Source organism: Streptomyces sp. NPDC056128, from assembly GCF_042263835.1.
Lineage (GTDB): Bacteria > Actinomycetota > Actinomycetes > Streptomycetales > Streptomycetaceae > Streptomyces.
Genome location: NZ_JBHJVQ010000021.1, coordinates 1 through 57,055 on the forward strand (window position 1 = coordinate 1; position 57,055 = coordinate 57,055).

Annotated in this window: 45 protein-coding genes and 11 pseudogenes (1 of these 56 cut by a window edge); 33 read left to right on the top strand and 23 right to left on the bottom strand. The window is 68.2% G+C overall.

Features of this window, described 5'->3' with window-relative positions; all coding sequences use genetic code 11:
• Positions 1-59: 59 nt before the first annotated feature.
• Positions 60-1,166 (bottom strand): NACHT domain-containing protein, encoded by a 1,107-nt coding sequence (locus ACFC1X_RS28820; RefSeq protein WP_376358785.1) that lies wholly within the window; start codon positions 1,164-1,166, stop codon positions 60-62.
• Between the two features lie 1,488 nt (positions 1,167-2,654).
• On the opposite strand from ACFC1X_RS28820, the gene ACFC1X_RS28825 reads away from it, so the two are divergent.
• Entirely contained in the window at positions 2,655-6,653 is a 3,999-nt protein-coding gene (locus ACFC1X_RS28825; RefSeq protein WP_376358788.1) for a hypothetical protein, read from the top strand.
• Positions 6,654-6,930: 277 nt separating this feature from the next.
• Here the strand turns inward: ACFC1X_RS28825 and ACFC1X_RS28830 are convergent, their stop codons facing one another.
• From ACFC1X_RS28830 to ACFC1X_RS28840, 3 genes are all read right to left on the bottom strand, one after another.
• Positions 6,931-7,947 (bottom strand): hypothetical protein, encoded by a 1,017-nt coding sequence (locus tag ACFC1X_RS28830; protein WP_376358791.1) that lies wholly within the window; start codon positions 7,945-7,947, stop codon positions 6,931-6,933.
• Positions 7,948-8,124: 177 nt separating this feature from the next.
• Positions 8,125-8,526, bottom strand: a complete 402-nt coding sequence (locus tag ACFC1X_RS28835; protein ID WP_376358794.1) for a hypothetical protein — start codon at positions 8,524-8,526, stop codon at positions 8,125-8,127.
• A complete protein-coding gene (locus ACFC1X_RS28840; RefSeq protein ID WP_376358797.1) occupies positions 8,507-9,427 on the bottom strand; it encodes a hypothetical protein in 921 nt (306 codons plus the stop codon). The genes ACFC1X_RS28835 and ACFC1X_RS28840 overlap by 20 nt, the downstream gene beginning before the upstream one ends.
• 418 nt (positions 9,428-9,845) lie before the next feature.
• Here ACFC1X_RS28840 and ACFC1X_RS28845 point away from each other — a divergent pair, with 418 nt between their 5' ends.
• The 4 genes and pseudogenes from ACFC1X_RS28845 to ACFC1X_RS28860 all read left to right on the top strand — a co-directional run.
• A complete protein-coding gene (locus ACFC1X_RS28845) occupies positions 9,846-10,037 on the top strand; it encodes a hypothetical protein (RefSeq protein WP_376358800.1) in 192 nt (63 codons plus the stop codon).
• Positions 10,038-10,829: 792 nt separating this feature from the next.
• Positions 10,830-11,066, top strand: coding sequence for a hypothetical protein (locus ACFC1X_RS28850; protein ID WP_376358803.1), 237 nt, complete (start codon positions 10,830-10,832; stop codon positions 11,064-11,066).
• A 179-nt stretch (positions 11,067-11,245) separates the two neighbouring features.
• Entirely contained in the window at positions 11,246-11,947 is a 702-nt protein-coding gene (locus tag ACFC1X_RS28855) for a hypothetical protein (protein ID WP_376358806.1), read from the top strand.
• Positions 11,948-12,102: 155 nt separating this feature from the next.
• A pseudogene (locus tag ACFC1X_RS28860) lies at positions 12,103-12,632 on the top strand (GNAT family N-acetyltransferase); the annotation flags it as partial.
• Between the two features lie 377 nt (positions 12,633-13,009).
• On the opposite strand, the gene ACFC1X_RS28865 reads toward ACFC1X_RS28860, so the two are convergent.
• On the bottom strand, positions 13,010-13,993 hold the full coding sequence (locus ACFC1X_RS28865; RefSeq protein ID WP_376358809.1) for a zinc-binding dehydrogenase: 984 nt from the start codon (positions 13,991-13,993) through the stop codon (positions 13,010-13,012).
• Positions 13,994-14,054: 61 nt separating this feature from the next.
• On the opposite strand from ACFC1X_RS28865, the gene ACFC1X_RS28870 reads away from it, so the two are divergent.
• A complete protein-coding gene (locus ACFC1X_RS28870; protein WP_376358812.1) occupies positions 14,055-14,363 on the top strand; it encodes an ArsR/SmtB family transcription factor in 309 nt (102 codons plus the stop codon).
• Between the two features lie 208 nt (positions 14,364-14,571).
• On the opposite strand, the pseudogene ACFC1X_RS28875 reads toward ACFC1X_RS28870, so the two are convergent.
• Positions 14,572-14,711, bottom strand: a pseudogene (locus ACFC1X_RS28875) (GNAT family N-acetyltransferase); the annotation flags it as partial.
• Positions 14,712-14,854: 143 nt separating this feature from the next.
• On the opposite strand from ACFC1X_RS28875, the gene ACFC1X_RS28880 reads away from it, so the two are divergent.
• Both ACFC1X_RS28880 and ACFC1X_RS28885 read left to right on the top strand, forming a co-directional pair.
• Positions 14,855-15,487: a TetR/AcrR family transcriptional regulator gene (locus tag ACFC1X_RS28880; RefSeq protein ID WP_376358815.1), complete on the top strand. Its 633-nt coding sequence runs from the start codon at positions 14,855-14,857 to the stop codon at positions 15,485-15,487.
• Positions 15,484-15,951, top strand: coding sequence for a Dabb family protein (locus ACFC1X_RS28885; RefSeq protein ID WP_376358818.1), 468 nt, complete (start codon positions 15,484-15,486; stop codon positions 15,949-15,951). The genes ACFC1X_RS28880 and ACFC1X_RS28885 overlap by 4 nt, the downstream gene beginning before the upstream one ends.
• Positions 15,952-16,661: 710 nt before the next feature.
• On the opposite strand, the pseudogene ACFC1X_RS28890 reads toward ACFC1X_RS28885, so the two are convergent.
• Both ACFC1X_RS28890 and ACFC1X_RS28895 read right to left on the bottom strand, forming a co-directional pair.
• Positions 16,662-16,865 (bottom strand): annotated as a pseudogene (locus ACFC1X_RS28890) (5,10-methylene tetrahydromethanopterin reductase); the annotation flags it as partial.
• Positions 16,866-17,276: 411 nt separating this feature from the next.
• Positions 17,277-17,732: a VOC family protein gene (locus ACFC1X_RS28895; protein ID WP_376358821.1), complete on the bottom strand. Its 456-nt coding sequence runs from the start codon at positions 17,730-17,732 to the stop codon at positions 17,277-17,279.
• A gap of 199 nt (positions 17,733-17,931) precedes the next feature.
• On the opposite strand from ACFC1X_RS28895, the gene ACFC1X_RS28900 reads away from it, so the two are divergent.
• From ACFC1X_RS28900 to ACFC1X_RS28950, 11 genes and pseudogenes are all read left to right on the top strand, one after another.
• A complete protein-coding gene (locus ACFC1X_RS28900; RefSeq protein WP_376358823.1) occupies positions 17,932-18,684 on the top strand; it encodes a flavodoxin family protein in 753 nt (250 codons plus the stop codon).
• Positions 18,685-18,806: 122 nt separating this feature from the next.
• Complete coding sequence (locus ACFC1X_RS28905; protein ID WP_376358825.1) at positions 18,807-19,709, top strand: DUF5996 family protein; 903 nt, start codon at positions 18,807-18,809, stop codon at positions 19,707-19,709.
• A gap of 732 nt (positions 19,710-20,441) precedes the next feature.
• Positions 20,442-20,640: pseudogene (locus tag ACFC1X_RS28910) on the top strand (SDR family oxidoreductase); the annotation flags it as partial.
• 161 nt (positions 20,641-20,801) lie between these two features.
• The gene (locus ACFC1X_RS28915; protein ID WP_376358828.1) at positions 20,802-21,782 is read left to right on the top strand and encodes a zinc-binding dehydrogenase; all 981 of its coding nucleotides are present in this window, start codon (positions 20,802-20,804) and stop codon (positions 21,780-21,782) included.
• A 242-nt stretch (positions 21,783-22,024) separates the two neighbouring features.
• A complete protein-coding gene (locus tag ACFC1X_RS28920) occupies positions 22,025-22,405 on the top strand; it encodes a hypothetical protein (RefSeq protein WP_376358831.1) in 381 nt (126 codons plus the stop codon).
• A 582-nt stretch (positions 22,406-22,987) separates the two neighbouring features.
• Positions 22,988-24,262: an FAD-binding oxidoreductase gene (locus ACFC1X_RS28925; protein WP_376358834.1), complete on the top strand. Its 1,275-nt coding sequence runs from the start codon at positions 22,988-22,990 to the stop codon at positions 24,260-24,262.
• A 127-nt stretch (positions 24,263-24,389) separates the two neighbouring features.
• Positions 24,390-25,085 carry a flavodoxin gene (locus ACFC1X_RS28930; RefSeq protein ID WP_376358836.1) on the top strand — a complete coding sequence of 232 codons (696 nt, stop codon included), beginning with the start codon at positions 24,390-24,392 and terminating at the stop codon, positions 25,083-25,085.
• A pseudogene (locus tag ACFC1X_RS28935) lies at positions 25,039-26,681 on the top strand (MFS transporter). Before ACFC1X_RS28930 ends, ACFC1X_RS28935 begins: the two are co-directional and overlap by 47 nt.
• Positions 26,682-26,749: 68 nt before the next feature.
• Positions 26,750-27,784 (top strand): zinc-binding dehydrogenase, encoded by a 1,035-nt coding sequence (locus tag ACFC1X_RS28940; RefSeq protein WP_376358839.1) that lies wholly within the window; start codon positions 26,750-26,752, stop codon positions 27,782-27,784.
• Positions 27,785-28,118: 334 nt separating this feature from the next.
• Positions 28,119-29,033 (top strand): FAD:protein FMN transferase, encoded by a 915-nt coding sequence (locus ACFC1X_RS28945; RefSeq protein WP_376358841.1) that lies wholly within the window; start codon positions 28,119-28,121, stop codon positions 29,031-29,033.
• A gap of 34 nt (positions 29,034-29,067) precedes the next feature.
• Entirely contained in the window at positions 29,068-29,574 is a 507-nt protein-coding gene (locus tag ACFC1X_RS28950; protein WP_376358844.1) for a hypothetical protein, read from the top strand.
• 342 nt (positions 29,575-29,916) lie between these two features.
• On the opposite strand, the pseudogene ACFC1X_RS28955 reads toward ACFC1X_RS28950, so the two are convergent.
• The 6 genes and pseudogenes from ACFC1X_RS28955 to ACFC1X_RS28980 all read right to left on the bottom strand — a co-directional run.
• Positions 29,917-30,527 (bottom strand): annotated as a pseudogene (locus ACFC1X_RS28955) (XdhC family protein); the annotation flags it as partial.
• Between the two features lie 47 nt (positions 30,528-30,574).
• On the bottom strand, positions 30,575-32,782 hold the full coding sequence (locus ACFC1X_RS28960) for a xanthine dehydrogenase family protein molybdopterin-binding subunit (RefSeq protein WP_376358847.1): 2,208 nt from the start codon (positions 32,780-32,782) through the stop codon (positions 30,575-30,577).
• Positions 32,779-33,759 (bottom strand): FAD binding domain-containing protein, encoded by a 981-nt coding sequence (locus tag ACFC1X_RS28965; protein WP_376358850.1) that lies wholly within the window; start codon positions 33,757-33,759, stop codon positions 32,779-32,781. The genes ACFC1X_RS28960 and ACFC1X_RS28965 overlap by 4 nt, the downstream gene beginning before the upstream one ends.
• 12 nt (positions 33,760-33,771) lie before the next feature.
• Positions 33,772-34,425, bottom strand: a complete 654-nt coding sequence (locus tag ACFC1X_RS28970) for a 2Fe-2S iron-sulfur cluster-binding protein (protein WP_376358853.1) — start codon at positions 34,423-34,425, stop codon at positions 33,772-33,774.
• 291 nt (positions 34,426-34,716) lie between these two features.
• Positions 34,717-35,568: an aldo/keto reductase gene (locus ACFC1X_RS28975; RefSeq protein WP_376358856.1), complete on the bottom strand. Its 852-nt coding sequence runs from the start codon at positions 35,566-35,568 to the stop codon at positions 34,717-34,719.
• Positions 35,569-35,640: 72 nt separating this feature from the next.
• Positions 35,641-36,618, bottom strand: coding sequence for an aldo/keto reductase (locus ACFC1X_RS28980; protein WP_376358858.1), 978 nt, complete (start codon positions 36,616-36,618; stop codon positions 35,641-35,643).
• A 258-nt stretch (positions 36,619-36,876) separates the two neighbouring features.
• On the opposite strand from ACFC1X_RS28980, the gene ACFC1X_RS28985 reads away from it, so the two are divergent.
• Complete coding sequence (locus ACFC1X_RS28985) at positions 36,877-37,782, top strand: helix-turn-helix transcriptional regulator (RefSeq protein WP_376358861.1); 906 nt, start codon at positions 36,877-36,879, stop codon at positions 37,780-37,782.
• Positions 37,783-37,825: 43 nt separating this feature from the next.
• On the opposite strand, the gene ACFC1X_RS28990 is transcribed toward ACFC1X_RS28985, so the two are convergent.
• Both ACFC1X_RS28990 and ACFC1X_RS28995 read right to left on the bottom strand, forming a co-directional pair.
• Positions 37,826-38,713, bottom strand: coding sequence for a helix-turn-helix transcriptional regulator (locus ACFC1X_RS28990; RefSeq protein WP_376358864.1), 888 nt, complete (start codon positions 38,711-38,713; stop codon positions 37,826-37,828).
• 312 nt (positions 38,714-39,025) lie between these two features.
• A complete protein-coding gene (locus ACFC1X_RS28995) occupies positions 39,026-39,631 on the bottom strand; it encodes an AraC family transcriptional regulator (RefSeq protein ID WP_376359035.1) in 606 nt (201 codons plus the stop codon).
• Positions 39,632-39,975: 344 nt separating this feature from the next.
• On the opposite strand from ACFC1X_RS28995, the gene ACFC1X_RS29000 reads away from it, so the two are divergent.
• Positions 39,976-40,410 (top strand): VOC family protein, encoded by a 435-nt coding sequence (locus ACFC1X_RS29000; protein ID WP_376358867.1) that lies wholly within the window; start codon positions 39,976-39,978, stop codon positions 40,408-40,410.
• A gap of 44 nt (positions 40,411-40,454) precedes the next feature.
• On the opposite strand, the pseudogene ACFC1X_RS29005 reads toward ACFC1X_RS29000, so the two are convergent.
• Positions 40,455-40,649, bottom strand: a pseudogene (locus tag ACFC1X_RS29005) (hypothetical protein); the annotation flags it as partial.
• Between the two features lie 98 nt (positions 40,650-40,747).
• Here ACFC1X_RS29005 and ACFC1X_RS29010 point away from each other — a divergent pair.
• Positions 40,748-41,908, top strand: a complete 1,161-nt coding sequence (locus tag ACFC1X_RS29010; RefSeq protein ID WP_376359038.1) for a pentapeptide repeat-containing protein — start codon at positions 40,748-40,750, stop codon at positions 41,906-41,908.
• Between the two features lie 557 nt (positions 41,909-42,465).
• Here ACFC1X_RS29010 and ACFC1X_RS29015 read toward each other — a convergent pair.
• Positions 42,466-43,074, bottom strand: a pseudogene (locus tag ACFC1X_RS29015) (dienelactone hydrolase family protein); the annotation flags it as partial.
• Positions 43,075-43,376: 302 nt separating this feature from the next.
• Here ACFC1X_RS29015 and ACFC1X_RS29020 point away from each other — a divergent pair.
• Positions 43,377-43,749: pseudogene (locus tag ACFC1X_RS29020) on the top strand (HAD family hydrolase); the annotation flags it as partial.
• Positions 43,750-43,956: 207 nt separating this feature from the next.
• On the opposite strand, the gene ACFC1X_RS29025 reads toward ACFC1X_RS29020, so the two are convergent.
• The gene (locus tag ACFC1X_RS29025; protein WP_376358870.1) at positions 43,957-44,733 is read right to left on the bottom strand and encodes a class I SAM-dependent methyltransferase; all 777 of its coding nucleotides are present in this window, start codon (positions 44,731-44,733) and stop codon (positions 43,957-43,959) included.
• 463 nt (positions 44,734-45,196) lie between these two features.
• Between ACFC1X_RS29025 and ACFC1X_RS29030 the strand changes: the two genes are divergently transcribed.
• Complete coding sequence (locus ACFC1X_RS29030) at positions 45,197-45,826, top strand: maleylpyruvate isomerase family mycothiol-dependent enzyme (RefSeq protein ID WP_376358873.1); 630 nt, start codon at positions 45,197-45,199, stop codon at positions 45,824-45,826.
• A gap of 669 nt (positions 45,827-46,495) precedes the next feature.
• Here the strand turns inward: ACFC1X_RS29030 and ACFC1X_RS29035 are convergent.
• The gene (locus ACFC1X_RS29035) at positions 46,496-46,876 is read right to left on the bottom strand and encodes a MerR family transcriptional regulator (protein WP_376358876.1); all 381 of its coding nucleotides are present in this window, start codon (positions 46,874-46,876) and stop codon (positions 46,496-46,498) included.
• Positions 46,877-46,935: 59 nt separating this feature from the next.
• Here ACFC1X_RS29035 and ACFC1X_RS29040 point away from each other — a divergent pair, with 59 nt between their 5' ends.
• Entirely contained in the window at positions 46,936-47,733 is a 798-nt protein-coding gene (locus ACFC1X_RS29040) for an SDR family NAD(P)-dependent oxidoreductase (RefSeq protein ID WP_376358879.1), read from the top strand.
• A 42-nt stretch (positions 47,734-47,775) separates the two neighbouring features.
• Here the strand turns inward: ACFC1X_RS29040 and ACFC1X_RS29045 are convergent, their stop codons facing one another.
• Positions 47,776-48,345 (bottom strand): dihydrofolate reductase family protein, encoded by a 570-nt coding sequence (locus ACFC1X_RS29045; RefSeq protein ID WP_376358882.1) that lies wholly within the window; start codon positions 48,343-48,345, stop codon positions 47,776-47,778.
• 429 nt (positions 48,346-48,774) lie between these two features.
• Between ACFC1X_RS29045 and ACFC1X_RS29050 the strand changes: the two genes are divergently transcribed.
• The 5 genes from ACFC1X_RS29050 to ACFC1X_RS29070 all read left to right on the top strand — a co-directional run bounded on the left by ACFC1X_RS29050 (position 48,775) and on the right by ACFC1X_RS29070 (position 52,899).
• Positions 48,775-49,692, top strand: a complete 918-nt coding sequence (locus ACFC1X_RS29050; protein WP_376358885.1) for a PhzF family phenazine biosynthesis protein — start codon at positions 48,775-48,777, stop codon at positions 49,690-49,692.
• 114 nt (positions 49,693-49,806) lie between these two features.
• A complete protein-coding gene (locus ACFC1X_RS29055) occupies positions 49,807-50,151 on the top strand; it encodes a hypothetical protein (RefSeq protein ID WP_376358887.1) in 345 nt (114 codons plus the stop codon).
• 273 nt (positions 50,152-50,424) lie between these two features.
• Positions 50,425-50,646 (top strand): hypothetical protein, encoded by a 222-nt coding sequence (locus ACFC1X_RS29060; RefSeq protein ID WP_376358889.1) that lies wholly within the window; start codon positions 50,425-50,427, stop codon positions 50,644-50,646.
• A gap of 231 nt (positions 50,647-50,877) precedes the next feature.
• Positions 50,878-51,798, top strand: coding sequence for an NADP-dependent oxidoreductase (locus ACFC1X_RS29065; protein WP_376358892.1), 921 nt, complete (start codon positions 50,878-50,880; stop codon positions 51,796-51,798).
• 408 nt (positions 51,799-52,206) lie between these two features.
• Positions 52,207-52,899: an alpha/beta hydrolase gene (locus tag ACFC1X_RS29070; RefSeq protein ID WP_376358895.1), complete on the top strand. Its 693-nt coding sequence runs from the start codon at positions 52,207-52,209 to the stop codon at positions 52,897-52,899.
• Between the two features lie 338 nt (positions 52,900-53,237).
• On the opposite strand, the gene ACFC1X_RS29075 is transcribed toward ACFC1X_RS29070, so the two are convergent.
• A complete protein-coding gene (locus ACFC1X_RS29075; protein WP_376358898.1) occupies positions 53,238-53,885 on the bottom strand; it encodes a TetR/AcrR family transcriptional regulator in 648 nt (215 codons plus the stop codon).
• Positions 53,886-54,058: 173 nt separating this feature from the next.
• On the opposite strand from ACFC1X_RS29075, the gene ACFC1X_RS29080 reads away from it, so the two are divergent.
• Together ACFC1X_RS29080 and ACFC1X_RS29085 are read left to right on the top strand one after the other, a co-directional pair.
• The gene (locus ACFC1X_RS29080; protein WP_376358900.1) at positions 54,059-55,492 is read left to right on the top strand and encodes an MFS transporter; all 1,434 of its coding nucleotides are present in this window, start codon (positions 54,059-54,061) and stop codon (positions 55,490-55,492) included.
• 150 nt (positions 55,493-55,642) lie between these two features.
• Positions 55,643-55,861, top strand: a pseudogene (locus ACFC1X_RS29085) (four-helix bundle copper-binding protein); the annotation flags it as partial.
• Positions 55,862-56,006: 145 nt separating this feature from the next.
• Here ACFC1X_RS29085 and ACFC1X_RS29090 read toward each other — a convergent pair.
• Entirely contained in the window at positions 56,007-56,870 is an 864-nt protein-coding gene (locus tag ACFC1X_RS29090) for a hypothetical protein (protein WP_376359041.1), read from the bottom strand.
• 63 nt (positions 56,871-56,933) lie between these two features.
• Between ACFC1X_RS29090 and ACFC1X_RS29095 the strand changes: the two are divergent.
• Positions 56,934-57,055: pseudogene (locus ACFC1X_RS29095) on the top strand (transposase); its annotated part runs 193 nt beyond the window's last position; the annotation flags it as partial.

Genomic DNA, 57,055 nt, shown 5'->3' on the forward strand with positions numbered 1-57,055 from the left:
CGACACTCGGGCCCTCCGCCTGCACGGACTCAACTCACGGCACGGAAACAGGCCACCGACTACGTCGGCGGCCCGTCACGAAACTTCGAGGCTAGAGGCAGCTCTTCGCACTGCTGGGCAGCGAGGAACTCTTGGACGCTTCGGTGCATCCACTGCCTGCCCTCTCCATCGTCCGTGAGGAGAGCGCTGTCGAAAACAGCATCAAGCGCTTTGAGATCCTCCTCACTGTCATTCACCCTGTCCAGCGCCAGCAGCATGTCGCGCTGTAGGGGGCCGAAGCGGCGGACCACCTCTGGTCGCCCTGACAGCAAGCTGACCGCTGCCAGCCGTCGAGCTGCCTTGAGCCGTTTGTCCAGCGGCGGGTCACCCTGGCCGCGCTCCACCCGGCCTGCATTGAACTCGGTGACCAGACCCTGCACCCCCAGCGCGTAGATGTGATGACGTTCCGGCGGCATGCTTTGCCGCCGACGCGCGGCCAGCAAAAAGCGCAGGGTGATGGGAGCGGCTGCCATCAGCAGAACACCCGATGCTCTCAGAGAGGCGACAAATCCATCTGCATCGTCGAGTTCCGTCGCAGCTGCCTGCCGGATGTCGCGCTCCGTCAACGGAGCCAGAATCAGCTTGCCAGTCGCATTCTCATCAGGCCACCACTGGGCAAACGCCTTCGTGAGTGGCTCCTGCCAGACAGACCCTCTACTTGTGATCAGTACCCGGAGACGGCTCCTGTCGAGCCGACCCAGGGCATCTTTCAGCGCCGAGGCCAAGGAGGAGGCGGCGAACAATGGCTCGTCGAATCCGTCGAGGGCCAAGACCAGATCACCCGGTGATCCGTCAGACCGCCACCCGGCGTCCGCCTCCCGCACTCCATCACGCACCTCGCCGGGTGTATGGAAGTTCCGCAGCAAAAGATGCTCAACGTGCTCACCGGCATGCCGACGCCGATCAACCTCCGCCTCTAGTTCCGAGGACTTACCCATCCCCGGATCCCCCATCAGCACCAGGGCGCGGCACGCTGCATAATCCTTCAGCTGCCGAACATGCCGGTTGAGGAACCTCGTGTACTCGCCCTGCGGGTCCGGGAGCACACCACTGAACAGCGTGTTCTCCACCTTCTCCGGCCCCCACCAACGGATCCACTCAACACGGTCACCGGCGACAAAGCCCACCGAGCCCCCTCGACTCTGACTAATCCCGACCTGTGCATTCAAACGCACTGTGCCCAGAACAGGCCACCTATCTGCAGACTTTCGTATGGGCACCGTGGAGGCATCGGCTGTCTGGCAGACCAGTACGACAGAGTCACCTCCTAGCGACGATCCCCTGCCCGTCTCGATGACCCCGTGCGCCGTGGGGTTAGGGATGCACCACCAGGCAAAGCATTTGGCGCCGGCTGGCCTGGTGGCGCGACCGGCGGTACCACCAGAAGCAACCGCGATCCTGCGCGTGCCAGCTGCGCCGAGCTTTTCAGCCGCGAAAAATAACGAGGTTCGTCGTCGACCAGCCGCCCGGCGAGGAACTGTCCGCAGAGGCATCGGACCTGAGCCCGAATCTGAGCCAGCTGCCGGTCCTGCATGACGCACGGATGCACCTCACACCGCTTCAGGTAGACACGCTCGTGCGTACGGCTTGGCGTATGCATGGGTCGGCAGGAGCGGTCGTCGGCCACGTGGCTGAAGTGCTTGGCGGATTCCGGGTGACCGCGCAGGGCGGCGGCCACGATGGTTGCCGCTCTCCTCCACGAGACGAGCGGTCAGCTCGTCGTACGCGCTGGGGGCCGACGTGGATGCCATCGCTCTCGATCATCTGGCGGAGGCGGGGGTGGTCGAGCCCTTCGACATAGGTGACTCTTCGGTCAGGACTTCCCGGGTGCGTGAGCCGCTGGGTGCTCGTCACGAGTCACAAGACGATCTCGGCGAGTGTGACGACCAAGCCGTCCGGGTCAGCCCGCCCCCCCATACGCGCCGGCCGCAGCCGTCGAGGCGGCGTGGGCGCCGTGCAGTCCTCGCTGGCCGAGCAGGTCACCCTCGATGTCTCGTCCGGTCGGCGTGCAGGGTGAGTTTGCTGCCCCTGAACTTGGTTCGCGCTTGCTCGGCGAGGGGTTATGCCGTCGTCTGTCAGTGGGTGTTGGGAGAATGGAGGTGTGACAGATTCTGTGTTTGGCTTTCATGCACCTCGGGTGTGCAGGGTGCGGGGTGAGCAGCTTGCCGCTGAAGATCTGATTGTGCAGGCCGCCGATGCGTTCCGAGTGGACGATGAACGTGGTCGTGGATGCAGAGCATCTTCGTCAGGGGGCCTTGGCGCTTCCCGCTGTCGTCGCAGCGGCAGGGGCCATGGTCGTGCTGGGAGAGCCCGGAGCGGGTAAGACTTCCGTCCTGAAGCAGCTCACCAATGGATTGCCCCATGTCCTCGACACTTGGAGCCGAGACTCCGACGCGTGTCTTTGGGTGACAGGTGGGGATCTCACCGAGCACTCCTATCAGGAGGAGCTAGGGTCTCATCTTCTCTCCTTGCCTTCGGATGGAGACACTGCCGGAGGTGCCGGGGTGCTGACGGTAGTCCTGGATCAGGCCGACGAGAGTCCACTTTTGCCACGTCTGTCCAGGTCGCTGAGAAGGTCCCTGAGCGGCCGGGACACTAACAGGGTTCGGTTTCTGATGGCCTGCCGCACAGCCGACTATCGGGCGGCGCTGACGTCTGCGTTGGCCGAGGCTTTCGGTGCGTGCCGATGCGTCGATCTGGCGCCGTTGAGTCGCGCGGAGGCTGTGGCATTGGCTGACAGCGCCGGCGTCCCGGGAGAGGATCTGGTGGTGGCGGCCGAGTCGGCTGGCGCCGCGGTTCTTGCTGGAGTACCACTTACCTTGGAATTGCTGGTACTGACGTATCAGGCTGATGGCCAGCTGCACGGGCGGCCAGAAGAGTTGTTCGCTCGCGGAGTAGCGCGGCTTGTTGAAGACCCCGACCCTCGCCGACTTAAGAAACCGCTGATCACCACGGCTCATCAGCGCTTGACGGTGGCGGGACGCATCGCTGCGTGGATGCTGTTGTCCGGCCACCGGACGGTATGGCGTGGTGCCTCGTTTGAGGCCGGCACCTACGATCTGCAGGGCGACGTACTGGCGGGGGGAACGGAGCGGACCGACGCTGGACCGTTCGAGATTTCGCCCCAAGTGGTCGAAGAATGCTTGGCAACCGCCCTGTTCACAGCGCCGGATGACGACAGGGTGGCATTCCGCCATTCCTCCGTCGCGGCCTACCTCGCAGCCCGATACCTGACCAATCGAAAGATCACGCAACGGCAGCTGGAGAATCTCTTCCTGATCTGCGCACCAGACGGAGAGACGGCGACCATTCCAGCACCGCTGCGGGAGACAGCAGCTTGGCTGGTGGCCATGAACCCCTCTGGCGGCGACTGGCTGGCTAGCGCCGATCCCGAGAGCCTCGCGGTGCACAGTGCGCTCGTGCGTTCCGACGAGGTCCGTCGGCTCACGGTAAGCAGGCTGCTGGAACGTGCGGCGCAGATCGAACTGGGAGACACGAGATGGCAGCTCTCCCGCTGGGACCTGCGCCATCCCTCACTCGCTCACCAGCTCGCCGACAACTTGGAGCTTTCCCCTGCCGAAGGTGCGTCCAGCTGGGAGTCCACAGCGCGAATCCGCCTCGCGATCCAGCTGGCTCAGGAAGCTGGCACCAATCACCCCAGGTTGGCCGATGCCCTACTGAGGTTGGTGCAGAACGACACATGGCATCAAACGGAGCGTCGTTTGGCGGCGCGTGCCGCGTTCGCCTGCGACCCAGGCCGTGCCGTGCCAGTCTTCGCCGAGGTGCTCGCCACGCTGTCCGACCCGCCTGACGCCAAGCGGGTGGACCCCGACCATGAGCTCCGGGGCACTCTACTGAGCCTGCTGTGGCCGCACCATTTGGACGCAGCGACGATGCTCGGTGCCCTTCGGCCTCCATCTCCGGACCTGTACGGCAACTACGCCCACTTCCTGAGGACCATGCCAGGTGAGTGCAGGGACGAGGATCTGCCAAGTCTTCTGGCTTGGGCATCCGACGCAGTTTGCCGGCCGGACAGTGGATATGTCTTCTCACGCGATCGCTTTGAGATCTCACTGATCAATGGGGTGATCGACCGCGCGATGAAGATGCCGGAAACGACTCAGCACGCGGACACTTTGGCGAAGATCATTTTCAGTCTCCTCCAAAACCACCACAAGGTCCAGCTGCCGGATTGTCTGCAACCCGATGAGCACGGGGACGAGACGCAGGAGACTCGCTCACGACGCAGGCTTCTGACCCAAGCCCTTGTCAGAGAGGCTGTCCGAGCAAACTGCGACCCGCGCACAGCGGCCTACCAGATCGTGTACGACTGGGAACGACGCCCGTCGCTACGGCTCGACGCAGCCTCGGAGCCCGAGCCGGCAACGCGTCATCAGCTTGTCGATCGGGAGGACTTCCCCTGGGTCTTGGAGCAGACCGTCGAGGCGGCGGGGGACGGCGATGGCGCGGCCACCCAGGTGTATGGCGAGCTCGCCTCCTGGACGTTCCCTACGGACGATCCCCATGTGTTCGAACTGGCCTATGATGAAATGCACCCGGCCTGGCCATATCTGCGCTCCTTCTACGCTGCCATCCGTGTCGATAGTCCGCTAGCTCAGTCGTTGCGCCACAATTACAGCGCTCGCAGCGTGCATTGGCCGGAATCCGCAGCGTTCATGGCCCAGCAAACGCGGCTCCTCGCTGAAGCCAGGACGGGCGACAACGACAGCCTGTGGCAGTTCCTGTGGGGTCTGCGCTTTGACCCGCAGACGGGGGATTTTGCACAGAACGCACTGGGCGCCCTCTCAAAGTGGCCAGCCGCCGTAGCTCTCGGTGACGATCTGTCGGATTTGGCTGAGCTTGCTCGGCGCTACCTCACCACCGAGCATGACCGTGCGGATTCCTGGCTCCCGCACGCCCGTCGCAACAAGTGCTCCTGGGCGGGATACGCCCTCCTTACAGAGCTGCACAGAATGAACCCCCTGCTCGAATTTCCTGCAGGGGTCTGGAGCTCGTGGGCAGCCGCGATTCTCACCGAGTACACGGGCATGTCGACGAGCTACATGGAACCCGTGCGGGTGAACTTGCTTCGCTTGGCAGCCCGTCACGCACCTGAGTCGGTTGCCCTGCGCGTTAGCCAGGTTGCCCGAGCAGCGCTCACGGCAGGCCGACAGCCCATCGAGCTCAATGCGATTGATCCGCGCTGGGCTCCTGAACTCCGTACGTGCTTGGAAGACCTCGCCATTGAACTTTCCACCTGTCTCGGACTCGGGTCCGAGGCGGCCGAAAGAACCCTGGCTGGCTCCCCAGGAAACACAGACCACCTGACACGCTTGCCCAATAGTGATGAGGCGCGTGAGGCCACCCTGCGGACCTGGCACAGCGCCCTGGCCGCTCTGCTCACCACCGACAGCCGAGTCGTGCACGAGATCATTGATGCCACTATCGACGGACCGAGAGAAACCCCGCTTGCTGTACGAGCTGCCGTCCTCGCTGCCCATGCCCTATTGACAACGGATGCCGAGGCGCACTGGCCACGAGCCAAGGCTTTCGCGGCAACCGACCCCGAGCTCGGCCGCAAGTTGGCAGAAACATGTGCCAGGACAGAGGCGGAGCGCATCCAAGTCTCCCTCAGCGAGTCTCACGTTTCCGACTTGTATTCGTGGCTCAGTGGGTTGTACGACCCTGAGGAGGACGAGCCTCTTCGCGGGGTCGGCTGGGTCACGGATGAGCAACAAGTCCGCAGATGGAGAGACCGGCTACTAGCTGAGCTAAGCCGACGAGGCACCGCTGAGGCGATTCGTCAACTGCGCCAAATTGCGACTCTTTACCCCTCCCGGCTGGCCATTGCCGCGGCACTCGTCGAGGCGACCAAGCAACATGTCGTTGCGAGTTGGAGCCAGGTGCGTACAGAAGACGTAGTGCGGCTCCTGCAGGATCCAGCGCTGCGCATCATTCGCTCCAGCACAGATCTCTTGGATGTGGTGCACGAGGTCCTTGAGGATGTGGGCCGGGCGCTTCCCTCGCACTGCGAGTTGCTCTGGGACCGTACACCGGGCAAGAGGCCCCGAAGGCTGTCCGTAGAAAACCCACCCATCCCGGACGTTTGGCGTCCCAAGCCCGAAGCGGCTCTCTGCGCTTACCTCGCACACGAGCTGCTAATTCGGCTGGCTGGCCGCCGTGTCGCGGTCAACCGGGAGGTGCTGATCCACCCCACCGATCCATACGGCGCGGGCGACCGCACTGACCTCCTCGTCGAGGCGATGCCCTCACCGGGTGACGACCCCAACATCACTACGAGCGGGTCAGTCAAACTGGTTATTGAGGTCAAGGGCTCCTGGAACGACGAAGTTCCGACGTCTCAAGCGGAACAGCTGGCAGGCCGATATCTGCCGGAAGCGGGAACGGATGTAGGCATCTACATCGTCGGCTGGTATCCGATCGAACTTTGGGATGCGACGGGTGACAACCGTAAGACCCAGGCGAAGAGGCTCCAGCTGGACACACTCCTCGACCATCTGCTGGACCAAGCGGCGACCCTCTCGCAAGCGGGTGGAGTTCACGTTCGCCCCATGGTGATCAACATTCCGCGGCCGGACAAACAGAAGGTGTAAGGGACAGAGCTGACTGAGGCGCTTACGCAACGGCATGCCAAGGTGGTCTGAGTTGCCTGAGGCGCAACAACTGGTCAACTCAGGAGAGCATAGCTCTGGGCCGTAGACACGTTGGGCGCCCCGATAGCCTGGGTTTGCCTCAACGGAGTTTGGTGGAGTCGATGGTGAGCAACTTAGACAACTGTGGATTATGCCTATGCCGGAAAGCGGGTCCCTCCTCACAGTCCGACCTCGCCCATGAGAGGGCCGAAATGCCGCTGTGCTGTCCTGTCGTTGGTCAGAGGCAGCCGGGGAATCGAGGTACAGGCAGCGGGTTCGGGAGCGGGTGGCACGTCCAGCCGGTGTCGTGGTCCCAGTGCAGGACGTGGGTCTCGTCCAGCAGGCAGCCGACCCAGAGGCCGGTGATGCCGGCCGGTACTTTCGGAGACGGTGGGGGCAGCAGGCCCGGGGCGGCGAGGCGGTGCCATGCCGAGGAACGCATCCAGGTGAGCCAGAAGAACACCTCGCGGCGCGGTCGGTCGGAAGCCGCGTTGAGCTTCAGGGCCAGGTCTTCGTGCAGCCCGAACTCGACTTCCAGCAAGTCCACCAGTTCCGTTCCGCCGTCGGCGTCAGCGATGGGCGCCGGGCTCGCCGGGAGCGCGGTCCGCCAGGTCAGGGATCGTGCGAGGGTAATCCGTTCGCTCACGTCCCGGCGGGCCAGTTCGGCGAGTTCAGCATCGGTGTGGCGACCGGGGAAAAGGGCTCGCGTCGTCTCGGCCGACTGCCGTTCGTCCTCGGCCCGGCGCTTCTCCAGTGAAGCTAGGAAGCCCGGATCGAACGACCACAGCACCGGGCCCATCCGGAGTGGTCCCGGGAGCGGAGAGGGCGGTGAGGGCTTTCCCTGGCGGCGGTTCTTCTCGGCCTTCCCGGCCCAGTGGTCCGGGTTGAAAGCCAGCATCTGGTCGGACCCCGTCAGCAGGCCGGCGCTGATGTAGCCGGTAGTTGCGTCGCTGGGCACGGAACAGCCGAAGGCCACCCCAGCACTGCGCAGGACGCCGTACGTGCACGCCTCCTCGTGGAACGGATGCTCGATACAGGCCGTGCCGGGGGTAAAGCGATGCACACCACGCGCTTCCAGCTCGGCCAGGGCCGGGCTGATGACGGTCAGGGCATCCCTGAAACGAGGGTTCCCCTTGCGACCCCCGTAGGTTGCCTTCGCCGTGCTCTCGAACACCACGTGCCAGCCCAGATTCAATTCGGGCACCGCACGCTCCTTGAGGTACGGCTCCCAGGAGCGCCGGTTCTGCTCAGCCACGCTGCTGGTCACCTGTGTGACCTCAACCGCCCGATCGCCGCCGCACATGAAGTCGAAGCGCCCGTTGAGGTCCGGGCGCACCTCATGAAATCACCGCACCGGGGGCACCGGTCATACGGTTCGACGGTCTCACCCGTGCAGTACCGCAGGACGCCTGCCGCCCTCAGCTCCACCGGATCACTTGCTCGGGCCATGAGCCTTGTCCGTCCCGGCAGGCGCGTCCCAAGGGAGTACCAGCTGTTCCAGCGGCAGACGGGACAAGGTCTTGAACAAGTCGTCCCGGCGGTACCCGAGCCCCGCGGCAAGCAGAATCCGCACGTGCTGATCCAGTTCCTCGATCATGGTCGAGGGCAGGCCGACGGCCTCCGGGATGACCCACGCATCCCGCAGGAGCAGCGCCAGATCGGTATCGCCAACCGGCAGATGGACATGCAGCTCCCAAGAAGGGACGGTCCGCAGAGCGCCCCGTACCGCCCGGCTCCGCCGCGCGAGCAAGCGCCGACCGACCACTTGGAGAGCGCGCAGCACCGCCATTTCGGCCATGGCCGCCGCCACGGTCTCACGAGGGCTCTGGTTCATGATTCCCCTGCTGGATCTCGGAGGCGTGCCGCGGCTGGAGGAACGGGATCAGCGGGGCCGGCATCACGGCGGGGGATCCGAGCAGCTCCCACTGGCAGTCCGGCACTTTGCCGTCGAGGTCCCGCAACGACCGCTGGATCATCAACAGGATCAGGGTGTCCGACGCCCGGTCCGTGGGGGACCAATGGCGGTCTCCCACCTGGGCCATCAGCACCAGCCCTGACACGAAGACCCTGCCCATCAGCCAGGCGAGGGCTGCGTCGCCCAGCTCGCCGGCCTCGAGCTCCGCCTCGACCTGTGCGCACAGGTCCAGCGCCCACTCGCGGGTCGCCCCGCTCACCTCCCAGGCGTCCCGCAGGTCCTCCAGGGTGGCCGTCTCCGCCAGACCCAGCAGGGTGCCGCGGACGTCACCCTCGGGAACGGTGCTCATCCCGCCGTCCGGGAGGAACACCTCCTGGGCGGCATCAGGGACGTCATCGACCGTGTACTCGGCGAGCGACGCCCCCGGGTTTCCCCACCCCGTCGGCTGCACGGCCCGCAGCACGTCACCGATGCCCTGCGGCGTGACGGCGGCACCTCCACGCAGCACCGTGGTCACCGCGGCAGCCGTGACCTCCCCGCCGGACAGGCTCGGAGGTTCCGGGTTCGCGTCCAGGTCGGCCAGCTCGGGAGGGGGCCACGCCACCCCCCGCTCACGCATGTACCGGGCGATGCCCTCATCGATCCGACGCACCCGCGCGGGAACGAGCCTCACCCGCCGCCCCGAGACGACCACCTCGTCGGCGACGCGCTCCGCCCACTCCTCCCCGTCCTCCCCCTCTTCCGGACCTTCCTCGCCGAGCCCGGCGCCCAGGCATCGGACCGCCTTGCCGAAGGCGTCCCGCACGGTCTCCTCTGGCACCGGGTGCCCTTCGTCGAACAGAGCCAGCGCCAGGTGAGAGGGCCGAGCCCCCCTCCGCGCCAGCCGGGCGAGCGCCACGACCAGACCGAATGCCTCGTCGTCCGGAACCGACGCGCTCCCGCGACCTCGGCCCAGCGCCCGCTTCGTGTGTTCCGGCAACAGCCCCGCCCGCCGCCACGATGCAAGCTGCTTCGCCGACACTACGCAACCGTGCCGACGCGCGTGCTCGACGAGCTGCTGATCAGCGGAGACCGGACCACCAGGAGAAGACATGCCGCGAACCTACCCAGTTCCGTTGGAAGAGGACGCGCCTTCAGGAAATAGAGACCCCCCACCTTTACCCGGGCCGGGCGCACCGGGCCTGGTGACCTGGGGGAACCGCCGGAGCGCACGGCCCGGCAGCACATCAGGAGGAACCGTGCTTACCGCACTGACCGCACTGCTCCCGACCATCGGGCCCCTGCTCTGGGCCCTGATCGCCGTCCTGTACATCCGGATCACCGTCTACGTCGTCATCGTCGGCGTCGCCCTGCTGCACCCCTGCCGCTCTCGCCGGAGGGAAGCCCGCCAGATCCTCGACTGCCACGTCTCCGTCCCCAGGCGCCTGTGACCCTCCTGGAGATGTGACCGCGGGATGGCGGCAAAGGCCGCCCTGGCTCCACGGAGCGGTCGCTGACCGGCCATAGCCGGTCAGCGGTTGCCAACAATGGGGCGCAAGGGGAGCGCGGACGCCGTGGACGGTGCAGCACGGCCCGACACCCACCGGACCGCCAGTTCTGCTCTGATCAGGCAAAACGGCATCGGGCAGCGCGAGGCAGCGCGGCCCGTCACAATTTCTGACGTGCTCGCAATGGGTAGGTCTCGGGTGGGGGTTGAGCCGTTAGTCCCACTCATGGGCGACCGACGACTGCTCCGCGCAACCCCTGTGCCCCGTTGAGGAGCAAATCATCCAGGAGGTTGAGGTGTCTGAACGACGTGATGCGATGCCAGCTTGAGTGTAGGCGCGGACCAGTATCTCGCCGATGTGGTGCGGGTCCGCTACCGCACGGGTGGAGAGGTCCCCGGAATCAGCGGCGTGCTCTTCGATGAAGCTACGGGACGCATTGCTGGATCAGGTCGTCGACTCGGTCCGATGCCTGTTCCAGAGTGATCAACGGTTGAGGGAGGGCATGGCTGAAGGCAGGTGAAGGCTTGAGATGGGTGAGTATCACCTCGCGAGGTGATGACCACGGCTGGGCAGGCGTGCGTTGCCATCCGGATAGGCTGGGGGTGTCTTAACGGAGTTTGGTGGACACCAACAGGGACAACCCCGACCGCCGGGTCCGGCTGAGCTTCCTGGGCTGAGCGGGATCGTCCTGGGTGTGGCCGCCGGTTCTCCGTACCGTGGGGAAGTGTGCGCGGTGTGGACCTGAACATGATCGAACGGCAGCGCGAGGACGTGCTGACCGTCGCCGCGTCTGTCGGGGGCCACATCATCGGCTGGGCCGACGACTGGGAAGTCTCGGGGGCCACCAACCCGATGACCCGGCCCAAACTGGGCCCCTGGCTTCGCGATGAGAGGGGCCCGTACGACGGGTTGGTGGCTGCGGCGGGACAGGGTTGGGCTGAGGGCTCGCCAGTTGCGGCGCAAACAGCGTAGTTGCAGGCCTGGCGGTCACCGCAGGTAGCGGCGTGCGACGTGAGCGAGATTGGGACCTACCCACTTGCGGATCGGCAGGCCGGTGATGGTCAGACCCCGTCCCCGAAGAGCCACACCCATCAACAGGTAGACGACATAGCGCAGTTGCTTCGGGATGACGTGCCCGACATGCTGACAGCATGTCGGATCAAGCTGCTCTCTACGGACTGATTGGTGCGATCGCTGGTGCGACCTTGGGCGGGGGAGCGGCTGTGATCGGACCACTAGTCCTTCATCGTCGGCAAGCTAGCGAGCGGGCAGCGCAGGCTGTCCGAATCGAGCAACGTGAGCGGGAGCTGGCGGAGCGTGAGGAGGAGTGGCGGCAGCGCCAGTTTCAGCAAGAAGTCAATCGCGAGCGCAAAGCTGATCACGAAGCGCTGGTCCGAAGGCTGATCAATGTCAGAGCATCGACGCGGAATTATTCGGAGTTCCTGACGAAGATCCATCGGACACTCAGCGAAGGCGGCCAGGTTGGCCTCGAAGACTTTGAAGCCGAGCTCGCCGCCGTTCACACATCAATGAACTCGGCCTTCGACGAGGTGCTCCTGGATGGAATCTGGTTTGCTCACGCAGGAGCTGCCAGCTTTCTCAACCCGCGAGGCTCCATGCTGGCCGCTACGGGAGGTGCTGGCACACCGCAAGCCCAAAGGATCGACGCCACCGCCCTGGGCCACAGCCTGATCTCCGCCATCGATTCGATCAAATCGAGCATCAAGGGAGGCCGCCCGATACCTGAGGATTCACGCCGGGAGACGGAGCGGGCGCTTGAGGACGTTACGGCCGCGCGCGATGAACTGGTTGTGTACCTCAAGGGGAGAATTGACGCGCAGTGGGTGGAGTGATGCCCCGATGACCCACAACCGCCCGGGAGTGGTCCGCCCAGGATCCGCCAAGCATCTGCCTGGAAGTTCATCTGCTGTCTGGCGGTGCCGGGCGCCATGAGTCCACCGACGGCTTTCCGGCCTACGATCTTGCTCACGGCTGACGCCGCCCAGCGTGGCGGGAGTCCGACCTCGGACCGTGGGCGGCTATGAACGCTGATCCTGAAGTCCGAGAACACCTGGGGAACTGCTGACGCGGGAGCAATGCGATGCCGCCGTGGCACTCATGCAGGCCGAGTTTAGCGAGCGAGGTTTTGGGTGGTGGGCGCTCGAAGCACGGGAGACTGGTCAGTTCATCGGCCGTGCCGACTTGGACGAGGTGGGCGAGGACATGCCGTTCGCGGGGGTGGATATCGGTTGGCGGTTGATGCGTTCGGCGTGGGGCCATGGTTACGCCGCTGAGGCCGGCCTGGGCTGCCTGGCTTTCGGCTTCGAGGTCCTCGGGCTGCCGGAAGTGGTGGCGTCGACGACCGTCCACAACCTGCGTTCCCAGGCAGTGATGCGCCGGATCGGCATGACCCGGGATCCGGCCGACGACTTCGAGGATCCGAGCGTGTCCGAGGGACCCCCTCACCGCTGTGTGCTGTACCGGATCTCCCGCGGAGATGCTCATGGCCTACACCACGCGGCGGGGCACGGCACATGACGGCGTTCGTGGGCCGCGCTGCTCCCAGATGCCGCCGTCGGGGGCGTTCTTCGTGGGCCTCGGCGGTGGGCCCTTCGACAGGAGGGGTTTCCTCAGGGGGTACGCGCCGTTCCGCCATGCTCCAGCCTATTCCCGGGGTACCTGCAGAGAGCTACGACTGCGACCAGCTGCGCGTTCTCGAAGCAAGCCTCCGGCGCCAATGCGGAATGCGCCGGCACCGCTGTGCACTTGCATGCATGACTACAGGGTGAACCTGGACAGGGCTTGGGTACTCGCGCCGCGTGGAGTACGACGGCGAAGGGACCACGGCTTCCGGCGGCCCGGGGCACGCTCTCCGCGGCCGTCGGTGCGATCGCAGCGCCAACCACCTCGCACACTTACTGGCGCACAGCGACGGCGATTTTGCCACGTGGGCGTCTGCGGCCCTCGCCGGCAGAGCCGCCCTCCAACAGTGTGTGCGCCTGTGCGACGTCGGCCAGCGGTAGCACGGCGCCAATCACCGGCCGGAGTTTGCCCTGGTCGACCAGCCGGCCGAGTGCCGTGAGCTTCGTCCGGCCGGGGCTGACGAAGAGGAAGTGGTAGGTCGCGTTCACGCCCCACGCGGCGAGCAGATTCTGAGGTTCGGGGATGTCCACGATGGACACCACGCGGCCTCGGTCGGCGAGGACCTCCGGGCTGCGGGCGAGGGTGTCCCCACCCACGGTGTCCAGCACGACGTCCACCCCACCCAGCGCGCGGACCTGCGGCACGTAGTCACCGGCCGAGAAGTCGATCACGGTGTCGGCTCCCAGTCCGGTGACGAACTCGTGATCCCTTGCCCGCGCGGTGGTTACCACCTCGGCTCCCAGCGCGCTGGCGACCTGGATCGCGGCCGAGCCGACCCCGCCCGCTCCGCCGTGCACCAAGACCCGTTCCCCGACCCGCACCCCGGCGCGTTCGACCAGCGCCTCCCACACCGTGACGCCTACGAGCGCGAGACCGGCGGCCTCGACGTGCGACAACCGTGCGGGCTTGCGGGCGACCAGGGCCTGGTCGACCACGTGGAACTCGGCGTAGGTTCCCTGCCCGGCGAACATCGGTGCCAGGTACCAGACCTCGTCGCCCGGCTGGAAGTCGCCTGCCCCAGGGCCGCTCTCGACCACCACGCCGGACACGTCGTTGCCGATCACCGCGGGCAGCGCTACCTGTTCACGGTAGTCACCGCGCCGGGTCTGCAGGTCGAGAGGGTTCACGGACGTGGCCTCCACGCGCACCAGCAACTGGCCGGGTCCGGGAGTGGGTCTTGGCAGCTCTCGGGTGGCGAACGCGGTGTCCGCGTCACCGAAGCGGACGAGTTCCATCACACGCATCAAAGTCGGCATGCGATGACATTAGATCGTAATATCGCGAATCGTCAATATGTGCGTGCGTTACGATCATCGCATGTTCTCGGAGGCGGAGTTGCTGGCTGTGTTCCGGGCCCTGTCCAACCCGGCCCGCCGCCAGATGCTGGTGTGGCTCAAGGAGCCGATGAGTTTTCCCGGCCAGAAGCCCGAAGACGTCGAGATCGGTGTCTGCGTGACCGACATCCAGCGGCGTACGGGTCTGGGGCAGTCAACCACCTCGCAGTACCTCGCGATGCTGCGGCAAGCAGGGCTGGTGGTCGCCACCCGGCGGGGCAAGTGGACCTACTACCGTCGCGACGAGGCAAACATCGCCCGCCTCCTGGAGACCCTGAGCGACGTCTTCTAGATCCAATCACCCAAGCTGGGACAGCGCTCGAGCTCGCCGCAACCACAGTGGTCTAGGGCGCGGCGGCAGACGAGGTGACGCGGTCCCACGCGCACCAACCAATCGGTGGATTCGCTGCCCAGCAGTTTCCCTGACTGTATTCCGTGTCGGTCAACGCGCTGGCGCGGAACGTCCCACGGTGGCGTGATCTGCGGATTTGCAGGAGCTCCGCCTTACCGCCGAGATCGGCCGGAGTGGCAGGGTCGACCGGGACGAAGCCGGCCTTGGCCAAGACTCTCTGGGGCGCGGCGTTGTCGTTGAGGTGGCCTCACGCCGTGTGCGCAGGCCGTGCCTCGCCGTCGCCAGCCGAGTACGGGGCCGTCTGGGAAGTCACTACCTCAATGAGATCGACCGGCGCTTCAAGTCCCGCTGACGCCTCTGGCCCTTGACAGGTTCGGGAACACCCAGGAAGCTAACAACGTTAGATTTTCTAACGCCGTTAGGAGTTCGTGTTGGGGAAGCGCGAAGAGGTACGTCAGCGGACGTTCGCCGAGATCCTGGAGGCAGCGGGCCGGATGGCCGAGGCCGAGGGCTGGCGGGCGGTGACCATCCGGCGGATCGCTGCCGAGATCGGCTACAGCGCGCCTGTGATCTACCAGCACTTTCCGAGCAAAGAGGCCGTACTGCACACGCTGCTGGAGCGGGTCAACGGTGAGTTGGTGCAGCGGATGCGGGCCGCGGTTGCCGGTGAACCGGCTTCCCAGGGACCGTACTTGGCGGCGGTCGCGTACCTGGAGTTCGCGCGGTCACGGCCCGGCCTGTACCAGCTCATGTCGGGCGCACCGGGAACGGACGTCGATGCCTCCACCCGCCGCGCCGCCGCGGGCGACGTGATCACCTTCACCAGGCAGCTCATAGGAGCGTGGTCGGCCGAGACCGCGGCCGATCCTGCCAGTGTCGAGGACGCCTGCGATCTGCTGTGGGGCACGCTGCACGGCCTCGCGTGCATCGGGTCGATCGAGGACGTCGGCTTCGACCGCGCCCTGCGCCTGGCCGACCAGGCGGTGACGGCACTGCTCAACTACTGGTCATCCTCGACCGCGAACCCCGAAGGCCACCCGCAGACCTCCAAGGGAGAGAAATGATCTACCACCACAACCGCTTCACCTTCAAAACGACCGTCACCGCCGAACAGCGCGAAGAGGCTCTTGCCAGCCTGCGCAACCAGGGCGAGTCGATCGATGCGGTCGCATGGTACGTCGTCGGCAGAGACATCGGCGGCGAGTTCGAGTACGGCGCCGTCTTCGTCCTCGAGGACCTCGACGGCTACTGGGAGTACCTGATGGCGCCCTCACACGCCCACACCGACCGGATCGGTCTGCCGCTGCTGGAGTCCTTCGTCTCCTACGACACCACCGACAGCGACGACCCCGACATCGCCCAGAAGATTGCCGACCTGCACGCGCGACGCTACGCCGGCGACCCGGCCCTCACCAAGCTGGTAGCCGACCTCCCCTCCTACACCGGCAGCAGCGCGCCGACCCCCACTAACCCTGCCAGCGCACACGAGCCCGCCGCGGGACCGAACCCCGTCCGCAACTCTGGCTGACAGAATGCACGGCGGTAATTCCTCCCAACCCACGGGCCGAGTAGCCGCCCGGAGAAGCCCCTCGAATCGCGCTCCAACCTCCCGGCAGACCTGAGGGAACAGGGCGTGAGACGGGCACGTCCGGGCACTTGACCGCCGCTGGCCGGGAAGGGCTGCGACACTTGGTCGGCCTCAGGTTCCGTCCAGCGGAGCACGGCCGCTGGACTGCCAGCCCTGTAGTCAGCGGGTGGCGCCACCTGATCCGCCTGCGGCGTGGGTGCCGCGACATGGCCGCCAAGCATTGCACCGCGAATCAGCTCGTCCTACGGATATGTGCAGCGGCACCCTGTGCATCCCCGGTGGCCGGACGCAGCACGGGCGGGCAGGCTGCCGATGTGTGCTGCTGGGGGCACGAGGGCTGATCCGGCTGCTTTGCCGAATATGCAGCCATCCTCGCGGGACTGATCGTTCTGGTTTCGGCGTCCTCGTCGCGCCTACCGCGCTCAGGCGGGTGGACAGGCCCGGTGGGACTGCCGGGTCGTGCTGCCACCTGGCAGTCGGCCACCGTGACGGCCGCTGCCTCAGGAGTCCAGTCTGCGGTAGATCAAGTGCGTGGCGGTGGCCAGCACGCTCTGTGCGGGGCTTCGAAGAAGAGGTCCTGCCGAGGCCACTGCCATGGAGGTGGTGCGAGGCCGCGGCCGGCCAAGAGCGAGAAGTCGACGCCCGGAATGGTCTTGAGCCGCCCTGAGCAGCGACTGATGGGTGGGGGCGCCGGGGACGCCGGCGAGCCGTTTGGCCGCGAATTCCTTGCGCGGGACGGGCATGACGTCTACGCCGAGGAGATCGAGTTGTTCCAGGACGGTCTTCAGGGGTAGCCCGGCGTGGTCCATCAGGAGCAACTGGCGCTGGTAGTCCCCGACGTATTCGCGAAGCTGAGGGTCTTTGTCGATCCCACCTCTTCGGCCTTCACGGCGATCTGCACGGTGTCATGGATGCGTTCCCATTCGGTGCGCTGGCCCTCTGTACGCTTCCGGCCGCCTCGGGCAGCCTCCACAAGCGCCGGAGCGGGCCCTCAGATGGCCGTATACGCCGCTACCCCCGGCGCGTGCGGCGAGGCCGGAATGTCCGGGGGGCGGGCGGACCTTCCCCAGAGCCACCTGCGCAGACACGCACCCGCCCCTCCATCCATCGGTACACACATCCGATACACACATCGGACGGGTCCGCACCTTTTACGGGGTACGTGAAAGGTGCAGACGTCCCGCGCCGAGCCGACGGGCCGTGCGCGTGCCGCGGCAGGTCCCGCCGACTTGAGAGCCACAGGCGGGTGATGGAGCAGGACGTCGTTACCGGTCAGCACCTGCGGGCGGGTCGGCGTAGACACCTTCCAGCATCCCGGTGGCCTGCCCCACCTCGATCAGGTAGCCGTCCGGGTCCCGCATGTAGCAACGCACCTCCGCCTTACGATCGATCGGCTCGGTCAGGAACCGCGCTCCCTTCGCGCTCGCGTCCGCATAGAAGGCGGCGATGTCGGCCACCCGGACGTTGAGGAAGCTGGACACCCTCGCCGGGTCGCCCGGCGGCTCCAGCGAGATGCCGGGCTTGTCGGGGGTGGGGCCGCCCCCGGGGTTCATGATGATCCAGCTGTTGGCGATCTTCACGATGGCCGGGTTCTCCTCCAGCACGATGTCACCGCCGAGGACGTCGGCGTAGAAGCGCCGGGAGACCGCCACGTCGCGGACGGTCAGGAAGTGAGTGAGGACCAGCCCCTGAACCGGGGCCGGGAGGTCTTTGTGCGTCATCGTCCATACCTCCTGAACGGAGTGTGGGGATCGGACGGACATGAGCCGAGTGCCCGCCTCCGGCCGCGCCCAGGCATCCCCGCACCCTGATCGCTTCGCCCTGGTGGGCGTGGCGGAGGCGGCAAACCCCCTGTGCCGACCTACGGTGCTGGTCGCGGCGCTCTCGAACTGCCCACCACGCACCCAAGGGGAACCGATCATGGCAGGACCCGGAACGGAAGCAGGCGCGAGGTCCACCGACGGGAACGGGCCCCGTTTCGACGGGCTGCGGGCACTGTTCATCAACGCCACCCTCAAACGGTCACCTGAGGTCAGCAACACCGGCGGCCTCATCGACCGCAGCGTGGGGATCATGCGGCACCACGGAGCGCAGGCCGACATCGTCCGGGCCGCCGACCACGACATTGCCACCGGCGTCTGGCCGGACATGACCGAGCACGGCGCCGCACGGGACGAGTGGCCCCAGCTCTACCGTCGCGTGATGGACGCGGACATCCTGGTCCTGTGCGGCCCCGTCTGGCTCGGTGACAACAGCTCCGTCATGAAGCAGGTCATCGAGCGCCTGTACGCCTGTTCCAGCATGCTCAACGACGCAGGTCAGTATGCCTACTACGGCCGGGTCGCCGGCTGCCTGATCACCGGCAACGAAGACGGCGCCAAGCACTGTGCCATGAACGTCCTCTACAGCCTGCAGCACCTGGGCTACACCATCCCGCCGCAGGCCGACGCGGCCTGGGTCGGAGAGGCCGGTCCTGGACCGTCCTATCTGGACGTCGGCTCCGGCGGGCCGGACAATGAATTCACCAACCGCAACACCACATTCATGACATACAACCTGCTCCACCTGGCGGCGATGCTGCGCGCAGCCGGAGGCATCCCGCCCTATGGCAACCAGCGCACCGCATGGGACGCCGGCTGCCGCCCCGACTCCAGCAACCCGGAACACCGATAGCCGAAGCGGAGGTGGACGCCGTGAGTCTCCAGCACTCACCCACCGCATCCGAGTCCCCGCACCGCGCAGCGTGGCTCTCACTACGGGTGGCCGACTGGACCAAAACCCGTGACACCCTGCACATGTGGACACAGATCGTAGGCAAGCTGCGGCTGGCCCACGCCCCAATGGTCAACCACTGGTGGCAGGTGACCCTCTACGTCACCCCGAGGGGCCTGACGACCAGCTCAGTGCCCTACGGCGACGGCGCCTTCGATGCGGAGTTCGACTTCGTGGAGCACCGGCTCGTCATCCGCAGCAGCAACGGCGCGAGCCGCGAAGTTGCTCTGAAGCCCAAGTCGGTCGCGGCCTTCTACACCGAGACCATGCAAGCCCTGAACGCGCTGGGCATCGAAGCTGCCTTCCAGCGGCGGCCCAACGAGGTGGAACCCTCCATCCCGTTCGCCGAGGACGAGCAGCACTGCTCCTACGACGCGACGGCAGCACACCTCTTCTGGCGCCAACTGCTACAGGCCAACCGCGTCCTGGGCCGCTTCCGCGCGGAGTTCGTGGGCAAGGTCAGCCCCGTTCACTTCTTCTGGGGCGCCATGGACCTGGCATGCACCCGCTTCTCCGGCCGCTCGGCTCCCTCTCATCCGGGCGGCGCCCCGAACTGCGGCGACTGGGTGATGGTGGAGGGCTACTCACGCGAACTCTCCAGCTGCGGATTCTGGCCCGGCGGCGGCGACGAGGGCGCCTTCTACGCCTACGCATACCCCGAGCCGGACGGTTTCGCCGCACACCCGGTGCGCCCCGACGGCGCCTACTACAGCACCGAGAACGGACAGTTCCTGCTGCCGTACGAGACCGTGCGCACCGCGCGCGATCCCGATCACGCACTGACGGAGTTCTTGCACAGCACCTACGAGGCTGCTGCCGAGCACGGCAACTGGGACCGCGCCACACTGGAGAGTGATCCCCGCCGCTGGGACCGAACTGCACTACGAGCAGAGCCGGGCTCAGGAACCAGCCGGGTGCCAGGCTGAGAGCAGGCTGAGTCCGATTGGCAAGGACGGTCCGCTCGGCGCGAACAGGCCAGTTGGCGCAGGGCCGGTGACTCGAATGAAGTCGACCGTGCCTTCGGAGAACACCGCGCTGGTGAGGGTCTCCTCCGTCGAAGGTGACGGCAGTGAAGTCGAAGTCGTGGCCATGCCAGGAGTGCGGGTGCTTGGCCGGTAGGCGGAGGTGCTTGCCGATGAGACGGATGACGGTATGCCGAACTTCCCGCAGGGCCAGGTGGTTGTGCCAGGCCTCGGTGTCACCAGCCGGGAGATCAATCTCGGTGCTGTGGGGCAGGCGGAGATACGCGCACAGCACGTCGATGCAGGCTTGGCGAAGATCGCGGGTGGGGCGTCGTCGGCGAGGCCAGCCAGGCCGTGTACGCCACCCAGACGGACCGCGGCTGAATCCTCGCCGAGCTGGGAGATGGCAGTGGTGAAGCGCTCGGTATGCAGTCGGGTGGACTCGCGCAGGGTGCCGTCCTCGTCGACGCGCTGGCGCCGATTCTCCGTAGTCTGCTCGGCGTGCGACGGCTGTGCGGATGAAGGTCGCCACGTCGTCTCCGGATCGGCAGCGCGAGGACGTGCTGACCGTCGCCGAGTCTGTCGGGGGGACATCAACGGTGGGCCGACGGCCTACGTTGCTCACGGAGCTAGCGCTGTGCGGTCGGTGCCAGGACCGTCTCTACTCGCGAAGGACTGCCGGCCTGCGCCTTTGATAACGCGGTGGCGCCGGGCCCGATGTGGACGCCGCTGATCCCGGCGACCCTGCCGGGCACGCAGACGTTCGGCAAGCAGGCCCCCATCGAACGCCCGCGCAGCCCGCCGAGATGGCCCGACGTATGTCTTCCTTGCCTCGCAGCACGCGTCGTACATCACAACCGAGATCGTCAACGCGACAGGCGGGACGCTGTTGCCGTACACCGAGTCCCACTCGATGCGCGCATGTCTCCGTTGTGCCCGGTTGGCGGTCCCAGCCAGCTCCTGGTCCTCGGCGAAACGCCGCAGTCAGCTTGACCTCAAGTTAAGTTGACGTTGCACGGTGGGTGTACTACTGCAGATCTACCGGGAGGAACGGCTATGCGCGCCGTTGTACTGCACGAGTTCGGACCCGCTGAGAACCTCCGCTATGAGAGCGTGCCCGATCCCGTGCCGGGCCCGGGTGAGGTTCTCCTGCTTGTGAAGGCCGCGGGGGTCCATCAGATCGAGACGGCTATGCGGGAAGGGCTGGAGATCGGTCCGCCGCTCCCCGGCCTTCCGGCGATTTTCGGGGGAGAGGTGGCCGGCGTCGTCAAGGCGGTCGGGTCGGCGGTGGACGAGTCCTGGATCGGCGCCGACGTGGTGACCGCGCACGGCAGGCCCGGGGGCTACGCCGAGCTCGCCGTCGCCGACGTGTCGTCCCTACACCGGATTCCCGCCGGACTGGGGCACGAGGCCGCGGTCACGATGGTCGTCACAGGCGCAACGACCATAGGCCTGCTCGACATCGCAGAACTCACCTCCGGCGACGTGGTCCTGGTCACCTCCGCGGCCGGTGGCATCGGCCGTCTGGTCGTCCAGTTCGCCGGCCGTCTCGGCGCCACGGTCATCGGAGCGGCCGGGGGAGCGGCCAAGATCGCGGCCGTGCGCGAGCTGGGAGCGGACATCGCTGTCGACTACAACCTGCCGGACTGGGCGGGTACCGTCCGCGATGCCTTGGGTGGGCGCGGCGTCACGGTCGTTGTGGACGGTGTCGAGGGCGACAAGGGACGGGCCGCCTTCGGGCTGCTGGCCGAAGGGGGCCGGTACATCACCATCGGAGCTGCCTCGCGGGAGGAGTTCCGTCCCGATGAGGCTGAGTTGAAGGAGCGCGGCGTGCACTTCACCGACGCACTGGCCCTGTTGCTGGAGGGCCAGGACGCGGCGGCCGACGAGGCCCGCGCGCTGGCGGCGGCCGCCGAGGCAAGCCTGGTGCCCGCCTTCCAGACCTTCCCCCTGTCGCAGGCGGCTGCGGCGCACGCCGCTCTGGAGGCGAGGGCAACAACAGGCAAGGTCGTCCTGGTCCCTGACGTACAGGAATGAGATACGGCCGGCGTTGGTCCAGGACCTACGGCCCCCTGCAGATTCCCACCCGCTGCGCACTGCCACGGGGGCAGCCCCTCACTAGCAGACAAAGACAGGCCCTGGACTCGTTCCGGGGGGCCCTGTCGCAGCCCTGTTGCACGTACCCCCGCACAGCGCGGCCTGCCGCGACCCGAAGTTTCCCCGCAGACTGGGCCGCACATGCACGGCGAGTGATCGAGGAACAGGCGGGAGGAGGCGGCATGGCGCGCGACCGTAAGCAGTTGCTCGTGCTGGTCCTGGCCGTCCTTCTGGTGGCGTTGCCGTTCATCGGTGCGCTCACTCCCGGGCCCGCAGTTGCGTCGCCATCCGCCTCGGCGTCGTCCACCGTGCTGCTCGCCGAAGACGGTGCCGACGCGGTCGCGAACTGCGGCGAGGCTGAGAGGGGCGTCGCCCCGGACGCTTGGCCGACGGGCCGTGACCGTCTTCGCCCCGTCGCGGCACCGGACAAGACGGCATGTGCGGGCAGCATCCGAGGGAACACGCACACCGCGCTGTCGGCAGTCGACCTTCCTGCGCCGTACCTCATACCGAGAGCGGCATCAGCCGCCCCATCGGCGTCACTTCAAGTGTTCCGCTGCTGAGCACCGCCACGGCTGTGGTGGTCGGTACGCCGTCCATCCTCTGAAACACCGGCTTTCCACGGTGCTTGTGCCCGTGGCTCGGCCCGACGCGCCTGCTGTGCGAGGTCGGCCCGCACAGCCTTCTCGGCCTTGAAGCTCGGGACCGGTGGCGTAGCCCCGCTCCGCATCACGTTGCTGATCCGCGCCGTCCAGCCGGTATCCGCCCGTGGCGGCCACCGCAGGGAATGGCCGGCGTGGTTACGAACCTCTGCACCCTCCACGCATTCCGCCTCACGAAACCCGGGAAGAACCTCGATGACACAGATTTCGCAGCCGGCCCATGGTGAAGACCCCACCGGCGCGATCAGCCGTCGCAACCACAGGTCAGCGGTGCCGAAGTGGGACGGCGCGTGAAGCCGAAACACAAGCTGATCGTCCTGATCGTCGTGGCCGTGCTGGCCATGGCGGTTCTCTTCTACGTGAACCTGCAGCACGTCCGGGACACGGGTCCCCGCCGAGCCGTCGCGTCCGGCGAGGTCCAAGCGGTGGGAGGCGGTCCGTTCCCATCGGGTCGGTACGGTGTACCGAGGTGGAGTTACAGCGATGCTGCGTAAGGTCTTGTTCTGGAGCGTCGCGGTCGTCTTTCCGCTGCCGCTGGTGTTCACCTACGACTCCGTGGCCACGGAACCGGAACAGCTGCGGTTCTACATTTTCCTCGGTCTGGTCGCCTACAGCTGGTGGCTGCTGGCCATTGCGCTCAGCGTGCGGCCGCCGTGGCTGGACCGTCTGGTCGGGCTGCCGTCCATTTACGGGCTGCACGGGATGCTCGGCGTTCTGGCGATCTACGCCGCGTATCTCCACAGCGGGAACTCGTATGCGCCGAGCCGGTTGGCGCGGGATCTTGGGGACTGGAGTTTCTACGGGGCGCTGACCGTGCTCTGTTACTCGGTGTTCTTCATGAGTGGGTGGCTGACCGACCGGTCGAAGCTGCTGCTGTCGGTGAAGCGGATTCTGGAGACGGTCTTCCGGCATCAGCTCTCCGTGTGGATCCATCGCCTCAACCTGCTGATCGTGGTCATGATCTGCGTGCACACCCACCTTCTTCTCCGGGTGAACCAGCACCTGTGGTTCATGGCGCTCTTCGACCTGTACACCGTGGCGGTCCTGGGCCTGTACGTCTGGAAGAAGTGGATCGCGCCGGACACCTGTCTGACGGGCACCGTCACGGGCAATGAGGCGCGTGGCGATTCCACGCGCAAGGTGTCCGTGGCCCTGGCCGGCACGGCGGCCAGGCTGCAGCCGGGCGATTCCCTGTTCCTCCGCTTCGAGGGGACCACGGAGGTGAGCCGGGAGTGGCACCCCTTCTCCGTGACCAACGACAACCAGGAGAACGTGACCTTCACGATCAGCCAGCACGGCGACTTCACCCGACGCCTCGGACGGGTCGAGCCGGGAACCCTGGTGCGTCTGGAAGGGCCCTTCGGCCGGTTCGAGTCGATCGTCCAGACCCGGGATCCGGGTGCTCCGCTCGTCCTGCTGGGCATGGGCGCGGGCGTCGCGCCGCTGCTCAGCCTCACGGCGGCGCATCACACCACGCGCGACATCCACCTGCTGTGGGCGGTGCGCAAGCCGCAGGACGCGTACTACCTGGACGAGCTTGAGAAGTACCAGGCGGCTTCCGGCGGCCGATTGCAAGTCACCGCGAAGGTCGGGCGTTTCCGGCGTGAGGATCTGACCGGCGTCCTTGGCGCCGAGGAGGTCGCGAAGGGGCAGTTCTTCATCGTGGGCCCGAATCCCGCCGTGATCGCGAGCCGGCGTCTCCTGCGGCGTATCGGCGTCGGCACGCGCCGCATCCACGACGAGCGCCTGACCATGTAGCCGCCATTGTTCCGCCGGTGTTCCCTCCGGCCTCCGGCATACCCGTCGCTCAACCCCTGACGATCGCCCGGGACGTCCCTTTGTGCTGCCCCGGGAAAATACATCCACACGACACGGAGTACCTGACATGACGAACACGACACGCACGCGCCGCAGTTTCCTCGGACTCGGTGCCGCCCTCCTCGCCGGGGCAGGTGCTGCGGGCTGCTCGACTCTGGGCATCGGTGATTCCTCGACCGCTTCGGGGCCGGCCAAGGCACCGAAGCCGATCGACAAGTCCCGCACCCTCGTCACGTATTTCTCGATGCCCGAGACGGACGACCCGGACGGCATGTCGGAGGACGAGGCGAACAGTACGCACGTGGTCGACGGCAAGGTTCTCGGGAATACGCAGTACGTCGCACAACTCATCGCGCAGCGCACCGGATCGGAGCTGTTCCGTATCGAGACCGCGAAGCCCCTTCCCCGCAATCACGATGAGCTCGAAGACATCGCTCTCGCTTGGCAGGAGGCCGAAGAGCGGCCGAAGTTGAAGTCAAGGATCGACAACTTGCAGGGCTATGACACCGTGTTCGTCGGATACCCGATCTGGTGGTACGAGATGCCGATGCCGATCCACACGTTCCTGGAAGAGAACGACTTCACGGGCAAGACCGTCATCCTGTTCACCACGCACGGAGGGAACGGGCTGTCGGGAACCGTGGAGACCGTCACCGAGAAGCTCCCCGAGGCCACGGTGATCAGCAACGGATTCACGGTCTCGCGTGACGACATGGATGACGCCCCGGGTGAGGTCCGCGAGTGGCTGGAGAGCATCAGCTGAGGCGTCTCCCGCAGCCGGATGCGGAGGCCGGGAACGAAGGGGGCCCTGTCACACCCCTGCTGACGGCTCCCCGGCGGCACTCGGCCTGCCTGCCGCGGGCGTGAAGCGCGAAGGTGGATGGCGTCATCATCCCCGACCGCTCGCCGAGCAGGAGCATCACCTCGTGCCCACCACCGCCATCACGCCGCTCGGCGCGGGCCAGAACACAGCGCCGCGTCGTCGCCCCGGCGCCGCGGCCCTCGGAGCCGCGCTGCTCGGGTTCTTCGTCATCACCCTGGACGCGCTCGTCGTCAACGTCGCTCTGCCCTCGATCCGGGACAGCCTGGGCGGCGGCATCACCGGACTGCAGTGGGTCGTGGACGGCTACACGCTGATGTTCGCCGCGCTGCTCCTCTCGGCCGGATCCTTGACCGACCGGCTCGGCGCGAGGCGCACCTTCGGCGTCGGGATGGCGGTGTTCGCCGTCGCGTCCGCCGCCTGTGCTCTCGCACCGAACCTGGGCCTGCTCATCGGCGCCCGCCTCGTACAGGGCGCCGGGGCCGCGGTGATCGTGCCGTCCTCCCTCGCCCTGATCCGCGAGGCGTTCCCCGACGCGGGACGCCGGCCAAGGCGATCTCGCTCTGGGCGCTCGGCGGTTCCGCCGGCTCGGCCGCGGGCCCGGTCGCCGGCGGGTTCCTCAGCCAGATCGACTGGCGGCTGATCTTCTTCATCAACCTGCCCGTCGGCGTGATCGCCCTCCTCCTGCTCGCCCACACCCGACCCTCTCAGTGGCGCAAGCAGGCCGGGTTCGACTGGACCGGGCAGCTGTCCGCCGTCATCGCCATGGGCTCGGTGACCTTCGCCGCGATCGAGACCGGCGCGGCCGGCTTCACCGCCCCCCACGTGCTGTTCTCCTACGTGCTCGCGGTGCTCGCGGCCGTGGTGTTCGTTCTGGCGCAGGCCCGCGGCAAACACCCCATGGTGCCGCTGGCCCTGCTGCGCTCGCGCACCATGGCGCTGGCGTCCGGGATCGGCTTCACGCTGAACGTCGGCTTCTACGGGATGATTTTCCTGCTCAGTCTGTACCTCCAGCAGGCGAAGGGCATGACGGCCCTGGCCACCGGCCTCGCGTTCGTACCGATGACGGTGTTCACCGCGTTCGTCAGCCCGACCGCCGCCTGGTTCGCCGCCCGCTTCGGCCCTCGGATGCCCGTCATCACCGGACAGGCGGCGATGGTCGTGGGCCTCGTCCTGCTCGCCCTCGTCCCGTCGTCGGCCCCCACGGGGCTGATGGTCGTGCTGATGATGCCGGTCGGAGCCGGTGGCTCACTGGCCGTACCCGCGCTGACCTCACTGCTGCTCGACCAGGTCCCCGCCGAACGGGCCGGCACCGCCAGCGGCGTGCTCAACACATCGCGGCAGGTCGGCGGCGCTCTCGCCGTCGCCGTCTTCGGCGCTCTGGTCGCCGACCGCGCGCAGTTCACCGAAGGACTGCACATCAGCCTCGCCATCGCCGCACTCGCGGTGCTGATCACCACCGCGGCGAGCTTCCTGCTCAGGCCCTCTGCCCCGCACACCGCCGCGCTCGACGTGGGCACCGTCGGCACCCGTGCCTGAGTGAACTGTGGGCCACATCCGGCCCGCTTCCCGTTCTCCTTCCCACCCCATGAATTTCAGGAGCACACATGCGCGCAGCAGTCATGTACGGAGCCGGCGACGTCCGCATCGACGACCGGCCCGACCCTAAGATCCACCAGCCCACCGACGCTGTCGTACGCACCGTCCTGTCCTGTGTCTGCGGAAGCGACCTGTGGCCGTACGCGTCCATGCCCGCCTCCGACACCGGCCGCCCTATGGGCCACGAGTTTCTCGGCGTGGTCGAGGAGACCGGCTCCGACGTCTCCCACCTCAAGCCAGGCGAACTGGTGGTCACGCCGTTCACCTATTGCGACAACACCTGCGACTACTGCCGGATGGGCCTGCACTCCTCGTGCCGCAACGGCGGGCGGTACGGCATGGACGGAGTGGACGGCGGACAGGGCGAGGCCGTACGCGTCCCGCAGGCCGACGGCACCCTTGTGAAGCTGCCCGTGGCCGCCGACTCCGAGCTGCTGACCTCGCTGCTGGCACTGTCCGACGTCATGGGCACCGGGCACCACGGCGCCGTCACCGCAGGAGTCCGTCGCGGCGACCGCGTCCTGGTCATCGGTGACGGTGCGGTCGGCCTCTGTGCCGTGATCGCCGCGAAGCGGCTGGGCGCCGAGCAGATCGTGCTCATGGGCCGGCACACCGACCGTACCGACCTGGGCAGGGAGTTCGGGGCTACCGACGTCGTCGCCGAACGCGGGGACGAAGGCGCCGCCCGCGTCCGCGACCTGACTGCGGGAGACGGCGTCGACCGCGTCATCGAGGCGGTCGGCGCCCGCCAGACCCTCGACACCGCCTTCGGGGCGGTATGCGACGGCGGCACGATCAGCCGCCTCGGCATGCCCCAGTACGAGGAAGGCCCGGTGGGCGGCAGCATGATCATGCGGAACATCACCCTGACCGGCGGCGTCTCCCCGGCCCGCGCCTACATCGAGGAACTGCTGCCCGACGTCCTGTCCGGCGCCATCGAGCCCGGCCGCGTCTTCGATCACACCGTCACCCTCGACGACGTGCCCGGCTCCTACCGGGACATGGCGGACCGCCGGGTCCTCAAGGCCCTCATCCGATTCTGAGGACGGCACCGGGCCCTGTCACCGCGCGCGAGGTGACCTTGCTGGGTCTCAGCTAGCGGGAAGCCTCGGCCTTGATCTTGGCCAGGGCGTCGTTGAAACCGTCCGGGGTCGCGTGCGGAGCGACCTCGACCTACGTGATGACGCCTTGGTCCAGGGCACGCCGATCGGGGGTGTGACAGGGCCCCCTTCTTGCCTGGTAGGCGGGTCACGTGCGTGCAAACGTGCAGCTAGGAGCCCATCAGCCGACCCTCGCCCGGTTCACCGGCGCAGCTGTGCCGGGCCTTGGACGCACAACGGGTGAGGGCCTGCGGCAACCCAGGCGGGAGGAGGAACGATGAGCCCGGCAGAGACCACCAGCAGGTTCGACTTCGACGCGATCGGCACACAGTGGCAGATCGAGACCGGGGCACCGCTGGACCAGGAACTGCGGCAGCACATCCTCGACCGGACCGAACGGTTCGACGCCACCTACTCCCGCTTCCGGCCCGACTCCCTCGTGTCCCGGATCGCTTCGGCACCCGCAGGCGGCCGGTTCGCGTTCCCGGACGACTCGCTCGCCCTGTTCGACTTCTACGACCGTCTGTACGACGCCACCGACGGCGCGATGGACCCGCTGGTGGGCAGGGATCTGGAGCTGCTCGGCTACGACGCCGCGTACACGCTGCGTCCCGCGCCCGGGCCAGTGCGCGCCGAGCACGCCCGCGATCGGCCGGACTGGGCGGCCGACGTCGAGCGGGACGGGCCGTGTGTCCTCACCCGGCGCCCCGTGGTGATCGACGTGGGAGCGGTCGGCAAGGGCTACTTGGTCGATCTCGTGTCGGCCGTGCTCGACGAGGCCGGTCACACCGGCTTCGTGGTCGACGCGAGCGGCGACCTGCTCCACCGGGGTCCGCGCGCCACCCGGGTCGGGTTGGAGAACCCTTTCGATGCGCGTCAGGTGATCGGCGTGGCCGAGGTCCGCGATGGGGCCCTGTGCGCGTCCGGCGTCAACCGCCGTTCCTGGGGCGACGGACTGCACCATGTGCTGGACGCGCGCACCGCCGTGCCCGTCGAGCGGGTGGTCGCCACCTGGGTCGTGGCCGAGCAGGCGGCACTCGCCGACGGCCTGGCGACCGCGCTCTTCTTCACCGGGGCGGACCGGCTCGCACGGTCCTTCGACTTCACCTGCGTACGGGTGCGGTCCGACGGACGCGCCGAGATCTCACCGGACTTCCCGGGCGAGCTCTTCGGCCGACGAACAGCTCCTTAGACACGTCACGGAAGAAATGGGAAGCACACGCGACATGCCAGCCCTCAGAAGGACGTTCACGACCGCGTTGGTGGGTCTCTCCGCAACCGCAGCCATCGCCGGCTGCTCGTCCTCCGACACCGACAGCCCCGACGCACGTCAAACCAGTGCGAGTTCACCGCGCACTACGAACCCATCCGAAGCCTCACAGCCCGCGAGTTCTGCCCCTTCTGGCGATTCCAGCCCCTCCAGCTCCGCATCGCGCAGTGCCCCGTACTCGGACGGCGAGTACATCGTCGACGGCGAGTACGGCACTCGCGATTCGAGCATCGGCGTCCAGCTCACCCTTGCGGACGGTGAGATCACCGCTGTTGAGGTCACCCCGCACGCCACGGATGACACCTCCCGCGAGTTGCAGACCCGGTTCGCCGAGGCGGTGCCGCAGCTGGTGATCGGCCGGGACATCGACGACGTGCGCCTGGACCGCGTGGCGGGCAACAGCAATACGCCCCAGGGGTTCAACGACGCGCTCGAAGAGATCAAGGACCTGGCCGGGCGGTGACGACCGTACGCTCATGGAGGGCGCGCAGCACATCGAGACCTAATGACGAGCCGTTGCTGGTCTGGGTCGTTGTAGTCGAACCAGCTTGGGCGGACGAACGCGATCGCGGTCATCAGCGCGATGCGCGCCGGGGCGTCCAGCGGCGGCCCCTCCCGTACGTCCTGCGGAGGAGCGCCGCGCCGTCGTCGGCAGAACCTACCGGCCCTCGTACTCCTCGTCCGTGACCAGCCGGCCCCATTCGGTCGCGTCGCCGCCGTCGCCGTTCGTTTCGACCATCGCCAGGTGGATCATGTAGTGCTCGCGGGCCGCGCCGTGCCAGTGCCACTCGCCGGGCGGGGTGTGGAGCAGCGGAATGTCGAACTTGGCGTCGTGGATGAGGACACAGATGGCGGTGCGGGCGTCGACGGATGCCATGTCCAGGTAGCGGTGCGGCCAGTCCGCTACGACCTCGTCGGCGTGCGGGAAGCGGGCCGCCGTGGCGAAGCCCGGGCGGGCATCGCAGACCGTGACGCGGTAGCCGAGAAATGCCCCGGCCTGGCTCAGCGCGGCGGCGAAGTCGACAGCGCCGAAGATCAGCATGCGGGGACGCGGCGCGTTCACGTGAATGAGGAGCGAGAGGTGTTCAGGACACGTGGCGGAGTCTCCGCCGATGTCGACGAGCCCGGTGCGGCCCGCCGCGAGGTGCGCGCATCGGCGAAGGCGTCGTCGTCGGAGTAGCCGAATCGGGTACGGACCGGGCCGCTTCCTTCGTCGAGGACCTGACGGCACAGCGCGTACGCGGCCCCCTCCACGCAGCCGCCGGACACGCTTCCGGCCGCGTGGCCGTCGGCGTTCACCGCGAGGGAGGTGCCGACGGGCAGGGGCGTGCTGCCGGTGACCTGGACGACGGTCGCGAGGGCGAAGGGGTGGGATTCGAGACACCAGGTGTGCAGGGTGTCCGCGATGTTCAGCATGGCGGCTCTCCAGGCGGGTAGGGCAGGGGCCGACCGGGCAGTCGGGCTCAGATGCCGAGCAACGACTCCGCGGTGATCGGGAGTTCCCGCACCCGTCGGCCGGTCGCGTGGTGGACGGCATTGGCGATGGCAGGGGCCACGCCCACGAGGACCACTTCACCCAGGCCCTTCACACCGAGCGGGTCCACCTCGTTGTCCCGCCCATCGACGTAGATCGCCTTGAGGTCGGGCACATCCGCGTTCACGGGCACCAGATAGTCGGCCAGGTTGGCGTTGACGATGCGGCCGTCGCGGTGATCGGTCACCGTGTGCTCCAGGAGAGCCGCGCCGATGCCGCCGACCATCGCGCCGAGCGCCTGGCTGTCGGCCAGTTTGGGGCTGATGATGCGGCCTGCGTCGAACACGCCGAGCATCCGGCGGACCCGCACCAGGCCGAGGCGCGCGTCGACGGCGACTTCGGCGAACACGGCCCCGTAGGCGTACATGGACGCGCGCGCCTCGCCCGAGGGCGGCGTGTATGCGCCGGTGGATTCCAGGTGGGTGCGGCGGTTGCGGACCAACAGCCGGCGGTACGTTTCGCCGCGCGCGGGATCGGCTGCCACGTGCAGGCGTCCTCCCCGCACGACGACGTCGTCGGCGTCCGCCCGGTACAGCGGCGATTCCCGGTCCTCGACGGCCAGCCCGATCGCCTGCCGGCGCAGCTTGTCGCAGCCGTCCTGGACGGTGGAGCCGACACTCGCCATGGTCAGCGACCCGCCGTGGATCGGGGCCGGAGGCATGTCGGTGTCGCCGAGGCGGAAGTCGACGTTGCGGACGTTGAGGCCGAGGGCGTCGGCGGCGACCTGTGTCATCGAGGTGTAGGTGCCGGGGCCCATGTCGCTGGTCGCGGTCTCGACGCGGGCGGTGCCGTCGGCGTTCAGGCGCACATGGGCCTGGGCGGGCTGGCGCAGTGTGTCGTAGAGGGCGTTGGCCATGCCGGTGCCGATGAGCCAGTCGCCGTCGCGGGTGGCGCGCGGCTTGGGGTTGCGGCGGTCCCAGCCGAACTCGCGGGCACCGATGCGATAGCACTCGCGCAGGCGGCGGGTGGAGAACGGCTTGTCGTTGGACTGGTCGCTGTCCGGTTCGTTGCGCTCCCGCAACTCGACCGGGTCCATGCCGAGTTCGTTGGCCAGCTCGTCCATGGCGCTCTCGATCGCGAAGGCGGCGGTGGCGTAGCCGGGGCCGCGCATCGGGGTCGGGGTGTTCACGTCCAGCGGTACCGTGCTCGCCCTCTGGCTGACGTGAGGGGTGGTGTAGAGCATCTGCCCGGGGGAGACGACCCCGCGGTCGACGAACGTCTCGTAGCGGGAGGTCTCGGAGCGTAGGACGTGGGTCATCGCGCGCAGCCGCCCGCCGCGGTCGCTGCCGAGCCGCACCGCGTACTCGTAGGCGGGCCGGTACCCGACCGCGGAGTAGAGCTGTGCGCGTGTCAGGACGAGTTTGACCGGCCGGCGCACTTCACGGGCGGCGAGGGCGGCGATGGTGATGTGCGGCCAGGCCCGTGCGGCGTTGCCGAACGCGCCGCCGACGAACGGCGAGAGCACTCGGATGGACTCCGGGGGAATGCCGAAGTCGGCGGCGAGCTGGGCCCGGGGGCTCTGCACCCACTGGGTCTTGTCCCAGAGCGTGAGCGTGCCGCCCTTCCACCGGGCGACGGTGGCGTGGAGCTCCATCGCGTTGTGGTGGTTGCGGGCCATCCGGTACGTCATGTCCAGTCGCACCGGGGCCGATTGCAGGGCCTGGTCCGCGTCGCCGCGCGCGTAAGTGCGGGGGTTGTCCGCCGCCGGGGCGTCGGCGAGGTCGGTTGCGGGCCGTTCGCTGTCGTAGCCGACCTTCACCAGGCTCGCCGCATGCTGCGCCGCTTCCAGGGAAGTGGCCACGACGACGGCGACGGGCTGCCCACGGAAGTGCACTTGGTCGTCCTGGAAGACGCGAAGCCGTTCACCGGGAAGGTTGAGCGAGCCGGGGTTGGCGTTGTACGGGAGCCTGGGGGCGTTGTGGTGGTGGATCACCGTCAGGACGCCGTCCTGGGCCAGGGCGACGCGGGTGTCGATGGAGGTGATCCGGCCGCGCCCGACGCTGCTGTCGACCACGACGGCGTGCACCATGCCCCTGACGTGCTGATCGGCGGCGTACATCGCCCGGCCGGTCACCTTCAGGCGCCCGTCGACCCGGGAGAGCGGTGCGCCGACAGCGGCCTGCGGCTGGGGGCTCATGAGCTCTCTCCTACGATGCGCAGTTGGCGTTCGACGGTCCGCTCCAGCAGGTCGACCTTGAAGCGGTTGTGCTTGAGCGTGCGAGCGCCCTCACCGGCGACGGAGGCGGCCTTGGCCCAGAGGCGGTCCGAGGGGCGCTGACCGACCAGAGCACGCTCGACGGCGGACAGCTTCCACGGCACGGTGCCCACGCCGCCCGCAGCCACCTTGGCCTGGCGGATCACGCCGCGTCGTACGTGCAGGGCGACGGCGGCCGAGGTCAGAGCGAACTCGTAGGACTGCCGGTCGCGCACCTTGAGATATCCCGACCGCAGCGGACGCGGCAGCGCCGGAATCTCCATAGCGGTGATCAGCTCGCCCTGCCGCAGCGTCTGTTCGCGGTGCGGGGTTCTGCCGGGGCGGAGCAGGAAGTCGGAGAACGCCAGGGTACGTCCCCCCTCGGGGCCGAGCAGGTGGATCTGCGCGTCCAGGGCGGCGAAGGCGACGGCGACATCGGAGGGGTGCGTGGCCACGCAGCTCTCGGAGGTGCCCAGGATCGCGTGGGTACGGTTGTAGCCCTCGCGGGCGGCGCAGCCCGAGCCGGGTTCGCGCTTGTTGCAGGCGGCGGTCACGTCGCGGAAGTAGGTGCAGCGGGTGCGCTGCATGATGTTCCCGCCGATGGTGGCCATGTTGCGCAATTGGGCCGACGCGCTCAGCTCCAGTGCCTGGGACACGACCGGGAAGAGCCCGCGGACCTTGGGATGGGCCGCGGCGTGGCTCATCGTCACCAGGGCGCCGATCAGCAGGCCACCGCCTCGGGTGACGGCGACCTCGCGCAGCGGCAGTGCGCTGATGTCGACCAGCTCGTCGGGGCGTTCCACGGTCTCGCGCATCAGGTCGACCAGGGTGGTGCCGCCGGCGACGTACCGGCCGCCGCGGCGGCCCGCGGCCAGCGCATCACCTGTGCTGTCGGCCCGGGTGTAGGTGAAGGGGTGCATGGTGGCCGTGCCTCACTTCCGGCGGGCGGTCTGCTCGACCGCGCGCACGATCTTCGGGTAGCAGCCGCAGCGGCAGATGTTGCCGCTCATCCACTCGCGGATCTCGTCCTGCGACCCGGTGTGGCCTTCGTCGATGCAACCGACGCCGGACATGATCTGGCCAGGTGTGCAGTAGCCGCACTGGAAGGCGTCCTCATCGATGAACGCCTGCTGCAGCGGGTGCAGCCGCTCCCCGTCGGACAGGCCCTCGACGGTGGTGACCTCGGCGCCGTCGAGGCGGACGGCCAGCGTCAGACAGGAGTTGACCCGCTGTCCGTCGACCAGGACCGTGCAGGCCCCGCAGGCACCGGCGTTGCAGCCCTTCTTGGAACCGGTCAGCTCCAGGTGTTCGCGCAGCAGATCCAGGAGCGAAGTCCGGTTGTCGATCGTCACCGTGTATCTGCGGCCGTTGACGGTCAGGACGACATCGCTGCGCGGCGCCTGCGGGGCGGCGGCCACGGCCTCTCCGAGCAGCGGTGGGCCCGCGGCGAGGCCGCCCGCCGCGATGACACCGCCGACGGCCGACGTCGTCGCGATGAACGCACGACGCGACGGTGCGGAGGCGGGAGAGGACTCGGCTGTGCCGGCGTGCGGGCCGAGTGTGCCGGAAGGCTCGGTGGTGGACATGCTCGCTCTCTCGAACGCGGGGAAGATGGAGGTCTCTCTCGTCGGTTGAGGCAGCCACGGATCGCGCGGGCGACGCCGCTTGTCTCCACCCTGGGCGCTCACGCGGTCGGGCAACAGGCCGTACTGTGCGGGGGAATGCCCAGCGGGGGTGTGACACGGCTCCTCTCGCAACGGCCGGGATCCGGGATCAGCACGGCGCTGCCAGAGTGGGCCTGCGCGGCGAACGATCCGCCGGCAGGTGAGGTGCCGTACTCGCGTGCGGGGAGTGTTGGCAGGTGTCCGGAGTGCGGGTCAGGCGTCCAGGCGGCGCTTGGCGAGCCCGGCGACGATCTCGGGGTCGTGGTGGTCGAAGAACAGGGACGATCCGGCCTCCAGGGTGGCGATCCGGGCCATCTGCTCGTCGGTGAGCTCGAAGTCGAAGACGTCGAAGTTCTCGGCCATCCGCTGGGGGTTGACCGACTTGGGGATCGCGACGACACCCCGCTGCGTCAGCCACCGCAGTACGACCTGGGCGACGGACTTGCCGTACTCCTTGCCGATCTCGCCCAGGAGCGGGTTGGCGAACAGGTCGTTCCTGCCCTCGGCAAAGCCGCCCCAGGACTGGATCTGCACGTCGTGCTCGCGCATGAGGTGCTGGTAGTCGGCGCGCTGGAAGAAGGGGTGGGTCTCGATCTGGTTGACCTGCGGAGTGATCTCGTTGTTGATGATCAGGTCGAGGAGGCGGTCGGGGTAGAAGTTGGCGACGCCGATGGCCTTGGCCCGGCCCGCGCGGTTCTGGGCTTCCATGGCGCGCCACTGTCCGTATACGTCACCGAAGGGCTGGTGCATGAGATACAGGTCGAGGTAGTCGAGGCCGAGCTTGTTCAGGGACGCCTCGAACGCGCGGTTGGTGTTGTCCTCCGCAGGGGCATCCTGCACCCACAGCTTGGTGGTGACGAACAGCTCCTCACGCGGGACGCCGCTGCTCTTGATGGCGCGGCCGACGGCTTCCTCGTTGCCGTACGCGGCAGCCGTGTCCAGAAGCCGGTAGCCGGCCGCCAGCGCCTCGGAGACGGCGCGCTCGGTGTCCTCGGCGGGGATCTGGTACACGCCGAAGCCGAGGATCGGCATGGTGACGCCATTGTTCAGGGTGACGGTCTGCATGAATGTTCTCCTTGGTCGAATTCTCGAATTGTCGAACGAGGTTCGGAATGTCGTGGTGAGAGGGGCCTTCGGTCAGCGTTCCAGCAGGTTCCGCTGGGGCTCCGCATGGGTTTCCCCGGCCGCCGGGGGCAGGCTGCGGAGCGTGTCGAGCTGCGCGGCGGTCAGCCGGATAGCGTCGGCGGCGGCGTTCTCCTCGACGCGGTGTACGCGCCTGGTGCCGGGGATGGGCGCGATGTCGTCGCCCTGGGCGAGCAGCCAGGCGAGCGCGATCTGTGCCGGGGTGGCGCCCGCCTCGGCGGCGACCGCCTGCACCTCGTCGGCGATCTTCAGGTTGCGCTGGAGGTTCGCACCGGTGAAGCGCGGGTTGCCGCGTCGGAAGTCGCCTTCGGCGAAGCCGTCCGCGGAGCGGATCGTGCCGGTGAGGAAGCCGTGCCCCAGCGGCGCGAACGGCACCAGGCCGATCCCCAGCTCACGCAGCACGGGCAGCACCCGCTCCTCCACACCGCGGGTCCACAGCGAGTACTCCGACTGCACTGCCGTCACCGGATGCACGGCATGCGCGCGGCGGATCGTGTCCGGACCGGCCTCGGACAGCCCGAACGCGCGGACCTTGCCCGCTCCGACCAGCTCGCCCACGGCACCGGCCGTCTCCTCGATCGGGATGTCCGGGTCGACCCGGTGCTGGTAGCAGAGGTCGATGTGGTCGGTGCCCAGCCGGTGGAGTGAGCCTTCGACGGCCGTGCGGATGTTGTCCGGGCTGCTGTCCAGGTGCCCGGTGCCCGCACCGGCGTGCGAGACCATGCCGAACTTCGTCGCCAGGACGACTTGGTCCCGGCGGCCCTTCAGCGCCCGGCCGAGCAGTTCCTCGTTGGTGTAGGGACCGTAGATCTCGGCGGTGTCGATCAGCGTGAAACCCAGTTCCAGGGCTCGGTGCAGGGTGCGGATCGACTCCCCCTCGTCGGTCCCGGAACCGGCGTAGCCGTGGGACATGCCCATCGCACCGAGCCCGATCCGGGATACCTCCAGGTCACGCAGGAGAATGTGCCGCACAGCGTTCCTTTCTTACAGCCGCCTCCCCCCTGGCCATTGCCCCGCTCCGTCGGCGCGACCGCAACCTGACAGAGCTGCGGTGGTGGGGGACAGGGCCACGCCAGGGCCGCGAGAGCGGCGCATGACTGCCCGGACTCCACCGTGCCGGTGTGTGCGCCGCGCAGGCAGGCCGAGACGATCAGGGGAGGGAGCTGCGGGGGTGCGACAGGGCCCCTCTGGGAGCTCCCGCCCAGGACACAGCGGGGAGAAAATGCACCCATGGCACCCGAGCAGCACACCGGCGGAGACGAACTGGCGCGCTTCCTGCACGCGCGGCGCACCCAGACCAGCCCCGAGAGCGCCGGCCTCACACCTGGACCCGGCACCCGCCGTACGCCCGGCCTGCGCCGTGAGGAGCTGGCCACGCTCGCCGGCGTCAGCATCGACTACTACACGCGCCTCGAACGCGGCAAGGAGACCCGGCCCAGCCCGTCCATGGTCGACGCCCTCGCCCGTGCCCTGCGGCTCGACGACGACGAACACCACCACCTGCGCGACCTCGCCGCCCGAGCCGCCCGCTACGCCCCCGAACCACCTCCGCCTCCCAGCCGCACGGTCCGCCCCCACCTGAAGCTGCTCCTGGAGACCATGCGGCCGAACCCGGCCTACGTCATCAGCCGCAGCATGGACCTGCTCGCCTGGAACCCCGGCGGCCTGGCCCTGTACGCGGGCCTCGCCGACTGGCCGGTGAAGCAGCGCAACCTCGCTCGCTACCTCTTCCTCCACCCCGCCGCGGAGGAACTGTTCCCCGCCTGGGAGAACCTGGTCCGCTCCTGCGTCGCCCGGCTGCGCGCCGAGGCCGGCACCAACCCCGACGCACCCGACTTCACCAATCTCGTCGGCGAGCTCCTTCTCAAGAGCCCTCACTTCGCCGGCCTCTGGGAACGCTATGAGGTCGTCGGCCGGAGGAAGCCCGACAAGACCTTCCGCCACCCGAACGTCGGCACCCTCACACTGAGCTACCAGTCCTTGCAGATCGAAGGATCCGCCGGTCAGCGCATCGGTGCCTACACCACCGAACCCGGCGGCGCCGACCACGACGCCATGCTCCTGCTGGACATGACCACCGAGCCGGCAGCCACCGCCCCATCCGGGGAACCGAGCGCCCGCCGCCACACCCGGTAGCCGCAGAGCGACCCACGACGGGCCACGACGGTGCTCGGCCTGGTCAGTTCGCGGACTCCACGGTCGGCTGCCCGGCACGCGGATCTGCCACACCGTCCAGCTGGACGATCGCCGCATGGTCAGCGGTACCCGGCTCGGCCGTGAAGACACCGAGCCGCTGACCGGGAGACCCTTCGATCAGCAACGACTGGTAGCTCAGCGTGATCGTCCCCGCATCCGGGTGGCGGAAGATCTTCTGCCCGTCCTGGCGGCGGCCCTTCACCTCGTAACGTTCCCACAGCTCGGCGAAGTAAGAGCTTTCCGCCTTGAGTTCGCCGATCAGGGCCGAGAGGTCGCGGGCATCGGGTTCCGTGGCGGTGACGGCACGCAGCCGCGCGACCGCGCTGATGGCCTGGTTGTCCCAGTCGGCGAAGACCTTCCGGGCGGCAGGGTGCAGAAAGAGGTACCGGGCGATGTTGCGCTGCTCCGCAGGCCAGTCGGAGATACCCGCGACCAGGGCCAGCGTGCTGGGATTCACCGCGAGCAGATCGAGGGTCCGGCTGATCACATAGGCCGGGTATGGGCGCAGGGCATCCAGCAGAAGCCGCGTCTGCGGCTGCACCGTTCGTTGGGGAGCGGTGGGCATCGGGCCGAAGTCAGCCGCACCGGCAGCGAGACTGCGCAAGTGATGGTGTTCGTCCTCGGTCAGCTTCAACGCGCGGGCGAGGGCGTCGACCACGGCGGGGCTGGGCCGGGTCTCCTTGCCGCGTTCGAGGCGCGTGTAGTAGTCGACGCTGACTCCGGCGAGCGTGGCCAGCTCCTCACGGCGCAGACCGGGCGTACGCCGCGTTCCCGCGCCGGCGGTCAGCCCGACGTCACCCGGGGTGGTCTGGTCGCGCCGGGCATGCAGGAAGCGGCCCAGTTCCGATCCTCCACGCTGCTGAGGTGTCATAGTCGCCATTTTCACACTTCGCCAGGGCGGACGGGGAGCTCACGGGTGTCCGGTGGTCGGGACTCCGGCAACTGGGCGGCCCCGATGTGGACGCCTTCGCCGAGTCCCTTGACGCCGAGACGGTCGGCTCCGCGGTCTCCGCCGCCGAGGTGGACGGACTTCCGCACCCGGTCAGCGCGACCACGGCGCGGAACAACCTGTACCCGCTGGTGAAGCTCGTCGAAGAGGACGGAGGCACCACCTCGAGGGTGCCGTTGCCCAACGTGTCAGAGGCCCGCCAAACCTCGAAGACTCTGACGCGGGTGTTGTGCTTCAGCCGGCGTGGTGCCGGTAACTGCCGGGCGGTGACCTGTACTGGCGTTTGAAGGCATGGGTGAAGGTGTACTGCGAGCTGTAGCCGACCTGCTGGGCGATCGTGTTGACGGGGGCGTCGGAGGCGCGCAGGAGCCGGGCGGCGGTGGTCATCCTCCACCATGTCAGGTAGGTGAGCGGTGGCTGGCCGACCAGATGTGTGAACCGCCGGGCGAAAGCGGCGCGTGACAGGCGTGCCTGCGCGCCCAACTCCTCGACGGTCCATTGCCGGCCGGGGTCTCCGTGGATGGCGCGGAGGGCTACGGCGACGGCGGGGTCGTGCAGAGCTGCGGCCCAGCCGGTGGCGGAGTGGCCGGAGACGCGTTGTTCTTCGAACCACGCGCGCAGGATGTAGAGCAGGAGAAGATCCAGCAGGGTGAGCAGGATGGTGTCGGAGCCTGGGCGGGCGTCTCTGTCCATTTCCATGCCGAGGAGTTCGACCGCGGCGCTGAGTTCCCTGTGGCGCCACACCCGCGTCGGTAGGTGGATGACCTCGGGCAGGTCGTTGAGGAGCGGATGCGGCGCGGATCTGTCCAGGAGGTACGCCGCTGGCCGACCACCTGGAATCGGTCGAAGAGATCACCACCACCCACGTGGTCGTCGGAGGCGGCGGCATGTCCCGCGGCTCGCTGCGCTCGGTGGTCGAAACGATCGACGCCATCAAGGCGAGCGCTCTCCGAACCTAGTCTCGCGACCCACGCACCTGAGGGTTGTCCCCAACTGATCTTGGCCTGAAGGTAGTAGGTCAGGATCGGGCGCTGAGGTGCTCTGCCGGCGCGGGGGCGTCGTTCTTGTGGACCGTCCGGTTTGATCACTTCGTGTCATGGCGGCCCAGGATGCGACGCGTGACGGACGGATCCGCCTCGGGAAATGAGCGGCGGGGTGCCCCCGGTACGAGGTACGGTGCGCCGATGTCAGCGATCAAGAAGTTCCAAGTCACCTTTGACTGTGCAGAGCCTGAGCGCCTCGCTCGCTTCTGGTGTGAAGTGTTGGGGTACGTCATGCCGCCGCCACCGGAGGGGTTCAGTACGTGGGACGATTTCAACCGCACCCTTCCGCCTGAGAAGCAGGGATCATGGTCCGCCTGCAGTGATCCCTCAGACGTGGGCCCGCGCCTGTACTTTCAGCGCGTCCCCGAAGGCAAGATTGCTAAGAATCGGGTGCATCTCGACATCCGGGTCGGCACCGGGCTCGTGGGGGACGAGCGCCTCGCCGCACTCGAAGCAGAGTGCGCACGACTGGTCGCGCTCGGTGCGACCCACGTGCAAACGCTGTACGCCGATGAGGAAAACGAGTCGTGCATCCCGATGCTGGACATCGAGGGCAACGAGTTCTGTGTCGACTGAACCTTCTTCGAGCAGGGGAGGTGGGGAGTCCCTTGGCCTCTGGTCGATACCCCGAACAGCTGGTGCAGGGTGAGATTCGTGCGCCAGTACGCGGTAACGAGCAGCAGCCGGTCCTCGAGTGGCAGGCCCTATGGTCCGCCCTTGCGGACCATAGGGCGCGAGTCTTCGAGCATCTCGCCGAAATGTGCGCCAGACGCCGGACAGGGCAGGACGGGAACGGGCTGCCCTGGCTCGGGCAGGCCTCACAACTCGTGCAACCCGTCGGGCCGTTCTCATGTCGCGGGTTTGTGGCGTCACTCTTGATCGTCTTCTGAGCGGCGCCTAGGCTCCCATGCCCATGGAGATGGGGGAGCCAGACCGTGGGCCGCGGCCATGGTACGACAGGCTGATCAGGCGTCGTATAGCCGCAGGTCTGCTGGCCGGGGCGGGGCTGGTCGTTCTGGGCGTGGTGTTCGTCGTACTGCCGGGGGAGGTGGTCGACCACGACCTCGCCGGGGCGAGCGTCGCCGCGCAGGATCGGCTGAAGGCGGTGAACGATGTCCGTACAACGCTTCTGCAGGTGGTCGGTGGCCTGGTCTTGCTTTTCGGCGCCTACGCCACCTGGCGGCAACTGCGGGTGAGTCAGGACGGATTGCGTGCCACCCAGGAAGGCTACGTCACCGATCGATTCAGCCGCGCAGTCGACCAGCTGGGCAGCGACAAGCTGGATGTGCGCATCGGCGGGTTGCACGCGCTGTGGCGGATCGCGGAGCAGTCCACCCGTGACCGGGAGGCCATCATCTCCATCCAGGCCGCCTATCTGCGTACACACTTGCCCTGGCCACCTGGGGGACCGGAATCACCGGCGCCGGACCTGCCCATCAACGACATCGCACCACTGGAAACCCGCGCCGCCGACGCCCAGGTGGCGCTGACAGCGCTCGGTGTGCTCTGCCAGCGACGGGAGCAGTCCTGGGTCAATCTCAGCATCACTGACTTGCGCCGAGCCGACTGCGACGGACTGTGGTTTCCCGAGGTCAACTTCGACCGCGCTTGCATGGAGGCGGCGAGTCTGTACCGCGTCAATCTGACACAGGCATCCCTGGTCTCGGTCAACCTGCGGCACGCCGACCTCACGACTGCGATTCTCCGCCGGGCTCGCTGCGTCCTGGCCGACCTGCGGGCCGCGAAGCTGGTCGAAACCGATTTGCGTGACGCCGACTTCACCGAGACCGACCTGCGCGAGGCGAACTTGCGCAAGGCCAACGCCCACGGTGCGGTCTTCCACCGCGCCGACCTGCGCATGGCCGACTTGCGCGGCACCGACTTGAGTACTGCCAACCTTGTCGAGGCACGCCTGACCGGCGCGCTGGCCAGTGAGCACACCCGCTGGCCTGCCGACTTCGATTACACGGTTGCCGGAGTCGTCGACTCCGATGACCCTGGCCCCGAGCCCTCGCCCCTACTCCAGCCGCCGGGGGTGACGTGGCAGGCACCGTCGCTGAGGTCTACCCCCTGAACAAGATGGTCAAGACCACGCCGGGAGGGGGGAACCCGATCCGCCCGACCGGCGTCATTCCACATCAGCGACGTCCTGCGCTCCGCGGCCCGCAGGTGCCTGGCATCAATGGGACCGGTAAGCCGCGGGCTGGTCGCGGTGCCGGGCGAGTCAGAGGCTGGTCAGGATCTGCGGCGACAGATTCTTGACCATGGCGTTGGTTCAGCGGCCGCCGTCCGGCCAGATCGCCGGGAGGTCAGGCGTGTGCGCAGCACGTCCTCCGCTGTGCTCGAAATCCAGCCGGAACGGCTGTGACAGCACCTGCGCCACCTGTAAGAAGTCCAGCACGAGCAGCAGCCGATGTTCCTCCAGCCACTCGAACCCGTGAAGACTCCCCGTGGACACCATGAACTGCAGCCCCGGGCGGTGACGCTGACGAGCCCTCCAGCTGAAACGCCGAACCGGCTCCGAAACCAGCACCGGAACGGCTGCCAGATCACGCACCGGCCAGACCACGTCACCGCCCGCGAACCGCCATGTGGGCGACCACCGACGCGGCCAGCCTTCGCCCAGCACCAGCTTTTGTAGCCGACACCTGCCGCATCCAGGGCCTGGTTGAGCTCACCGAGGGCTTCAGGCGTCACGTCGCCCTCGGCGTGGCCGAGGTGGACCTGGGCGGTGAGCTCGGAGAAGAGATTGGCTCCATCGACCCCCACGGGGCTGTGGAATGCGGCCACAGCCGCCACTTGGTCGGGGTGGGCCGCGGCGGTGCGCATCGCGTAGAGGCCGCCTATGCAGTAGCCGGTCACCGCGACCGGTCCGGCGACGACCTCGGGCTGAGTGGTGAGGAACCTGAGGTAGGCGTCGGCGTCGCTCAGGACACGTTCGGCGGTGTGCGCCTCGATCAGGGGCATCAGCTGGGCGAAGACCGCGGGCCGGACCTCTTCTCCGATGTACTCGGAAAGCTCGACCAACGGTGCCGGGCCGTGCCGGTAGAAGGAGTTGGGGACGAGCACGTAGTAGCCGTGCCCGGCCAGTTCGCGGGCCATCTCCCGCAGCACGGGCCGGATGCCGAAGCCGTCCGCGTACATCAGCACCCCTGGGTGCCGCTCACCGTGGTCGGGGAAGGCCGCGAACGCGTCGGCCTGGCCGTCCGCGGTGGGAATCCGCAGAGACTTGATGGGCATGAATCCTCCTGTCGTGTTGATGTGCAGAGCCTGTGATCAACACGACGGAGGCGGAGCCCGCGCAGCAGTGCAAGAGCCTCGATCAAACAGCGGGCCCAAACCGGCCCGTACGGCGCTCAGAAGAGCCCCGGGTCACCGATCCGTGTGTGGCGCAGGGCCGTCCCGGTATTCATAGCCGCACAGCGTAGCCCACCGGATATGAGCCGACGAACGCCGTCGTGGCCAAGTAGCCGGGCCGACCGGGAGGAGGCCCGCCGGACTGTGGCGTCGTCCTGCGCGACGGCGTTGCGGTGGGCGTGCTGGGGCGTACCCCCATCCTGCTGACCGGCGACGACGAACGCGCCCCGAAGCACTTGGCCGCCGAGGTCGGCATCACCGAGGTCCGCGCGGGCTGCTGCCCCAGGATAAGGCCGCCGCCGTCAAGGAGTGGAAGGCACAGGGACGCAGGTGCTTGTCGTGGGCGACGGCGTCAACGACGCCCCCGCGCTGGCTGCCGCACACTCGGGGTAACCCCGGGGCCTGCATCGCCGTCCTGGTCGCCGGGACCTAGTCGGCGCCCTTCCCCAGCCCCTCGGTGTCGCCGGCCACGAGGGCTGCACCGTCATCGTCGGCCTCAACGGCCTACGCCTGCTGCGCGAGGCCGCCAGGCCCCGACTGGCCGAAGGCATTGGGTGAGCCAAACGCACCCGCCGTGCCGGCCCTGCCCGCCGCACCGAGCGTCAACTACACGGTCGTGACCGTCCCGAGATTCCGCGTGGCAGTCAGCAGGGTCCGCAGCTCACGTTCCCGCTCCTGATGGGTGAGACGTCGACGATTCGGTCACGAGGACGGTTCGCAGCACCGCGCAGGCGTGGTCGAGGGCGGTGGTGGCTGGATTGATGCCTACGCGCAGGTGCGGGCCACGAGTAGCGGCTGGAAGAAGCCTGTCTCTTGCGGCATCCTCCACCCAGGGTCGACAAATCCGGCCTCGGCCGCGAGGTCGGCCAGCCGGACCCGGCCGAGTGCCCAGTAGGTGGTTCGGCGGACCTGGACGCGCCATTCTCCGCCTTCCGGAAGCAGCTGGAAGTGCTCCAAGTCGTAGTGCTCGCCGTCGTCGTGCCAGTGCCAGAGCTGAAAGGTGACGGTTCGCTCCCCGCCGTCGGCCCTGTCAGGAACGCTGTGGACTTGTGGAGGCGTCGAAGCCGGGCGATCGCGCAGCAGGTCGTCGTAGGGGCGTGTGCTGATCAGCAGCTGGCCGTCGGGACGTAGCACGCGGCGCATCTCGGCCAGGGCGGCGCTCACATCCTGCTCTGTCAGCAGGTGGGGCAGCGAGTTGTCGGCGCAGATGACGGTGTCGAACCGGGCATCGGGGAATGGGAGGCGCCGCATGTCGGCGGCGGCGGTGCGCAGGCTCAGGCCCCGGCTGGCGGCCTCGCGGGCGGCGCGCGCGGCGGCGCGGGGACTGATGTCGGTCCCGGTGACCCGGTGTCCCCGCATCGCCAGACCGATGGCCTGCGTGCCAATGCCGCAGGAACAGTCGAGCACCGTCGCGCGCTCCTGGCCCATCAGGGTGTCCAGGGCGTCCCCTTGCCGACGGATGCTCGCGTCCCAATCCGAGTAGATCAGGTGATAGTCGTCGGCCAGCTCGTCGTAGAAGTGCGCCACTGGTGTTTCTGACATGGCCTGAGATTAGCGCTGCTGTGCGACCTGCTCAGTCTCTACCAGATCGGCGCCCTTGAGGAGACCAGGCCGATGGGCCGGCTTCACGACGGTAGGCCACGGTCCCCCGGATCTCGTCCTGCTCGGACCGCTCCGGCATCCGGCGGGTCTTCCCAGCTGCTGCAACCGGCGAACCGTAGCGTCAGGGACAGCGCGCGGGCGGCCTGGCCGCGACGCCGCAGCGGACGAGTAAGCCTCACGACCAGGTCCAGCAGCGCTGCCGGACCTGTGCGCCGTCCAGGAGGTGCCGTTCGAGCGTGGTCTTCAAGGCGCGGAACAGCACCCCGTCTCCAGTACACGCGCTGGCACGAACCCCCATGATCGCGAGTTCTGAATGGTCCCGGACACGCTCACCGGGCGATGAGTTCTCGCGGTGCCGGGAGTCTCACGACACGAATGCCGGGGTCGAGTGAAGGATGAGCTCATGCGCAACGATGTTTGGCCGATGGTGCATACAGAGCGTGCGGCGCTGATCGATGACCTCGCGCACCTTGAAGAGGAGCGGTGGGGGCAGCCATCGCTTTGTGAGGGGTGGACCGTGCATGACGTGGTCGCACATCTGATCGACACGGCTCGGACGACACGCCTTGGGTTTGTGGTCGGTCTCCTCCGTGAGCGGTTCGACTTCGACCGTCAGAACGTACGCGGTGTGGAACGCGAGCGTGGTGCCTCACCGCAGGAGACGTTGCAGCGGCTTCGTCAGGTGGCGTCGCGGAGATCGACCCCTCCGGCGCCGCTGGACAGCCGGCTGGTCGAGGAGATCGTCCACGGTGAGGACATCCGCAGGCCGCTGGGCATCACCCGCTCCTACCCGCCGGAGGCCGTCGTCCGATCGCTGCGCCTGCAGGCGCGCACTCCTGCGTCTTTCGGCGGAGCCAAGGAGCTGACAGCCCGTATCCGGCTCACGGCAGTAGACGCCGACCTGTCCATTGGAGACGGTCCGGAAGTCAGGGGTCCTGCGCTTTCGTTGCTGCTGGCTGTCTGCGGGCGACGGGTGGCTCTGGAGGAGCTCGACGGACCGGGGATCGACTCCCTCGTGACACCACGCCGGTGACGCTGGAGTGCGGCTCAGACCGAGCCGGACGCATTCCCGCGTGACTCCTGCGACGCGACGGCCGCGCAGCGGTAGGGCGAAACTGCGGGCGACGTGAGCGGTCCAGGTTGGCCCTGAGGCGGCTTGCAAGCGGTGCCGGAAGACTGGCTGTCGGTCCGCATCCGCTCAAATCGCGCCGCGAGGTGCAGGAAGCCGGCGAGGGCGGTCGGCGCGGTGCTGGAGCTACTGAGGAGGGTGCGGCCTTCCACGGCGGTCAGGGCCTCTCGCAGGGCGGGCACGGTGCTGTGCTGGGCGAGCGGGACCACAGCGTCCAGGCCGGCCGGTAGCCATTGCGGCCCAAGACCGTCTGGGAGAGGCCGCGGACGACGGTCAGCGGGTGGGGATCCGTGCCGTCCCCCCGTCCACCCTTCCACTCGTTCATCGTGTCACCGCGCGTGCACCTGTGGTGACGGTTCGGACGGAGCGGGACTTCCCCGGGGACGCTCGTGCCGGCCGCCTGCGGTGTCCGTGGTCAGGACGCCGGGTCCCGGCCGGGACCCCATGCGAACCCGACTGAAGACGATGATCGTGTCGGAGCATCACTGCAAGGCGCAGGTGCCCCGCGCGCCGTTGCCGAGCGACCCTGCATGCTGCCCGCAATGGGTTGTGGACGTACTGGACCTGGCGTCCCTAGCCGTCACGTCCGGCCCCGGAGGTGATCGCTTCGCCCGCGTGGATGATCGCGCTGAGCATGGTGCGGGCAGCTTCGAGCTGCTCGATGGAGCGGCTCAGGCGCTCGCGTTCGAGCTTGAGGTCCTGGGCCATTTCCTCGCAGGTTGGCGCAAGGGTGGCTCCCTCCTCCGTCATGCAGGGCAGCATCTCCCGTATCAGGTCGGTATTCAGCCCGGACGCGAGCAGGATCCGTACCCGGCGCACGGCGGTCACATCGGATTCCTCGAACTCGCGGTAGCCACTGGTTCGCCGCCGCGGTCGCAGCAGCCCTTGCTGCTCGTAGTACCGCAGGCTCCTGGCACTGACGCCGGTGCGCTTGGACAGCTCGCCGATGAACATGTGACTCCCCCCACAGATGTTTGACTCTGTCACCAATGTCAAGGATTAGCTTCGCCGCCATGACAACAACCCAGAACACCCAGCAGCGTTCAATCATCGATCCCAAGGCCCTGGCGGGTAAGAAGGCTGTCGTCACCGGCGGCACCATCGGCATGGGCCGGGCCATCGTCCAAGCGTTGACCGAGCGCGGCGCCGAAGTCATGTACACCGGGCGCAGCGACCGGCGACTCGCCGAGGCCCAGGCAGCGCTCGACACCCCGCTGGCCCGCCCGCTGCGCTCGGACGCCACTGACGCCACGGCCATCGACGCCCTCCGCGATCAGGTCGCCGACAGCCTGGGCGGCATCGACTACCTGTTCGTCAACCAGGGCATCGCCGAGTTCCAGACGCTCGAAGAGGTCACGGAGGAATCGTGGGACCGCATCTACAACGTGAACGCCAAAGGCGCCTTCTTCACCGTTCAGCGGCTGGCGCCGCTCATGTCCGAGGGCGGCTCGATCGTGTTCACCACGGTCTCCAATGACCAGGTCTTCCCTGGTCTCAGCGCCTACTCCGGTGCGAAGGAAGCCGTGGCCGCCTTCGCGAAGGTGCTCGCCGTCGAGCTGCTGCCCCGCAAGATCCGCGTCAATGCCATCGCCCCCGGCTTCATCCTCACTCCGACCATGGGGGTCGCGGAGTTGACCGACGAGCAGCGTGTCGAGTTCATCGAACAGGGCAACGCCTCCACACCGATGGGCCGGGGAGGCACCGTGGAGGAGGTCGCCGCCGCGGCGTTGTACCTGGCCGTCGAGGCGACCTTCACGACCGGCGTGGAACTGCCCGTGGACGGAGGGTTCGGCCAGGGCCTCGGCGCATGACCGCCGCGCCGGCGACACCGTGTGGTGCCTCCTGGACCAAGGTCACTGTGCGGCGGGCTCGTAACGCAGCAGCACGGTCCGGGAGTCGAACGTCCGTGATTCGATGAGCCGGAGGTTGAGCCGCTCCGCGGACTCCGCGAAGAGCGGCCTTCCGCCGCCGAGGACGACCGGATGCACCACCACATGATGCTCGTCGATCAAACCGTGCGCCGTGAGCCCGGCCGCCAGGGAGGCGCCGCCCATCAGCAGCATGTCCGTGCCCGGCTCGGCCTTGAGGGCGGTGACATTCTCGACCAGGTTCGAACCATCGATGACGCGTGCGCCGTGACCAGGCTCGGTCAGGGTGCGGGAGAACACGATCTTGGGACTGCTGCGCCAGATGGGGGCGAACTTGAGGTCGTGCGGGTCGTCGGAGATGGACTCCACGTTGGGCCAGTAGCCGGCCATCATCTCCCAGACCGGGCGGCCGTACAGAAAGGTGTCGGCTCGCTCCATCAGGCTGAAGGAGTACGCGGACAGCTCAGGCCCCATCACCGGCCAGTCGAACTCGCCGGCCGGACCTTCGATGTTGCCGTCCAGCGAGATGTGGACGAAGCGGATGATCTTTCGCATGGCGTGGCTCCTTCACGACCGCTGCTGTGCTGTTCCGTCTGAGCAGTTCCGTCTGACTGACCGCACTGAACGGGCAAGGTCATCGCCGCGACCGATGTGACCTGCACCACCTGTGCCTTCGCGGGGGCCGGGCGAGAGCGGCGAGGTCCGTTGCGGTCATGGCGAGATCATCGCAGCCGGAGACTTCGCCGCACGGCAGAGTGCGGATGCCGCGGCCAAGTGTGCGGGGAATGAAGAAACCCGCCGCGGCCGCCTTCGCGAGCGGTGCCCTGCTCGCCCTAAGCACCTGGTGTCGCGTTAACTTCCATACTGCCAAGGGGGCTGGCGGAACCGACAGAACTAGCGGAACTGGCCCGTCCTCCCCCCGGCTGTCCCATCGGCCACCGCGCAAGCAACCCGCGGACAACTCCGTGCGAGAGGACCTCCACCATGCCGGATGAGAAGAACACGACAATGGGGCCAGCAGGTCACCTGACCTCCGAGGTGCTCCACTACACCGCCTTCACCACCAGCCCGACGGGCGGCAACGGAGCAGGAGTCGTCCTCGACGCCTCCGGCCTCGGCGACGACGAGATGGTGGCGATCGCCGCCGGACTCGGCTACTCGGAGTCCGCCTTCGTCACCGCCGGACCCCACCCGCACGCGGAGCGGTCCTTCACCCTGCGGTTCTTCAGCCCTAAGGCGGAAGTCGGCTTCTGCGGCCACGCCACCGTCGCCACCGCGGTGGCACTCGGCGAGCGCCTCGGTGCGGGCGACTTCGACTTCCACACCGCCGCGGGCCACGTGCCCGTCACCGTCCAGGAAGAGAACGGCGTACTGAAGGCCACCCTCACCAGCGTCACACCCCACGTGCACGACGTGGCCCCGGCCGATGTGGCAGAAGCGCTGGCCGCACTCGGCTGGCAGGCCGGCGAACTCGACGCCTCCCTGCCTCCGAAGATCGCCTTCGCAGGCGTACGCCACCTCATACTGGCCGCGGACACCCGCGAGCGACTTGCCGATCTGGACTACGACTTCGACCGGCTGCTGCGCCTGATGCAGCGGCTCGACCTGACCACCGTGCAGCTGGTGTGGCGCGAGACAGCGACCGTCTTCCACGTACGCGACCCCTTCCCCGTCGGCGGCGTGGTGGAAGACGCCGCAACCGGCGCCGCAGCCGCGGCCTTCGGCGCCTACGCCCGCGACCTGGCCCTCGTCCCGGCGGAGGCACGGCTCACCCTCCACCAGGGCCACGACATGGGCCGCCCGTCACTCCTGGAGGTCACCCTGCGCGCCGACGATCTGCGAGTACATGTCACCGGAGCCGCCCTCGCCATCCGGCCGCACGAGGTGGCGCCACGCACGTAGCAGGGCTCTGCGCAGCTTGGCTCCGCCCCGCGGACCTCCCAAGGGCTCCTGCGAGCGGCAGGTGGCCGCGGGTGCGGTAGTACTCGGACTCCAACCACTCCTTCATTACGAAGAGTGGGCGCGACAGAGACGCACCGGTTGGGCGAGGTGCTGCGGTTGCAGACCCTGACCCGGCGCGGCGTCGACGTCCGGGTCGGCATCGGCCCCTCGATCACGGTCGCGGCCACCGTCTCCGCGCAGGTCGACCCGCCCGGCGGAGTCCTCACCATCGCCCCCGACCGGATGACCGAATGGCTGGCACCGCTGCCGGTCGAGGCCCTGCACGGCATCGGCCCGAAGCAGGCGTCCGCGCTGCACGAATACGGCATCCACACCGTCCGGCTGCTCGCCGCCGTCTCTCCCGAGACCGAGACCGTTCAGCGGCCTCCTGGGCGGGAAGACCGGATGTCCCGCCGCTGACCGGGCTTGCGGCATCGACGCGCGCCCCGTCGTCCCCCGCAGCGCGTCCGCGGCCGCCACCGTCCGCCTCCGCTTCGACCGGCACGTCCTGGACGGCGCCGACGTCCGCGCCGCCCTCCTGGACCTGGTCGTGCAACTGGCCCGCCTGCTGCGCCGCCGCTGCCAGGCCGCCCGCGTGCAATGTCGTTTACGCTGCGGTTCGCCGGCGGCAGCAGATGGGAGTAGAGCCGCCGCCTGCCGGGACCGTCGGCTCACGACGAGGACCTGCGGACCATGGCCTACTGGCTGATCGACGCCGGACTCCAGCGAGGCCGACTTGCCGGCCTCGCGCTTAAGGGCGACGACCTGGTCGACGACGATCATGTCGCCCAGGAGATCAGCCTGGACCACAGCCGGGAGGCCTGGCTCGTCACCGAGCCGGCCGTCGACAGGGTCCGCGACAGGCGCGGACCGGACGTCATCGGCCCCGCCGCCGTCTTCCACCGCGCCTCCTGAGCGCCGTCCGCCTCACCTACGCGGCTGCCACTTGAGACCGCGCCGATCGGAGTCAATGGCCCACTAGCACTGAGTGCAATTGGCCCAGAGGTCTGGGCCTCTTCGCTCGTAGGCTTGGACATCCAAAGGGCTGGTCAGCGAGGCGGTCGGCCTTCTGCGGGTGCGATGCCCGCGTCCACGAGACGCGATGCCCGCTTCCTGAACCTCTCCCACTCAGAGGTGGAACCCCTCATGCAAGCCATCACCGTCCAAGACCGCAATGCCGGTGTCAGCGGCCTGACCCGCTCCGAGCTGCCCCATCCGCATGCTGCCGAGAACGACGTGATCGTGAAGGTCTACGCCGCCGGATTCACCCCGGGCGAGCTGGACTGGCCCGGTACCTGGACCGACCGGGCCGGCCATGACCGGACCCCGAGCGTGCCCGGCCACGAGCTGTCCGGCGTGGTCACCGAACTCGGCTACGGCACCACCGGCCTGACGGTCGGGCAGCGAGTGTTCGGTCTGACCGACTGGACCCGCAACGGCACACTGGCCCAGTACACGGCGGTCGAGGCCCGTAACCTCGCCCCGCTCCCGGCCGATGTCGACCACATCACGGCCGCCGCCCTGCCGATCTCCGGACTCACCTCCTATCAGGCCCTGTTCGATCACGCACACCTGATCACCGGCCAGACCGTGCTCATCCACGGTGCAGCGGGCGGCGTTGGCTCCATCGCCGTGCAGCTGGCCCGCGAGGCCGGCGCCCAAGTGATCGGCACCGGTCGGTCCGGTGACCGCGACACCGCCCTCGACCTGGGCGCGGACGCGTTCGTCGACCTTCAGGCGGAGAAGCTGGAGGACATCGGCGAGGTTGACGTGGTCTTCGACGTGATCGGCGGCGAGATCCTCGAACGCTCCACCGCACTGGTCCGTCCCGGCGGCACCCTGGTCACCATCGCCGAGCCGGTCACCGTCCACCCCCGCGACGGGCGCGCCATCTTCTTCGTCGTCGAACCCGACCGGGTCCGTCTGGCCGACCTTGCCCAGCGGCTGCGGGACGGGCACCTCAAGCCGATCGTCGGCGCCGTCCAGCCGCTCGCCGAGGCTGCCTCCGCCTTCGCGCCGGACAAGCGCACTCCCGGGAAGACGATCATCCGCGTCACCCAAGACTGAGCGAGAACCAGGACAACGGCCGGGAGGCCCGGCTCGTCACCGAGGCCGCGGCCGACCGGGTCCGCCACAAGGGCAGGGAGCCGGCGTACCGCGTACAGCGCTCTATTCTTCGTTCGAGGCGGCGCCACATTTCGAGAAGGACCAGCGACGACAGATCCACACATTCGGACGCGAGGCCCGTTCGCCACTGTGTGAGTACTGCGATGCGTCGGCTGCGCAGCTGTGGGGCAAGACGCTGCGCGCGACGTGAGTGTGAGGTGAGTGCCCGATATTGACCAGGAGCCGCAGTGCGGGGCGGCCGGACCTCCAGCGAGAGGTCACCTGGATAGCTCGGTGCGGGATGCGGTACCCCCGGGGGCGAGGTCCTTTTGATGTGACATTGCCCGTTCCGTTGAAAGGTCCATGCCCATGGCCGCAAAGCCCGCTATCGTCCTGGTCCACGGCTTCTGGGGCGGCGCTGCCCACTGGGGCAAGGTCATCCCTGAGCTGCACCGCCGCGGCTTCAGCTCGCTGCACGCGGTGGAGAACCCGTTGACCTCGCTGGCCGACGACGCCGAACGCACCCGCAAGATGGTGAACCAGATCGACGGCCCCGTACTGCTGGTCGGCCACTCGTACGGCGGTGCCGTCATCACCGAGGCCGGGGACCTGCCCAACGTCACCGGTCTGGTCTACATCGCGGCATTCGCTCCGGACGCCGGGGAGAGCCCCGGCCAGATCAGTCAGGAGAAGCCTCCGGCAGCGTTCGAGAACCTCGCTCCGGACTCCGACGGGTACCTGTGGGTCAAGCAGGACAAGTTCCACGAGAGCTTCGCCCAGGACCTGCCGACAGAGGACGCGCTGGTGATGGCCGTGACACAGAAGGCGCCGCTGGGGTCGACCTTCGGGGACACCGTCACCGCACCGGCGTGGCGCGCGAAACCGACCTGGTACCAGGTCTCCACCAACGACCGCATGATCCACCCCGACAACGAACGGCGCATGGCCCAGCGCATGAACCCGCGCAAGACCATCGAACTGGACGCCAGCCACGCATCCCTGGCCTCCCAGCCCGGCCCGGTCGCCGGCCTCATTGAAGAAGCCGCCAATGCGGGCGCCTAAGAGGAGGTTGCTGGCGGGCGACGGTCAGCGGGTGAGAATCCGTGTCGGTCACCCGTTGGGTATTCCGGAGTCTGGGGTGAGTCGTCGTTCTGGTCGCGATGTCGGCGAGCCTGCAAGCGTTGCGTGCGCAAGGGGTTGACGGGGGAGAGCGGTGTACGCGGGCGAAGCTGAGCTGTCGACCGAGGGCGGGGGAGTCTTCGCGTGCGTAGGGTGCTCGGTTGCTGTTGTCGGTGCGTGCGTGCCGCGTCGATGTCGACGTGTGTGTCCATGCCGGGCTCGACCTCAGGTATCAGGCCGGCCGCACGCCCAGCTTCAGGCGGGCGTCGGCCGAGCGGCCGTCATGCGGGCCGAGGGCTGTAGTAGCCCAAGAACATGTCGACACCGCTCGCGATGAGTCGGTCGCTGAGGTCGTCGTCGATGTGCGCGCCGTAGGAGCCGAAGACCATGTGCGGGAAGACCAGAAGCGCGTAGAGCTGGAGGATGGCCGTTTCGAGGTCGGGAATGGCAAGGCGGCCCTGGTCGGTGAGAGTGCCCAGGGCCTGGGCGACGGCGGGGTGATGGCCTTCCGGCCCGTGATGCTGCCAGCCCCGGCCCAGCTCGGGGAACCGGTGAGCTTCGGCGGCGACGAGGTTGCGCAGCGCGGTGACGTCGTCGTTGGTGCGGACCGAGTGGACCCATCGGCGGGCGGCGTCGAGCAGAGCTGCGCGGAGATCCTCGGCCTCGGCGAGTCTCGCGAGCGCGGCTGACGGTTCCCCGGTCAGGGATTCGTCCAGTGCGCCCGCGATCACGGCGGTGAAGAGCGCTTCCTTGCTGCCGAAGTGGTTGTAGACCGTCACCTTGGAGACGCCCGCCGCTGTGGCGATGGCGTCCATACCGACGCCGAAGCCGTCCCGGAGGAACAGTGCGCGAGCGGCTCGCACGATGGCCTGCCGCTTCAGTGCGGCACGCGGTCCGCTCGGTGGCTGCTTGGTCCCTCCCGTGCTCATGAGCTGAGCCTAACACCGAGCTGTACTGAACGGTTGAGTTCAACTGAACTGTTCAGTACAGTTCAGTTTGGGGCTGCGTTGCGGCCAGTGCTATGCGGTGCGGTCTGCCCGCTCGTCACTGCGGTCGTACTCACGGCCTGTCGTCCCTTTCTCTCCACGCCCAAGGACTCGAAATGACGCACTCGACCGTCGGCACGTCACACCCGCCGGCTCCAGCCCACCCGCCTGCCCATCCACGCCGCTGGACCGCTCTGGCCCTCATCTGCGTTGCGCAGTTCATGCTCATCCTCGACGTCACCGTCGTGAACGTGGCGCTGCCCGACATGGCCGCCGATCTCCACCTCGACCGCGCCTCGCTGACCTGGGTCGTCACCGCGTACACGCTCTGCTTCGGCGGTCTCATGCTGCTCGGCGGACGCCTCGCCGACGTCCTCGGCGCCCGCCGGACCCTGCTGGCCGGACTGGCCCTGTTCACGGCCGCGTCACTGGCCTGCGGCCTGGCGGACGACGCCGCGACCCTGCTGGCCGGGCGCATCGCCCAGGGAGTCGGCGCGGCCCTGCTCTCACCCTCCGCGCTCTCCATCGTCACGACCACCTTCCACGGCCCGGAACGCAACAAGGCCCTCGGTGTATGGGCGGCCATCGGCGGCTCCGGCGCCGCGGCCGGTGTACTGCTCGGCGGGGCGCTCACCGACGGGCCCGGCTGGCAGTGGGTCTTCTACGTCAACGTCCCCGTCGGCATCGTCGTGCTCGCCGCCCTCCCCGCGGTCGTGGCGGCTCGCGCCCCGCAACCGGCCCGGCTCGACCTGCCCGGAGCGCTGCTCGTCACCGCGGGTACCGGCGCGATGATCTACGGCCTGGTAGAGGCGGGGGACTCGGGCTGGGGGAGTCCGTCCACGTTGCTCCCGCTGGCCGGCGCCGTGATGGCCTACGTGCTGTTCGCCGCTGCCGAGCGGACCAGCCGCGCTCCGCTGATGGACCTGCGCATGTTCACCAGGCGGCCCGTCCTCGCCGGGGCGTTCCTGATGCTGATGGCCACGGCACTGCTGATCGCCTACTTCTTTCTCGGCTCCGTCTACCTGCAACACCTGCGCGGCTTCAGTCCGCTGAAGACGGGACTTGTCTTCCTGCCCATGGCTCTCGCCACCGGCGTCGGCGCGCACCTGGGCTCCCGTCTGGTCGGCAGGCTCGGCAGCCGTGTCACGGCCGTTGGAGGCATGGCGATCGCTGCCACCGGGACCGTGCCGCTGACCCTGCTTTCGGACACGGGCAGCGTGTACACCGGGCTGCTCCCGGGCTTCGTGATCGCCTCCCTCGGCCTGGGCGCGGTCTTCGTCACCGCGACCACCACGGCACTCGCCATGGTCGAGCACCGCGAGGCCGGGCTGGCGTCCGGCGTCGTCAACACCTTCCACGAAGTGGGCGGCTCGATCGGCGTGGCAGTCGTCTCCACCGTCGCGGCCACCGGTTTCGAGAGCGGATCGCCCGACGGATTCACCGAAGCGTTCACGCTCTGCACGGTCGCTGCAGCCGCCACCGCGGCCGCGGCCCTGCTGCTCGTACCCCAGGGCAAGCCCCGGATGACGGGTGGACCGCACGTGCACTGACCTCTGCCCACGCCCGCGAAGCCGGGGATCCCTTTGCCGGAGAGCCGCAGGCGGTGGCCGTTCGCGGAGGGTGGTGCGGTGATACCCGTCCGGCATCGAGGCGACGGGCGCTGTCCGGTGCCCCGTCGGCAGCAGAAGAGGAGCGGCACCATGACCACCACCGTCGACAACATGCTTCGCACATACCCCGCTGGCCTGGGCGGGGTCGACCGGAAGGCCATGGCCAGGTGCATCGAGAGTGCGTCACCTGCGCGCAGGGCCTGCACCGCGTGCGCGGACGCCCGCCTGTCTGAGGGCATGGTCGGCGATCTGACCAAGTGCATCCGTACCGACATGGACTGCGCCGACGTCTGCAACGCCACCTCGTCGTGGTCCTGGGAGGTCTCCGCCACTAGCGGTCGGGTGCGGCACCGGACTGCGTGAACGCGTAGAGCGCCTGCGGTTTGTCCCTGTCATTGACGAACGCCATGGCCCCGTCGATCTTCCTGCCGGCTCCCAGGGCGGATCCGCCCGCTCAGGCTTGTGCGAAGACACCCGGCGGGAACGCCCCGGCGGCCAGGGCGGTACGGGTCAGCCGCGTCCCGATCTCCGTGAGTCGCTCAACCCCCGGCCCGCCCAGGTGCGCGTACGGCGCCAGCGCCAGCCGGTCGGTCGTCTCCTCCACCTCAAGGCGCAGCTCGTTGCCACGCGCGGTGAGGTGGCCGTCGGAATCGAGTAGGCCACGCCCGCGCAGCCGCTCCTTCGCGGCCTCCCACTCCAGCTCCGTCCAGCCGCGGCTCTGCCGGGCGAATTCGGGGGTGAAGCCCTTGCCCGTGGCAGTGTGGCTGATCAACGCCTCCAACCCGTCAAGCCCGGCCGCGGACAACGCCGCGAGGTGGCCGTCGCCGCGGTATTCGCGCAACAGGGTGATGGCGTGCCACAGCGCGAGATGCGGCTGCTCTGGCACGGGAAGGTCGGCGTGAGCCGCGTACAGCGGCCGCCCGGCAGAGCCGCACACCTCGGTCGCGGTCGCGGCGAGCTCGGCAGCCTCCCGCACGTCGGGCTGGTCCGGGAGGCCGTCGCCGAGCAAACGCCGCAGCACACGGTCGACCGCCGTGAGCCGGGCGCTCAGCAGCTCCTTAGGCGCGGCCAAGTCCCAGGCGCGTGGGATGTGACGGGCCACGAGGTCCGGGCTGAAGTTGTAGAACGTGGCGGCTACCACCCCCGCCCCGACCGGCCCCAATGCAGCGGCGCGCCCTGCAAAGTACGGCATACGCCCGGACTCCAGCCCGGCGGCCGTGTACTCCTCCTCAGCCTCGGGGGCGAAGTAGATCAAGGAGTGCAAGGGGTTGAGTGAGGCGTGGCAGCGGCGGGCGACGAGGGGCGGCACGGAGGTCATGGAGGTCATGGAGGCACCCTAGCCCCGTACTTCGCAGGTCGTGGGTGAGCCTCCTCCGGACACGGCACTCCGCTTGCGGTCCTGCTGACCGGTGGCAACCGTAACGACGTCACGCTGCTTCTGCCGCTGCTCGATGTGATCCCGCCGGTCCGCGGCCGGGTCGGCGGTCCCCTCCGCAAGCCCGA

Coding starts and splice junctions, on each gene's coding strand:
- ACFC1X_RS29070 (WP_376358895.1), top strand. CDS start 52,207: ATGGCCGCAAAGCCCGCTATCGTCCTGGTCCACGGCTTCTGGGGCGGC.
- ACFC1X_RS28870 (WP_376358812.1), top strand. CDS start 14,055: ATGTTCTCGGAGGCGGAGTTGCTGGCTGTGTTCCGGGCCCTGTCCAAC.
- ACFC1X_RS28865 (WP_376358809.1), bottom strand. CDS start 13,993: ATGCCGACTTTGATGCGTGTGATGGAACTCGTCCGCTTCGGTGACGCG.
- ACFC1X_RS28940 (WP_376358839.1), top strand. CDS start 26,750: ATGCGCGCAGCAGTCATGTACGGAGCCGGCGACGTCCGCATCGACGAC.
- ACFC1X_RS29025 (WP_376358870.1), bottom strand. CDS start 44,733: ATGTCAGAAACACCAGTGGCGCACTTCTACGACGAGCTGGCCGACGAC.
- ACFC1X_RS28930 (WP_376358836.1), top strand. CDS start 24,390: ATGACGAACACGACACGCACGCGCCGCAGTTTCCTCGGACTCGGTGCC.
- ACFC1X_RS28950 (WP_376358844.1), top strand. CDS start 29,068: ATGCCAGCCCTCAGAAGGACGTTCACGACCGCGTTGGTGGGTCTCTCC.
- ACFC1X_RS28895 (WP_376358821.1), bottom strand. CDS start 17,732: ATGACGCACAAAGACCTCCCGGCCCCGGTTCAGGGGCTGGTCCTCACT.
- ACFC1X_RS29050 (WP_376358885.1), top strand. CDS start 48,775: ATGCCGGATGAGAAGAACACGACAATGGGGCCAGCAGGTCACCTGACC.
- ACFC1X_RS28825 (WP_376358788.1), top strand. CDS start 2,655: ATGGCCTGCCGCACAGCCGACTATCGGGCGGCGCTGACGTCTGCGTTG.
- ACFC1X_RS28925 (WP_376358834.1), top strand. CDS start 22,988: ATGCTGCGTAAGGTCTTGTTCTGGAGCGTCGCGGTCGTCTTTCCGCTG.
- ACFC1X_RS29065 (WP_376358892.1), top strand. CDS start 50,878: ATGCAAGCCATCACCGTCCAAGACCGCAATGCCGGTGTCAGCGGCCTG.
- ACFC1X_RS28975 (WP_376358856.1), bottom strand. CDS start 35,568: ATGCAGACCGTCACCCTGAACAATGGCGTCACCATGCCGATCCTCGGC.
- ACFC1X_RS28970 (WP_376358853.1), bottom strand. CDS start 34,425: ATGTCCACCACCGAGCCTTCCGGCACACTCGGCCCGCACGCCGGCACA.
- ACFC1X_RS28945 (WP_376358841.1), top strand. CDS start 28,119: ATGAGCCCGGCAGAGACCACCAGCAGGTTCGACTTCGACGCGATCGGC.
- ACFC1X_RS28920 (WP_376358831.1), top strand. CDS start 22,025: ATGGCGCGCGACCGTAAGCAGTTGCTCGTGCTGGTCCTGGCCGTCCTT.
- ACFC1X_RS28855 (WP_376358806.1), top strand. CDS start 11,246: ATGTCGGATCAAGCTGCTCTCTACGGACTGATTGGTGCGATCGCTGGT.
- ACFC1X_RS29045 (WP_376358882.1), bottom strand. CDS start 48,345: ATGCGAAAGATCATCCGCTTCGTCCACATCTCGCTGGACGGCAACATC.
- ACFC1X_RS29010 (WP_376359038.1), top strand. CDS start 40,748: ATGGAGATGGGGGAGCCAGACCGTGGGCCGCGGCCATGGTACGACAGG.
- ACFC1X_RS29000 (WP_376358867.1), top strand. CDS start 39,976: ATGTCAGCGATCAAGAAGTTCCAAGTCACCTTTGACTGTGCAGAGCCT.
- ACFC1X_RS28835 (WP_376358794.1), bottom strand. CDS start 8,526: ATGAACCAGAGCCCTCGTGAGACCGTGGCGGCGGCCATGGCCGAAATG.
- ACFC1X_RS28900 (WP_376358823.1), top strand. CDS start 17,932: ATGGCAGGACCCGGAACGGAAGCAGGCGCGAGGTCCACCGACGGGAAC.
- ACFC1X_RS28885 (WP_376358818.1), top strand. CDS start 15,484: ATGATCTACCACCACAACCGCTTCACCTTCAAAACGACCGTCACCGCC.
- ACFC1X_RS29080 (WP_376358900.1), top strand. CDS start 54,059: ATGACGCACTCGACCGTCGGCACGTCACACCCGCCGGCTCCAGCCCAC.
- ACFC1X_RS28965 (WP_376358850.1), bottom strand. CDS start 33,759: ATGCACCCCTTCACCTACACCCGGGCCGACAGCACAGGTGATGCGCTG.
- ACFC1X_RS29060 (WP_376358889.1), top strand. CDS start 50,425: ATGGCCTACTGGCTGATCGACGCCGGACTCCAGCGAGGCCGACTTGCC.
- ACFC1X_RS29075 (WP_376358898.1), bottom strand. CDS start 53,885: ATGAGCACGGGAGGGACCAAGCAGCCACCGAGCGGACCGCGTGCCGCA.
- ACFC1X_RS28960 (WP_376358847.1), bottom strand. CDS start 32,782: ATGAGCCCCCAGCCGCAGGCCGCTGTCGGCGCACCGCTCTCCCGGGTC.
- ACFC1X_RS28985 (WP_376358861.1), top strand. CDS start 36,877: ATGGCACCCGAGCAGCACACCGGCGGAGACGAACTGGCGCGCTTCCTG.
- ACFC1X_RS28905 (WP_376358825.1), top strand. CDS start 18,807: ATGTGGACACAGATCGTAGGCAAGCTGCGGCTGGCCCACGCCCCAATG.
- ACFC1X_RS29090 (WP_376359041.1), bottom strand. CDS start 56,870: ATGACCTCCGTGCCGCCCCTCGTCGCCCGCCGCTGCCACGCCTCACTC.
- ACFC1X_RS29040 (WP_376358879.1), top strand. CDS start 46,936: ATGACAACAACCCAGAACACCCAGCAGCGTTCAATCATCGATCCCAAG.
- ACFC1X_RS28915 (WP_376358828.1), top strand. CDS start 20,802: ATGCGCGCCGTTGTACTGCACGAGTTCGGACCCGCTGAGAACCTCCGC.
- ACFC1X_RS29030 (WP_376358873.1), top strand. CDS start 45,197: ATGCGCAACGATGTTTGGCCGATGGTGCATACAGAGCGTGCGGCGCTG.
- ACFC1X_RS28990 (WP_376358864.1), bottom strand. CDS start 38,713: ATGACACCTCAGCAGCGTGGAGGATCGGAACTGGGCCGCTTCCTGCAT.
- ACFC1X_RS29035 (WP_376358876.1), bottom strand. CDS start 46,876: ATGTTCATCGGCGAGCTGTCCAAGCGCACCGGCGTCAGTGCCAGGAGC.